We start from the raw sequence: 45,547 nt of genomic DNA on the forward strand, positions 1-45,547 counted from the left end.
CTCCCCGCCCCACCCCACCTCCACCCCCAACTCCGCCGCACTCAGATGAAGCCGAGCGCCCCCAGCCCGCCGAGTCCGCCCAGGAGCATGAACACCGGCATCAGGACCTTCAGTTCCACCCAGCTGCCGGCCTTGAACCGCATGGCCTTGGGCGGGCCGAGCGGGTACCAGCGCTTCCGGCCGATCGGGATCGGCCACAGGATGGGGCAGCCGGAAACGGTCAGTGCATCGCCGATGTCATGGACCAGCGCGCCGAGCACGATCGGCAGGCCCAGCCAGAGGTACTGCTGGCCGGGTTCGGTGAACAGCCAGTGCGCGCCGTTGCCGGGCTGGTCGAGGATGCCGGCCAGGATCCAGGCCGAGGCGGCGCCGAGCAGCCACACCAGCACATCGCTGGAGACCCGGGCGGCCCGCCACAGCAGCCCCTCGATCGCGAGCACCATGTGGACGAAGAGGATGCCGAGCACCGCCCAGCGCCCGCCCCGCATCGCCAGCAGCGCCATGCCGCCGCCGACCAGCACGGCCCAGACCCAGGTGTGGGTCAGCGTGCGGTGCCCGCCGGAGCGGTTGGCGTCGCCGCGCATCTTGGTCGCCTTGTAGACGGCGTGCGAGATGTTGTCGACGACCTCGCACACCATCCGCGAGAGCGGCCCGAAGGCCCGCGAGATGGTCGCGGACTTGTGGTCGAGATCCGGGGCGAGCGCCGCTCCCGCACAGATCAGGGCCCCGCAGACGAGCACCGGCCAGGGCATCGGATGTCCCGCGGCTGCGGCCGCCGCGCCCACCCCCAGCCAGGCCGCCGCCCCGGACAGCGAGTGCGCCGGTCCCATCATGGTTGTTCCCCACCCTTGTTGTCGCCTTGTTGTCGTTGTCCGTGCTCGGCTTTTCCGGTGCTCGGCCCATGCCTCACGCCCGGCTCATCCGTCGTACCGGGCTCGTGCGTCGTGCCCGGCGCGTGCTGCGTGCCCGTCACACCTCCCGCGCCCGGCCCGTACGTCGCACCGGCACACCTCCCGCGCCCGGCGCATACGTCGCACCCGGCAGGTCCGTCATGCCCGCTGCATCCGTCGCGCCCGGCTACTGCGTCGCGCCCGTCGGTGTGTCGTGCCCGGTCGGTGTGTCGCGTCCGGCACGCTCACCGTCCGCGCTGCTGACGCCGGGTCGGCGACTCAGCGTAGCGGGAGATGATCTCCGTACGGAGGCGGGGCCCCGCCGGCGACCTGCTCGGGAGAACGACCGCAGATGGCCACAGCGGACGACCACAGAGAAAGGCCCCCTGAGGACGGCGGCAGAGGATGGTGACCCCTCACGGAAGGTGAGCGGACGGTGCCGGACCGTCCATGGGGGCTTTAGTTGATCTCCGTATGGGTTACCGGTTCTCTGATCCGGGGTGAAGACAGGCAGTATGGGGGCGTGACCCTCATCGATCATCTGCCGAACGACGCCGACCCCGATGCCCTCTTCGAAGCCTTTTCGGGCTGGGCCGAGCAGCAGGGGATCTCGCTCTACCCCGCCCAGGAGGAGGCGCTGATCGAGGTGGTCTCGGGGGCGAACGTGATCCTGTCCACCCCCACCGGCTCCGGGAAGAGCCTGGTGGCGGCCGGCGCGCACTTCACCGCCCTCGCCCATGATCAGGTCACCTTCTACACCGCCCCGATCAAGGCGCTGGTGTCGGAGAAGTTCTTCGATCTGTGCAAGCTCTTCGGTACCGAGAACGTCGGCATGCTCACCGGCGATGCGTCGGTGAACGCCGACGCCCCGGTCATCTGCTGCACCGCCGAGGTCCTCGCCTCGATAGCGCTGCGGGACGGCAAGGACGCCGACATCGGCCAGGTCGTGATGGACGAGTTCCATTTCTATGCCGAGCCGGACCGCGGCTGGGCCTGGCAGATTCCGCTGCTCGAACTGCCGCAGGCGCAGTTCGTGCTGATGTCGGCGACGCTCGGCGACATGTCGCGGTTCGAGGAGGACCTCAGCCGGCGCACCGGGCGGCCGACGTCGGTGGTGCGCTCGGCGACCCGGCCGGTGCCGCTGTCGTACGAGTACCGCACCACCGCCCTGACGGAGACGCTCACCGAGCTGCTGGAGACCCGCCAGTCCCCCGTCTACATCGTGCACTTCACCCAGGCCGCCGCCGTGGAGCGGGCGCAGGCCCTGATGAGCATCAATATGTGCACCCGCGCGGAGAAGGACCAGATCGCCGAGCTGATCGGCAACTTCCGGTTCACCACGAAGTTCGGCAGGAACCTGTCGCGGTACGTGCGCCACGGCATCGGCGTGCACCACGCCGGAATGCTGCCGAAGTACCGCCGGCTGGTGGAGAAGCTCGCCCAGGCGGGGCTGCTGAAGGTCATCTGCGGAACGGACACCCTCGGCGTCGGCGTCAACGTCCCCATCCGGACAGTGCTGTTCACGGCACTGACCAAGTACGACGGGTCGCGGGTGCGGACGCTGCGGGCGCGGGAGTTCCACCAGATCGCGGGCCGGGCCGGGCGGGCCGGCTTCGACACCGCCGGCTTCGTCGTGGCGCAGGCGCCCGAGCACGTCGTGGAGAACGAGAAGGCGCTGGCGAAGGCGGGCGACGATCCGAAGAAGCGGCGCAAGGTGGTCCGCAAGAAGGCGCCGGAGGGTTTCGTCAACTGGGGCGAGAACACCTTCGAGAAGCTGATCGCGTCCGATCCTGAGCCGCTGACCTCGCGTTTCCGGGTGACCCACGCGATGCTGCTGTCGGTGATCGCCCGCCCGGGCAATGCCTTCGAGGGGATGCGCAAGCTGCTCGAGGACAACCACGAGCCGCGCAAGAACCAGCTGCGGCACATCCGGCGGGCCATCGCGATCTACCGGTCGCTGCTGGACGGCGGGATCGTCGAGCGGCTGGACGAGCCGGACGCGGAGGGCCGGATCGTCCGGCTGACCGTGGATCTGCAGCAGGACTTCGCGCTCAACCAGCCGCTGTCGACCTTCGCGCTGGCCGCCTTCGACCTGCTCGACCCGGAGTCGCCGTCCTACGCGCTGGACATGGTGTCGGTCGTGGAGTCCACGCTGGACGATCCCCGGCAGATCCTGGCCGCGCAGCAGAACAAGGCGCGCGGCGAGGCGGTGGCCCAGATGAAGGCCGACGGCGTCGAGTACGAAGAGCGCATGGAACGGCTCATGGACGTCGAGTACCCCAAGCCGCTGGAGGAGCTGCTCTTCCACGCCTACGGGCTGTACCGCAAGAGCCACCCCTGGGTGGGCGACCACCCGCTGTCGCCGAAGTCGGTCATCCGCGACATGTACGAACGCGCCATGACCTTCACGGAGTTCACCTCCTTCTACGAGCTGGCGCGCACCGAGGGCATCGTGCTGCGGTACCTCGCGAGTGCCTTCAAGGCGCTGGACCACACTGTGCCGGACGATCTGAAGTCGGAGGACTTCCAGGACATCATCGCCTGGCTGGGCGAGATGGTGCGGCAGGTGGACTCCAGCCTGCTGGACGAGTGGGAGCAGCTGGCCAACCCGGAGGAGGAGACGGCGGACCAGGCCCAGGAGCGGGCGGATCAGGTCCGGCCGGTCACGGCCAACGCGCGGGCCTTCCGGGTGCTGGTGCGCAACGCGATGTTCCGGCGGGTGGAGCTGGCGGCGCTGGACAAGGTCGAGGAACTCGGCGAGATGGACGCCGAGTCGGGCTGGGACGCGGACGCCTGGGGCGAGGCGATGGACGCCTACTGGGAGGAGTACGAGGACCTGGGCACCGGCCCGGACGCGCGCGGCCCGAAACTCCTGCAGATCGAGGAGGACGCCGAGCACGGGCTGTGGAAGGTGCGGCAGACTTTCGCCGACCCGAACGGTGATCACGACTGGGGCATCTCCGCCGAGGTGGATCTGGCCGCCTCGGACGAGGAGGGGCGCGCGGTCGTGCGGGTCACGGACGTGGGGCAGTTGTGAGGCGACGGCTTCGCCCGAGGCCGTCGGGGCATGCGAGGGAGGGCCGTCGGTCATGACCAATCCTGCGGAGAGGCTCGTCGACCTGCTGGATCTCGAACGGATCGAGGTGAACATCTTCCGCGGCCGCAGTCCGCAGGAGAGCCTCCAGCGGGTCTTCGGCGGACAGGTCGCGGGCCAGGCGCTGGTCGCCGCCGGGCGGACCACCGACGGTGACCGCCCGGTGCACTCGCTCCATGCGTACTTCCTGCGCCCGGGCCGTCCCGGGGTGCCGATCGTGTACCAGGTGGAGCGGGTGCGTGACGGGCGTTCCTTCACCACACGCCGGGTGGTCGCGGTCCAAGAGGGACGCACGATCTTCAATCTGACCGCCTCCTTCCACAAGCCGGAGCCCGGCTTCGAACATCAGTTGCCCATGCGCCGCGCGGTGCCCGACCCGGAGGACCTCCCGACGGTCGTGGAGGAGGTCCGCGAGCATCTGGGCGGGCTGCCCGAGGCGTTGGAGCGGATGGCCCGCAGGCAGCCCTTCGACATCCGGTATGTCGACCGGCTGCGCTGGACGCCGGACGAGATCGAGGGCGCGGAGCCGCGCAGTGCGGTGTGGATGCGGGCGGTCGGGCCGCTGGGCGACGATCCGCTCGTGCACACCTGCGCGCTGACCTACGCCAGCGACATGACGCTGCTGGACGCGGTCCGTATCCCGATCGAGCCGCTCTGGGGTCCGCGCGGCTTCGACATGGCCTCGCTCGACCATGCGATGTGGTTCCACCGCCCGTTCCGCGCGGACGAGTGGTTCCTCTACGACCAGGAGTCCCCGATCGCCACCGGCGGCCGGGGCCTGGCCCGCGGGCGGATCTACGACCGTGAGGGCAGGCTGCTGGTCTCGGTCGTCCAGGAGGGGCTGTTCCGCAAACTGGGTGGCTGACCCGGCCGGACGGCCAGCTCCACGGGGAACATACGGCGGACCCGTCCGGGATCCTCTCTGCGGGCCTCTTCGAGGGCCCGGGCGAGATGGACGCGGTACCACAGGACCTCGTCGAACTCGTCGGCCGTCAGCACCCGTTCGCAGGATTCCCGGGCCGCCGGAGTGGCGGTGATCATCGTCGCGAGGGTGGGCCGGAGCCGGCGCAGCACGGACCGCTCCAGGGGGTTGCCGACCACCGAGGCCAGCTCCTCCGGGGGCAGTACGGCGGCGATCACCGCGGCCGACTCCCAGGGGTCGTCGGTCTGCCCCATGAGCTGCGCGACCCGGCGGCTGCGCCACTGGCGGGCCCGCCAGTCCTGTCCGCCGTCGAGCATCACCCGCATCGCCGCCGGGGTGTTGCCCCGGAGCAGGTCCGGTTCACGGTCGGCGAAGTCGGCGACCTCCGCCGCGAGATAGAGCCAGACCACCGCGCCGTAGCGGTTCACGTAGAACCGGACGGGCGCGAAGCAGCCGGCGCGGGTCAGGCGGAGCACCCGGCCCGGTCCGACGCCCATCTGCCGGGCGGCCTCGGTCGTGCCGACCGTGCGGATGCGCTCGCGGAGCGCCTCCGGGAAGCCGGGCTCGGCCTGGAGCCGGGCGATCTCCTCGGCCGGGACCCGGCGCCCGCCGAGGACTCCGGCGCCCGGTGGGCGGTCGGCGCTGCCGGGCGGCACCGTACGGACTTCTCCGAGCTGGACGGCGAGCTCGAACTCGCCGCTGCGCAGCTCCAGTTCATGGGCCGCTCGGCCCTTCGGGAGCGTCTGCTGCCCGTCACACATCACTGTCATGTCGTTCCCCCGCAACTTGGTCGGTCAGCGTCGATCACTGACAGTTACGACCATAGCTGCAGGTGGTGACAGTGCGTCAACCCTCGCCTCAGACCTGTGGATAACTCTCCGGCCGGCGCACCGCGACGCCCAGGTGCTCGCCGACGCGATGGACCAACAGCGTCATCTCGTAGGCGATCTGCCCGAGGTCGGCGTCCGCGCCGGCCAGCACGCACAGGCAGCTGCCGTCCCCCGCCGCCGTCACGAACAGCACCCCGTCGTCGAACTCGATCATGGTCTGCCGGACCTGCCCGCCGCGGAAGTGCAGCGCCGATCCCTTGGCGAGGCTGTGCAGTCCCGAGGCGACCGCCGCGAGATGCTCGGCGTCCTCCCGCCCCAGGCCCTCGCTCGCGCCGGTCACCAGCCCGTCGCTGGAGAGCACCAACGCGTGCCGTACCTTCTCCACCCGCTTGGTCAGGTCGTCCAGCAGCCAGTCGAGTCCGCTGCTCAATGCCATGTGACGCTTCCTCCCCGTGTCCCCGGCCGCGGTCCTGGCCGGACGGCAGCCCATGGTCCCTCCGCGGACTGCCGTGCCAGCCTGTCCCACCTCCGCCGTCTCGGCAAGCGGCCCGCGGCCCGGCGTGCCAGGCGGCGCCCGCGCCGACGCGCGGAGAGGATGTCGGCATGGCACACAAGATGACGAACGACGAGTGGCGCAGGTTCCTCTCCGAGGGCACCCGGACCGGAAAGCTGGCGACCGTGCGGGCGGACGGCAGCCCGCACCTCGCCCCGATCTGGTTCCTCCTGGACGGCGACGAGTTGGTGTTCAACACCGGTGCGGACACGGTCAAGGGACGCAATCTGGCCCGCGACGGCAGGCTCGCCCTGTGCGTCGACGACGACCGGCCCCCGTTCTCCTTCGTGACCGTGCAGGGCTCGGCGGAGATCAGCGACGACCTGGCCGACGTACGGCACTGGGCGACCCGGATCGCGGCCCGTTACATGGGTGAGGACCGTGCGGAGGAATACGGCGCGCGCAACGGCGTGCCCGGCGAGGTGGTGGTGCGGGTCACGATCGACAAGGTCGTCGGACTCGCGGCGATCGCGGACTGACCCGGTGCGCGGCGTGGGCCCTCCGGGGTTCGCGCCCCGCCCGCCCGCAGGTCAACCCACCGGGGCCGGCGTCCGGGGGGAGTGCTGCCGGCCGGCGTGCTCGACGAGCCGGACCAGCACCTCCTTGCCGGAGTCGCGGTCCCGCGCGTCACAGAGGACGACCGGGGTGCCGCGGTCCAGATCCAGCGCGCGGGCCACCTCGTCCGCCCCGTAGGACCGCGTGTCGGCGAAGCAGTTGACGGCGACCAGGAACGGGATCGCGCGGCGCTCGAAGTAGTCGACCGCCGGGAAGCAGTCCTGCAGCCGGCGGGTGTCGGCGAGGACCACGGCGCCCAGCGCGCCCTCGGAGAGGTCGTCCCACAGGAACCAGAAGCGGTCCTGTCCCGGGGTGCCGAAGAGGTAGAGGGAGAGACCCTCCCGGATGGTGATGCGGCCGAAGTCCATCGCCACGGTGGTGGTGGCCTTGGTGTCCACTCCCCCGGTGTCGTCCACCCCCTCCCCGGCCTCGCTGAGTCCTTCCTCGGTGCGCAGCGGGCGGATCTCGCTGACCGAGCCCACCAGGGTGGTCTTGCCCACCCCGAAACCGCCCGCGACTAAGATCTTCAGGGCCAGTTGGGGGCCGGGGCCCGGGGCTGCGCCCTCCGGGGCCCCTGGTGCGGCGTTCATCGGCCGTCTCCTTAAGGATGCGGGTCCTGCGCGTCACGGGGAATGCGGATGCACGGCTCGGCGAGGGGAGCCTTCGGCGGCAGAGCGCCGTCCGAAATCCATGGCGAGGACCGTACCGCCCACTGATCGGGATGTCCCCGAAATTGCCAAAGCCGCTCAGTCTTGCGATCAGGAAGCCCGGCGGCTCCCGTATTCGTGATAGACGGACCGGGCCGCCACTGCTGGGGCCGGTGCGGGATCATGTCCGCATGACGCAGCAGCAGTCGGAGGAGCGGACCGCACCGTCCGCCGCGGCGGACGTCTCCGCCCGTGCCGTCGAACGCCATGGCATCGATCCGGTGCCGGACGCCGAGCGACACGGCAGCCCCCGGTCGCTGTTCTGGCCCTGGGCCGCGTCCGGGCTCTCCCTGTTGTCCATCGCCTACGGCGTCTACCTCATGGGCCTCGGCCTCAGCCCCTGGCAGGCGATCGCCTCCGGGGTGCTCGGCTATGTGCTCTCGTTCCTCCTGGTCGGGCTGATCTCGATAGCCGGGACGCGCACCGGTGCACCCACCATGGCCATCGGCCGGTCCTCCTTCGGGCGGCAGGGCAACAAGCTGCCCACGCTGTTCAGCTACGTCTCCAACGTCGGCTGGGAGACCGTCCTGGTCGCGCTGTCCTCTCTGGGCGGCGCGGCGATCCTGGCGCGCGTCGCGCCCGGCGTCTTCGCCCGGGCCGACGCACGGACGCCGACAACTACGGCGCAGGCGCTGTGTTTCGCGGTGACGGCGGTCGTGGTCGTGGTGGTCGGCATCTACGGGCATGCGCTGATCATGAAGGTGCAGAAGTACCTGACCGCCGCGATCACCGCACTGACCGGGGTGTACCTGGTGCTGATGGCCGACCGCATCGACCTGACCGCGCTGGGGCACGGCCGGGCGGGCGGCCTCGGCACGTTCGTCGGCGGCATCGTGTTCGCAATGACGCTGCTGGGCCTGGGCTGGGTCAACTGCGGTGCCGATTACAGCCGTTATCTGCCGCGGACGAGCAGCGGCCGGGCGATCACGGGGTGGACCACGCTCGGCGGGGTGCTGCCGCCGCTGGTGCTGCTGGTGTTCGGGGTGGTGCTCAACGCCGGGGATCCGAAGCTGGCCGGGGCGGCGGCCGCCGACCCGGTGGGGGCGCTCGCGGCCGAGCTGCCCACCTGGTTCCTGGTGCCGTATCTGCTCACCGCCATCGGGGGCTTCGCCTCCGGGGCGATCATGGACATCTACAGCTCGGGCATGTCGATGCTGGCCCTGGGCATTCCCATCCGGCGGCATCTCGCCGTTCTGGTGGACGGCGTGCTGATGGCCGTCGGCGGCTGGTACGTGCTGTTCGTTTCGCCCAGTTTCTTCGCGACCTTCCAGGCATTCCTGGCCGTCGTCGGCGTGGCGATGTCGGCCTGGTCCGCGGTGTTCCTGGTGGAGCAGTGGCGCCGCCGCCACACCGGCTTCGACCTGGTGCGGGTGGCGGCCCTGGGCCGGCCGGCGGTGTTCTCGCTCGTCGTGGGCACGGTCGTCGGGCTGGGCCTGATCACCTCCGCCGACCCCCACATCGCCACGGTGGTGGGCTTCCTGCTCACCGACGGCACCGCGCGGGGCCCGCTGGGCGCCATGAACCTCGGCGTCGTGGTGGCGCTGCCCGTCGCCGGCGCGCTGTACGCCTGCACCGCGTCGCTCGGTGCCCGTCGTCACACCTCTGGAGGAGACCGATGACCGACCACCACGGTGAGCGGCCGCACGAGGTGCGGGCGTTCTTCGGGCCGCGTGCCGCCGGCTGGGACGCCAAGTTCCCCGACGACGGCCCCGCCTACGCCGCCGGTGTCGCCGAGCTGGGGCTGCGGCGGGGCGAGAGGGTGCTGGACGCCGGCTGCGGCACGGGGCGGGCGCTGCCGGCGCTGCGGGAGGCCGTGGGGCCGCAGGGGACGGTGCTGGGCGCCGATCTGACGCCCGAGATGCTGGCGGCCGCCGTACGGGCCGAGCGGGACCGCTGCGCGCGGCTGCTGCTCGCGGACGCGACGCGGCTGCCGCTGCCGGACGCCGCGCTGGACGCGGTCTTCGCCGCCGGGCTCATCTCCCATCTGCCGTACCCGGAGGCGGGCTTCGCCGAACTGGCCAGGGTCGTCCGCCCCGGTGGCCGGCTCGCGCTCTTCCACCCCATCGGGCGGGCCGCCCTCGCCGCGCGCAAGGGGCGGGCCGTCACACCTGACGACCTCCGGGCGGAGCCGAATCTGCGGCCCCTGCTCGCCCGCTGCGGCTGGGAGCTGATCCGGTACGAGGACCGGGACGCGCGCTATCTGGCGTTGGCGGTCCGCCGGGGTTGACGCGCGGCCCGGCCCGTGGCCTTTGGGGTCAGGAGACCGCCGGGCCCTCCCCGTGCGGGACCGGGCAGCCGCCGAGGCGCCGGGAGGCCGGGAAGGTGCCGAGTTCGGCCACCCGGTAGCCGTTCGGGTAGCCCTTGATCTCGGGGTTCTGGCGGGCGTAGTGCGGGGTGCGGCGGGGCGGCAGCAGCCGGACGGCCTTCGCGCGCAGCTTCAGGGCGCCGCGCACCGTCCTTTGCAGCGCCGGGGCCGGCCGGTCGTAGCGGAAGGCCGCCAGCAGCGAGTCGTCCAGGAGGGCCATGCTCGCGCGGCGCACCATCGGGGCGAGCGGGCCGTACCAGCCGGCCATCAGGTCCAAGGTGGCGTCGGAGACCCGTCGTGCGCCCTCGTCCCAGCCGAAGTGCGCCGCCTCGTAGGCGTCGAGGTACTGTTCGAAGTCCTCGTAGGTCCGCGGGAGTTCGGGGATGCCCATGTGGCGGCCGAGGGTGCGGTAGTAGGCGGCAAGGGCACGCTGTTCGTGCGGGGTCAGCCGCCGCCAGCCGTAGGCGTCGAGCCAGCGCTTGGGCATCACCACGAAGGTGCACAGGACATAGCGCATGTCCTCGTCGGAGATGTCGTAGCTGCGGTGCATCTGATTGATGCGCCGGATGGCCGTCCGGCCGTCCTCGCCGTCGAAGCCGTGCTCCAGTACGGCGTCCAGGAGGAGGGCGGTGTCGTCGTAGCGCTTCTGCGTACGGTCCGTCAGTTCGGCGGTCTCGGCGAGCAGCCGGCCGATGCTCGGCACCGCGTACGTGCGGTAGAGGGCCAGTTCCAGGGCGCGGGTCAGGTCCCAGGGGAACTCGTGGGTGGCGATGATGCGGTAGATCCGTAAGAAGTCATGCTCGGGGTCGAGCCTGCGGATCTCCTTCAGCCAGTCGTAGCGCCGCACGTGACAACCGTCCTTCCCTCGCCGGACCGCCCAGTCTAGGAGCGGCCCGGGCGGCCCGGCAGACCGGGCACACCACGTGCTCCGGACACTGTAGGAAGGCATAAGCGCAGCGTAGGAGTGGTGACAAGCTCCCGACGGGCCAATTAAGGTGCGCCGACGTACTCCGCAAAGGATGGGAAGGGGAGGTCCGCGTGCCCACGACCGAGAGCGCCGACAACGACCAGTTGTTCGTGCTGACGGCGGTGCTGCTGACGCCCGGGCAGTTCCCGAGCGTGCTCGGCGACGACTACCCCGAGGTGTGCGCGGGCCTCGGGCTCGAACCGTACGCCGAGGGCTACGGGCTGGTCCTCGGGCAGGACGGTGGCGGCGCCCGCTGGACGGTGGTGACCGAGGACGTGTCGCTGGTGGCCTGTGCCATCGCGGCGTGGGACTGCGGGATGGAGTACGACCTCTCGCCCGGGGAGGGCAGCATCGTCGCGGCGCTTCCGGGCTGGCCGCTGGCGCTCGCCGTGTCGGCGCCGGGGGTGCCGGCGCCGCATGATCCGGAGCGGCAGGAGGGGGAGCCGGCGCCGCTCTGCCCGCCGGACGCGGAGGAGTGGGGGCCGGCCCAACGGCGGCTCGGTGCGGACGAGATCGCGCTGCAGTGGGCGGTGTGGCGCGAGCAGGTGGACGGTGAGGTGACGTTCGCGGAACCGGGGGACGAGGCGCACGAGGGGGTGCGCCGGGTCCTGAAGGAAGCCCGCGGCTATCTTGCGGAGCCGCCGCCGCCCGGGCGCGTGCGGTCGTCGTTCGCGGCGGGTGAGGCGCGCACGCTGCGGGTCGACGGGCCGGGCTGGAGCATGGTGGCGCGTACGGACGACATCGCTTTCGTACTGCTGGACGAGGAGCCCGGCGAGGTGCATCCGGTGGGCCGGGGGCCCGAACTGCCCGGGCTGCTCTCCTCGCTGGACGAGCTGGCGGCCCGGCCGGTCTGAGCCGGCGCCCCGGCGAACTGCCGGTTGCCCGGGCCACCGGGCCGAGCCGTCGGCCGGTACGGGCCCCGGGCATGCCTGCCCACGGGGCCCGCCCGCCCCGCTGCCGGCGTCAGCGTCCCAGCTGTTTGCGGCCGACCCGGCGCAGGCGGCGGCGCTGGGAGGAGTCGAGGGCCAGATATGCGACGGCCGGGACTCCGACCATGACCAAGAGGGCCGCCCAGAAGGGCAGCAGCCACAGCAGGACCACTCCCACCGCGACGCCGCCGATCGCGACCTTCGCCTGTGTGGACATCCTTCACGTCCCTTCCGCGGCCGGTGCCGCGCTCTGTCGTACTCCATTGAACGCCGATTCCGCGCCGCGGGTTCCCTGTCGTGCCGCACGGGTTGCCGGCTGCGGCCGGGCGCCGCCCGCGGGCGCGCGCGTTCCTCGTTCGGGCTCGGCGTCCGGTACCCTCGGGCGCTCCAGGCGCCAGTAGTCAAACTTGAGGAGTTCGGGAACCTGTGACATCCACGCGTGCGGCCACCCCCGCTCAGCTCTCCGGGCTCGCCCGCTGCCCTGCGGTCTTCCTGCCGTCGGATCCACCCCGGGCCGGCCGGATCGCCTTCTGGCGTCCCGATGGTGAACCGGTGGCGGCCGCCCTCACCGAGGAGGGCGCGCCGGACGGGAGCGGGCCCGTGGTGGAGCGGCTGAGCGTCGTACTGCCCGAGGAGGACGGCGGCGTCGAGGTCGGCGAGGTGCCGGCGCTGGTGCTGCCGGTGGCCGACGCGGTGCCCGTCCTCACCCGGTTGCGGGCCGGCCGGACCACCCATCCGGCGGCCGCCTTCTGGGGCGCCGCGACGGTCCTCGCCCTCCAGCTGGCCGCCCGTGGACGGCTGCTGCCCGGCGTGAGCCCGAAGGGGTACGACGCCTGGCGGCTGGGACCGCTCGACGCGGCGGACATCGAACGGCTGCGGGAGCTCGCCGCCGCGATGCCGCCGTACGCGCACGCCGTCCCGCTGCCGGGGACGGACCCGGTGGAGCTGCCCGAGCCGGAGCGGCACCTGCGGGCGTTCCTCGACGCCGTGGCGGACGGTCTGCCGCGCTCCCCCGCCGCCGCGCTGGCCACCGAGGCACCTGCCTTCGCGGCGGCCGCGCCGCAGCACATCCCCGAACAGCGGGACTGGGCCGCGGACGTCGCCGCCGGTCATGACGCCGGCGTACGGATCTCCCTGCGGGTGGAGGCGCACGGCCTGGAGACGGACAGGGCAGTGGGCGGTCCGGTGGACGGTGCCGCGCCGGCCCCGGCGGGCGAGGTCACCTTCCACGCGGTCCTCCAGGTGCACAGCCTCACCGATCCGGCCCTGGTGGCGGACGCCGCCGAGGTGTGGGCGGGGGCGTCGACGGCGGGGCAGGCGTTCGGTCCGCGGGCGCGGATGGACACCCTGCGCACACTGCGCCGGGCGGCCGAGGTCTGGGCGCCGCTCGGCCCGCTGCTGTCGGCGGCGGTGCCCGACGCGCTGGATCTCGCCGACGACGAGGTCGCCGAACTGCTCGGGCCGGCCTCCCGGGCACTGGCCGCGGCCGGGGTGCAGGTCCACTGGCCGAAGGAGCTGGCGCGCACGCTGACCAGCCGCGCCGTGGTGGGGCCGCCCGATACCGAAGACCCGGTGGACGGCCGGCGATCGGGGCCGCCCTCCTTGCTGTCCGCGGATGCCCTGCTCTCCTTCAGCTGGCGGTTCGCGGTGGGTGGCGAGGAGGTGGACCGGGCCGAGCTGGACCGGCTGGCCGAGGCCGGGCGGCCGCTGGTGCGGCTGCGCGACCGGTGGGTGCTGATCGACCCGGAGGCCCTGCGGGCCGCCCGGGACCGGCAGGACCGCAAGGTCACCCCGCTCGACGCGCTCGGCGCCGCGCTCACCGGGAGCGCCGAGGACGGCGCCGGCGACCGGGTGACGGTGCAGGCGACCGGGTGGCTGGCCCGGCTGCGCGACCGGCTCGCCGACCCGGAGGGCACCGACACCGGCCCCATCGCCCAGCCGCCCGCGCTCCGCGCGACACTGCGCGACTATCAGCTGCGCGGCCTGGGCTGGCTGCACCGGATGACGTCGCTGGGACTGGGCGCCTGTCTCGCCGACGACATGGGACTGGGCAAGACGATCACCCTCATCGCGCTGCATCTGCACCGCCGGTCCGACCCCGCGTCGGCCGGCCCGACGCTGGTGGTGTGCCCGACGTCGCTGATGGGCAACTGGCAGCGGGAGATCGAGAAGTTCGCGCCGGGCACCCCGGTGCGCCGCTTCCACGCCGGGCGCCGCAGCCTGGCGGACCTGGCGGACGGCGAGTTCGTCCTCACCACCTACGGGACGATGCGGCTGGACGCCGGGAAGCTGGCGGAGGTGCCCTGGGGGCTGGTCGTCGCGGACGAGGCGCAGCACGTCAAGAACCCGTTCTCCGCCACCGCCAAGGCCCTGCGGACCGTTCCGGGCAAGGCCCGGGTGGCGCTGTCCGGCACCCCGGTGGAGAACAACCTGACCGAGCTGTGGGCGATCCTGGACTGGACGACGCCCGGGCTGCTGGGGTCGCTGGGGCGGTTCCGGACGCGGTATGCGCGCGTCGTCGAGAGCGGTCCGGCGGCGTCTCCCGAGGCGGCCGCGGCGGCCGACCGGCTGGCCCGGCTGGTGCGGCCGTTCCTGCTGCGCCGGCGCAAGTCCGATCCGGGTATCGCGCCGGAGCTGCCGCCCAAGACGGAGACCGACCGTGCGGTGGCGCTGACCACGGAGCAGGCCGGGCTCTACGAGGCGGTGGTGCGCGAGGGGCTCGACGAGATCGCCGGGACGGACGGGTTCGCCCGCCGCGGGCTGGTGGTCAAGCTGCTCACCTCGCTCAAGCAGATCTGCAACCACCCCGCGCAGTTCCTCAAGGAGGAGCAGCCGCGGATCGGCGGCCGCTCGGGAAAGGTCGAGCTGCTCGACGAGTTGCTGGACACGATCCTGGCCGAGGGGGCGAGCGTGCTGGTGTTCACCCAGTACGTACGGATGGCGCGGCTGCTGGAGGGGCATTTGGCGGCGCGCGGTGTGGCCTCGCAACTTCTGCACGGCGGAACGCCGGTGGCACGCCGGGAAGAGATGGTGCGCCGCTTCCAGGACGGCGACGTTCCGGTGTTCCTGCTGTCGTTGAAGGCGGCCGGCACCGGGCTCAACCTCACCCGCGCGGGCCACGTCGTGCACTTCGACCGCTGGTGGAACCCGGCCGTCGAGGCGCAGGCCACCGACCGCGCCTACCGCATCGGGCAGACCCAGCCGGTGCAGGTCCACCGCATGATCACGGAGGGCACGATCGAGGACCGGATCGCCGGTCTGCTCCTGCGCAAACAGCAGCTGGCGGACGCGGTGCTCGGCTCCGGCGAGGCCGCACTGACCGAACTCACCGACGCCGAGCTGGCGGACCTGGTCGCACTGCGAGGGAGCGAGCGATGACCGGACGAGGAGCGATGACCGGACGATTCGAGGACAGTGACGGCGCCTTCGGGGGCGGCTCCTACGGGGAGGCCATACCCGGGGAGGGCGCTCAGGTAGACGCCCCGGACGCCGAGCGGACCTTCGCCGCGTTGCCGCCCGCCCAGGGCCGCGGCTTCGCCCGTACGTGGTGGGGGCAGGCGTGGCTCAAGGCGCTGGAGGACACCGCCCTGGACGGGCAGCAGCTGAAGCTGGGCCGGCGGCACGCCCGGGCCGGTGCGATCGGCGCCGTGTCCGTGCGCCCGGGACGGCTGACCGCGGTCGTCCAGGACCGGGACCACACCCGGCACCGGTCCGATGTGCTCCTGCAGCGGCTGGACGACGCCGCATGGGACCGCTTCCTCGATCTCGTCGCGGACCGGGCCGGGCACATCGCGGCACTGCTCGACCGGGACATGCCGCCCGCGCTGGTGGAGGACGCGGCCGCGGCCGGCATCGAACTGCTGCCGGGCATCGGTGACCTGGAGGCGGAGTGCAGCTGCGAGGCGTGGGACCACTGCGCGCATACGGCGGCGCTGTGCTATCAGGTGGCGCGGTTGCTGGACCAGGACCCGTTCGTGCTGTTGCTGGTACGCGGCCGCGGCGAGCGGGAACTGCTCGGGGAGTTGCAGGCGCGCAGCGCGGCCCGGGCGGCCACTCCCGCGGCGGCCGGGGTCCCGGCGCCCGGGACCGGCACGGGCGTACCGGCCGCCGAGGCGTACGCGGCGCGTGACATCCTGCCGCCGCTGCCCGCACCGCCCCCGCCGGTCGACGGGCCGGGCGCCGCTCCGGTGCTCGGCGGCGGCACCCCGCCCGCGCCGGGGGTGGCGGTCGCGGCGCTGGAGTTCCTGATCGGGGACACGGCGGCGCGCGCCCAGCGGTTGCTGGCGGACGCGCTCTCCCCCTGGCACGCGGACGCCCCGCCGCCGCCCGCGCTGACGCCCGGTCAGGACGCGGTGCGGCTGGCGGCGGCCGGTCCGGACCAGGTCATATCGCGGCGGCTGGCGGCCGGTTCGGGGCGGGACGCACGCGGCCTGGCGCGGGCCGTACGGGCCTGGGAGCTGGGCGGTACCGCGGGGCTGGCGGCGCTGGAGGAGGAGTGGGCCCCGGATCCGGCGGCGCTGGCCCGGGCGGCCGACCGGCTCGCGGCCGCCTGGGACGACGACGGGATCCGGCCCCGATTGCGGGCCACCGGCAACCGGTGGACGGTGATCGGCGGCGCCGCCCAACTACGGTACGGGCGGGACGGCCGCTGGTGGCCGTACCGCAAGGAGCGCGGGCAGTGGGTGCCGGCCGGCCCGGCCTCGGACGATCCGGCGGCGGCGCTGGCGGAGGCGTCGACGGAGGGCTGAGGCGGGACCCAGCTGGGGGGTGGGGCAGGTCAGGTCCCGCCCCCCGAGGGGCCGTTCGCTGCCCGGGCGGCCGGGCCCGCGCGGAGCACCCGACCACCCGAATCCGGTCATCCGGCTGCGCCGTGCCCCCGCGCGTGCTTCGCTGAGGGCGATCCCCCCGACGCCAGGCACGTCGCCCGCAGCAGGAGGACCAGTGACCGGGACTTCCCCGCACCCGCCGCACCATGCGCCGCACGACCAGCCCCCGCCGACGTCCGGCCGCCGGGCGGAGCCCGCGCCCGGCCTCCCGGCTCCGGCGGACGACCGGCTCCCGTACTACGAGGACCGTGTGCCGGGCCGGGGGACGCTGCCGCCTCGCGCCTGGTACCCGTCCTCGGACGCGCCGCGGATCTCGCTGCACGGCACCTGGCGGTTCCGTCTCTCGCCGCGCGCCGACGCCGAGGACGAGGCGTTCGCCCGGCCGGACTTCGACGACAAGGAGTGGCACGAGCTGAGGGTGCCCAGCACCTGGGTGCTCAAGGGATTCGGCTCTCCCGTGTACACCAACACCGCCTATCCCTTTCCGGTGGACCCGCCGCGGGTGCCGGACGAGAACCCGACCGGGGACCACCGGCAGGTGTTCGATCTGCCCGACGGCTGGGGCGAGGGGCCGGCCGTGCTGCACTTCGGCGGGGTGGAGTCCTGCGCCCGGGTCTGGCTCAACGGGCAGGAGCTGGGGCACTTCAAGGGCAGCCGGCTGCCGCACGAGTTCGAGGTGGGGCGGTTGCTGCGGCCGCACGGCAATGTGCTGGCGGTGCGGGTTCACCAGTGGTCGTCCGGCAGCTATCTGGAGGACCAGGACCAGTGGTGGCTGCCCGGGATCTTCCGGAACGTCTCGGTCCACCGGCGTCCGGAAGGGTCGGTCGCCGACCACTTCGTCCATGCCGGTTTCGACCACCGTACGGGCCGTGGCACGCTGCGCGTGGAGTGCACCCCGGCCGGGCGGGTGACCGTACCGGAGCTCGGGCTGGACCTGGCGACCGGGGAGAGCGCGACGGTGCCGGTGCAGCCCTGGACTGCCGAGGAACCCCGGCTGTACACCGGCGAGTTGGTCACCACCGGGGAGACCGTCCCACTGCGGATCGGGTTCCGTACGGTGTGCGTCGAGGACGGGCTGCTGAAGGTGAACGGCCGGCGGATCCTGCTGCGCGGCGTCAACCGGCACGAGTTCCATCCGCGGTACGGACGCACCGTAGGGCCCGAGGTGATGCGCCAGGACCTGCTGATGATGAAGCAGCACAACATCAACGCGGTGCGCACCAGCCACTATCCGCCGCACCCGGCGTTCCTGGACCTTTGTGACGAGCTGGGGCTGTGGGTCGTCGACGAATGCGATCTGGAGACGCACGGGTTCGGGCAGCAGGACTGGCGGGACAATCCGGTCGACGACCCGCGCTGGGAGCCGGCGCTGCTGGACCGGGCCCGCCGGATGGTCGAGCGGGACAAGAACCACCCCAGCGTCGTGCTGTGGTCGCTGGGCAACGAGTGCGGGACGGGCCGCGGGCTGTCCGCCATGGCCGGGTGGATGCGCGAGCGCGATCCGTCCCGTCCGCTGCACTACGAGGGCGATCGCAGCTGCGCCGACACCGACGTCTACTCCCGGATGTACGCCGATCACGCCGAGGTGACGCGGATCGGCCGGCGCACCGAGGGGCCGCTGGACGACCCCGCACTGGACGCCCGGCGCCGTCAACTCCCGTTCATCCTCTGCGAGTACGCGCACGCGATGGGCAACGGCCCGGGCGGTCTCGGTGAGTACCAGCGGCTGTTCGAGACGTACGAGCGCTGTCAGGGCGGTTTCGTGTGGGAGTGGATCGACCACGGGCTGCGGCAGCGGGCGCCGGACGGCGAGGTGTACCACGCCTACGGCGGCGACTTCGGTGAGGAACTGCACGACGGGAACTTCGTCTGTGACGGCCTGGTGCTGCCGGACCGGACGCCGTCGCCGGGGCTGGCCGAGGTGAAGAAGGTCGTCGAGCCGGTGCGGATCGAGGCCGGGCCGGACGGTGACGACGGCAGGCAGACGGTCCGGATCACCAATCTGTACGACTTCTCCGGGCTCGGGCACCTTTCGTTCCTGTGGTGCTACGAGGTGGAGGGCAACCCGTGCGGCAGCGGGTGGCTGGAGATGCCCACGCCGCCACCGGGCGAGTCGGTCGTGACGGCGCTGCCGGACATGACGGAGGAGCGGGACGAGGGCCGGGAGGCCCGCTGGACGGTGCAGGCCGTACTGGCCGGGGACACCGCCTGGGCACCGGCCGGGCACGAGGTCGCATGGGGCCAGTTCCCGGCCGTACCGCGCCCGGCGTACGTGCCTCCGGTGCCCACCGCCACCCCGCGCCGCGGCGAGGGCAATGTGATCGTGCTCGGGCCGGGCACCTTCGACGCCACGACCGGGACGCTGGACTATCTGGACGGGGTGCGGATCGGCGGCCCACGGCTGCACGTCTGGCGGGCGCCGACCGACAACGACGAGGGCGCGCCCTGGCAGCCCGGGCCGCGGCCGGCCACCGAATGGCGCCGGCTCGGCCTGCACCGGATGCGGCACCGCGTGGACGCCGTCGAACCGGACGGGCCCGCCCTGGTGGTGCGGGCCCGGGTGGCCGCGGCCGGTTCCCCGCTCGCGCTGCGCGCGGTCTACCGGTGGACGGCCCGACGCGACCTGCTGCGGCTGGAGTTGGCGGTCGATCCGGAGGGCGACTGGCCGGTTCCGCTGCCCCGGGTCGGGGTGCGGATGGCGGTGTGCGGGAGCCTGGGGCGGGCGGAGTGGTACGGCGGCGGGCCCGGCGAGGGCTATCCGGACACCCGGGCGGCCGTCCGCACCGGCCGCTGGTCGCGGTCGGTGGAGGAGCTGCAGACGCCGTACGTCCGGCCGCAGGAGAACGGTTCCCGGCCCGGTGTGCGGTGGCTGCGATTGACCCGGTCGGACGGTTCGGGCCTCCGGGTCGAGGGGGACCCGGACTTCGCCTTCGCCGCCCGCCGCTGGTCCGACGAGGAGCTGACCGCGGCCCGGCACACCCCTGACCTGCGGCCCGGCGACGTCCTGTGGCTGCATCTCGACCATGCGCAGCACGGCATCGGCAGTCAGTCGTGCGGGCCCGGGGTGCTGCCGCAGTACCGGCTGACGGCGGCTTCGGCGCGGTTCTCGTTCGTGTTCGCCTCGCTGCCCTGAACGGCCTCGGGCGTCGCCATCGCCGCAGGTCACGGGCGTTGTCAGTGGGCGGAGCTACGATCCGAAGGAGCTGGGAAAAGATCCGCCCGGCAGCACACAGGAGGGTTCGCACCATGGTCAGCACGGTCCCGACGCTCGCCGACGCCCTCGCCGCGGGGCCGGTGGTCCTCGACGGCGGGCTGTCCAACCAACTGGAGGCCGCCGGGCACGACCTGAGCGACGAGCTGTGGTCGGCGCGGCTGCTGGCCGAGGAGCCGGAGGCGGTGCTGCGGGCGCATCTGGCGTACTACCAAGCGGGGGCGCAGGTCGCGATCACCTCCAGCTACCAGGCGACGTTCGAGGGATTCGCGCGGCGCGGCATCGGCGCCGAGGAGACCGCGGAGCTGCTCGGGCGGAGCGTCGCCCTGGCCCGCGAGGCGGCCGGCCGGGCGCTGGCGGGCGGCGCCACCGGGCCGCTGTACGTGGCTGCCTCGGCGGGTCCGTACGGCGCGATGCTGGCGGACGGCTCCGAGTACCGCGGCCGGTACGGCCTGTCAGTGGCGGAGCTGGAGCGCTTCCACCGGCCACGGCTGGAGGTGCTGGCGGCGGCCGGGCCCGATGTGCTGGCGCTGGAGACGGTGCCGGACGCCGACGAGGCCCGGGCACTGCTGCGGGCGGTGCGCGGGCTGGGCGTGCCGGCGTATCTGTCGTACAGCGTCGCCGGCGACACGACCCGGGCCGGGCAGCCGCTGGCCGAGGCGTTCGCCCTCGCGGCGGAGGTGGACGAGGTGATCGCCGTGGGGGTGAACTGCTGCGCGCCGGACGACGCGGACCGGGCGGTGCCGCTGGCCGCGCAGGTCACCGGCAAGCCGGTGGTGGTGTATCCGAACAGCGGGGAGCGCTGGGACGCCGAGGCGCGGACGTGGTGCGGCATACCGGAGTTCACCGCCGGCCGGGTCGCCGGCTGGGTCGCGGACGGCGCCCGGCTGATCGGCGGCTGCTGCCGGGTCGGGCCGGACGCCATCGCGCAGCTGGCGACCGGCCTCGGCCGCTGACACCGGCCGATCGGGCGGTGCTCAGGACAGCGGCTTGGTGAGCTTCCGGGTGTTGCTGCGGTTGCCCATCAGGCTGCAGCTGACGGTCTTGAAGCCGAGCTTGTAGCCCTTGAGGTTGGGGTACTGCACGTAGGTGCCCTCGGCGGTGCCGGCGGGCTGTCGGGACGCCTTGCGCTCCAGCTCGTCCCGGCACAGCGACGACGCCTTGTCCTGGATGTCGGACACCGTGGTCAGGCCCTCGCCGAGGCGGTGGGTGGCGACGACCTCGGCGTCGTGCGGGCTGTTGCACGACGCCTCGGTGTTGTTGCCGCCGCCGCCCGGGTCCAGGTCGTAGCAGTCGCCGACCTTCTGCAGGTAGAAGGGGATCGTGCCGGCGGAGGGCGTGGGCGTGCTCCCGGGGTCGCCGCTGGGCGAGGCGTAGGGGTCGTCGGAGGGTGAGGCGGAGGCGCTCTCGGACGGGGTGGCGGAGGCGGAGGCGCTCGAACTGGACGACGTCTGGGCCCGGTTGTTGCCACCGTCGTCGCTGTTGGCGATCACGACGACGGCGATGACGGCGGCCAGCACGACCACGCCACCGCCGATGATGGCGGCGATGAGCTTGCCGTTGCCGCCGCCGTTGGGCGGGCCGGGCGGCTGCTGCCAGCCGCCGGGGCCGCCCGGGCCGCCCGGTCCCGGAGGGCCGTAGCCGCCCGCGGGCGGACCGAAGCCACCGGGGGCCTGATTGCCGCCGGGCGGCGGGCCGTATCCGCCGGCCGGCGGTCCGAACCCGCCCGGGTTGTTGGGGGGCGGCTGGTTCGGCGGGTGCGGCTGGCCGGGCGGCGGGGGCGGAAAGCTCATAACGGAAATGATCGCTTCTTTACTGGGATTCACGGGACGCGGTGACCAAGCTGGAACACTTCCGGTCTGAAATGTCCGCGTGCTGGGCACCGTTGGCGACAGGCAGCAAGCCACCCTACGGCCCGGAGGATCCGCGTGTTCACCGACCTGCCCCTGGACGAACTGCGCACCTATCGCCCCCCGTTGCCCGAGCCGCCCGGATTTGACGCGTTCTGGGAGCGCACCCTCGCCGAGGCGCGTGCCCATGACCTGGCCGCGCGGTTCACCGCGGTCGACGCCGGGCTGGCCCTGTTGCGCACCTACGACGTGGTGTTCTCGGGCTTCGGCGGGCACCCGATCCGTGGCTGGTTCCTGATCCCGCGGGCGGCCGCCGGGCCGCTGCCCTGCATCGTGCAGTACCTCGGTTACGGCGGTGGCCGGCGGCGGCCGCACGACTGGCTGCTGTGGCCCTCGGCGGGCTACGCCACCCTGGTCATGGACGCCCGCGGCCAGAGCGGCCCGGACCGCCCCGGTGACACCCCCGACCCGGTCGGCTACCGCAACCCGGGCGTCCCCGGCCGGCTGACCCAGGGCCTGCTCGATCCCGACGACTACTACTACCGGCGGCTGTTCACCGATGCGGTACGGGCCGTGGAGACCGCGCGCGGCCACGAGGAGGTCGACGGGGAGCGGATGGTGGTCGCCGGTCACAGCCAGGGCGGGGCGCTCGCCCTGGCGATGACCGGCCTGGTCCCGGGCCTGGCCGGGGCGCTGATCGACGCGCCCTTCCTGACCCACGTCCGCCGCGCCGTCGAGATCACCGACGCCGGCCCGTACGGTGAGCTCGGCCGCTACCTCGCCGGCGCCAGGGACCATGTCGACCCGGCCCTGGACACCCTGGACCACTTCGACGGGCTGAACTTCGCGGTCCGGGCCACCGCACCAGCGCTCTTCGCGACCGCGCTGCGCGACGACGTGGTGCCGCCGTCCACCGGCTTCGCCGCGTACCACCACTACGCGGGCGAGAAGGAACTGAAGGTGTGGCGGTTCAACGCCCACGAGACCGGCGGCACCGACCAGCGCGCCGCCGAACTCGCCTTCGTGCGCGGGCTCTTCGGCTGACCGGCGGCCTGACCGGCCGGCCGGTTCAGGACGCGCCGAGCAGATGGTCCAGGGCCAGCTGGTCCAGCTGCTCGAAGGCCATCCCGCGGGCGCCGGCCACCTCCGGACGGAAGGTCTCGTAGGCGGTGGGGTCGGCGAGCAGCCCTGCCAGGCCGTCCTCGGCGGTGGGACGGGCCAGTTCGGGCAGGCGGGCGGCGCGCAGTGCGTCCTGGACGGCCGGGTCGGCCCGGAAGGCCGCGGCGCGCTCCTTGAGGATCAGGTAGTTGCGCATGCAGCCTGCGGCGGAGGCCCAGACGCCGTCGAGGTCCTCGGTGCGCGGCGGTTTGAAGTCGAAGTGCCGGGGCCCGTCGTAGCCGGCCGTCTCCAGCAGGTCGACGAGCCAGAAGGCGGCGCGCAGGTCGCCGGCGCCGAAGCGCAGGTCCTGGTCGTACTTGACGCCGCTCTGGCCGTTGAGGTCGAGGTGGAAGAGCTTGCCCTGCCAGAGGGCCTGGGCGATGCCGTGCGGGACGTTGAGGCCGGCCATCTGCTCGTGGCCGACCTCCGGGTTGACGCCGAAGAGGCCGGGGCGTTCGAGGCGGCCGATGAAGGCGAGGGCGTGGCCGACGGTGGGCAGCAGGATGTCACCGCGCGGCTCGTTGGGTTTGGGCTCGATGGCGAACCGCAGGTCGTAGCCCTGCTCGACGACGTACTGGGCGAGCAGGTCGAAGGCTTCCTTGAGCCGGTCGAGGGCGGCCGGCACGTCCTTGGCGGCGCCGGACTCGGCGCCCTCCCGGCCGCCCCAGGCCACATAGGTGCGGGCGCCCAGTTCGGTGGCGAGGTCGATGTTGCGGAGCGTCTTGCGCAGCGCGAAGCGCCGGACGTCGCGGTCGTTGGCGGTGAAGGCACCGTCCTTGAACACCGGGTGGGTGAAGAGGTTGGTGGTCGCCATCGGGACGACCAGGCCGGTGGTGTCCAGCGCCTGGCGGAAGCGTTTGACGGCCGTCTCGCGCCGGATGTCGTCGGCGCCGAACGGGATCAGGTCGTCGTCGTGGAAGGTGACGCCGTACGCGCCGAGCTCCGCGAGGCGGTGCACGGTCTCGACCGGGTCCAGTGCGCGGCGGGTGGCGTCCCCGAAGGGGTCGCGGCCCTGCCAGCCGACGGTCCACAGGCCGAAGCTGAATTTGTCCTCGGGTACCGGCTGACAGCGCATCGCATCTCCCTCGGCCATTTCGTCAAGGCACTTTACAAATTCCGCGGCGGCCAAACTAATATGCGGCGGCACACCGGGGAACCCCCTGGAAGCAGACCGTGCGAGAAGGCTCCGCAGCTTTCGTGGCAGCGGGCCGCCAAGGGAGAGAGCACGATGGGCGCACAGGCAGCGGGACCGCTCGTCCTCGGCGTGGACAGCTCGACGCAGTCCACGAAGACGCTGGTCGTGGACGCGGAGACCGGTGTGGTCGTGGCGCGCGGGCAGGCGCCGCACACGGTCGGCGGCGGCCCCGGCAAGGAGAGCGACCCCCGGCAGTGGTGGCGGGCGCTGGGCGAGGCGCTGGCGCAGTGCGGGGACGCCGCCCGGCAGGTCTCCGCGGTGTCGGTCGCCGGGCAGCAGCACGGGCTGGTCACGCTGGACGCGGCCGGTGAGCCGGTGCGCCCGGCCCTGTTGTGGAACGACGTCCGCGCCGCGGGCCACAGCGAGCGGCTGATCGCCGAGCGGGGCGGCGCCCGGGCCTGGGCCGACCGGGTGGGGAGCGTGCCGGGCCCGGCGTTCACGGTGGCCAAGTGGGCCTGGCTGCGGGAGACCGAGCCGGCCGCGGCCGCCGTCACCACCGCGGTGCGGCTACCGCACGACTACCTCACCGGGCGGCTCACCGGCGAGGCGGTCACCGACCGCGGGGACGCCTCCGGCACGGGCTGGTGGGCCTCGGCCACCGGGGCGTACGACACGGAGATCCTGGCGCACGTCGGGCTGTCCCCGGAGGCGCTGCCCCGGGTGGCCGGGCCGGGCGAGGCCGCCGGGACGGTGCACGCCGGTGAGCTGCCGCTGCCCCGGGGTGCCCTGGTGGCCGCGGGCACCGGCGACAACATGGCGGCCGCGCTCGGCCTCGGCCTGCGCCCCGGACAGCCGGTGCTGAGCCTGGGCACCTCGGGGACGGTCTACGCGGTCTCCACCCACCGCCCGGCCGACCCGACCGGCACCGTCGCCGGTTTCGCCGATGCCCGGGGCGACTGGCTGCCGCTGGCCTGCACCCTGAACTGCACGCTCGCGGTGGACCGGGTGGCGGCGCTGCTGGGCCGCGACCGGGAGGCCGTGGAGGCGGGCGGCGAGGTGGTGATGCTGCCGTTCCTCGACGGGGAGCGCACGCCGAACCTGCCCGGGGCCTCGGGCCTGGTGCACGGGCTGCGGCACGACACCACGGCCGGCCAGCTGCTCCAGGCCGCCTACGACGGCGCGGTGTTCGCGCTGCTGCGGGCGCTGGAGCAGGTGCTGGATGCGGACGCCGCGGCCGGGACGCCGCTGCTGCTGATCGGCGGCGGTGCGAAGGGCCGGGCCTGGCGGGAGACGGTCCGCCGGCTCTCCGGCCGCCCGGTGGTGGTGCCCGAGGCCCAGGAGCTGGTCGCGCTCGGCGCGGCGGCCCAGGCGGCCGGGCTGCTGCTGGGCGAGGACCCCGCGGCGGTGGCCCGCCGGTGGGGCACCGCGCGCGGCACGGAGTACGAGGCCCAGCCACGGGACGACGCCGCCCTGCACCGGCTGGCCGCGACCCTCACCGACGCGGACACCCTGCTACGGCGCTGAACCCCCGGCGCCGAACCCGCCCGTACGGACCCGCCGGTACGGTCCGCCCGGTACGCACCTGCCCTGCCGCCCTACGGTGGCCCGGGCACCCCCTGCCGATACAGCGGCACTCCCCCGCCCCCGCCCGGGGAGACTCCGCCCGACACCTACCTCCAAGGAGACCCGTGACCGCGCCCGGCAACGACACCCAGGCCGGCATCCGGCGGCGCAACCTCGCCCGGGTGCTGCAGGCCGTGGCGGCGCACGGGCCGCTGTCGCGGCCGGCGGTGGCGGCGCGGATCGGGCTGACCCGGGCGGGCGTGGCGCCGCTGGTGGACGAGCTGCTGCGGGCCGGACTGCTGGCCGAGTCGGGGCCGGCGGCGCCCCGCGGCCGGGGCCGGCCGGGGAGCGAACTGGTGGTCAGCGACCGCGGCCCGGCGGGGCTCGGGGCGGAGATAGGCGTGGATCACCTCGCGGTGTGCGCGATCGATCTGCGCGGCCGGATACGCGCCCGGGCGGCGGTCGGCGCGGCGAACCGGAACAGCGCGCCCGGGCCCGTACTGGAGCGGCTCGGGGAGCTGCTCGCGGAGGTGACCGGGCGGATCGCGGCGGAGGGGCTGCGGCCCGCCGGGCTCGCGGTGGCGGTGCCGGGGCTGGTGGCCCGCGGCGGGACGACCGTGGTGCACGCGCCCAACCTCGGCTGGCGGGCGGCGGATCTGGCGCCGGCCCTGGCCCCGGTGACGGCCCCGACGGGCTCCCCGGCCGTGCCGCTGACCGTGGAGAACGAGGCGAATTTGGGGGCGCTGGCCGAACTGTGGCCGGCCGGTGCGGACGGCGGGCGACCGGGGCCGCCGCCGGACTTCGTACATGTCTCGGCCGAGGCCGGGATCGGCGCGGCGGTCGTGGTGGACGGCCAACTGCTGCGTGGTGCACGGGGGTTCGCCGGTGAGCTGGGTCATGTGCCGGTGTACCCGGACGGCCGCCGGTGCGACTGCGGCGGCCGCGGGTGCCTGGAGCAGTACGCGGGGGAAGAGGCCGTGCTGCGGGCGAGCGGGGCGGCGGCCGGGCGGGCGGTGGCCGGGGAGGCGGGGCCGGGGGCCCGGATCGCGCTGCTCGCCCGCCGCGCGGCCGACGGCGACCCGGCCACCGTACGGGCCCTGGAGGAGGCGGGGACGGCGCTCGGCATCGCGCTCGCCGGAGCGGTGAATCTGCTCGACCCGCGGGCGGTCGTCCTGGGTGGTGCGCTGGCCGGGCTCGCGCCCTGGGTCCTGCCGTCGCTGGAACGGGAGCTGACGATGCGGACGGCCGTGGCGGCGGATCCGGCGCGGGCCGGCGGGCCGTCCGTGACGGTGTCGCGACTGGGGGCGGACGGGCCGCTGCTGGGGGCGGCGCAGGCGGCGTTGCGGGCGGTCCTGGACGACCCCCTCCGTTCCTGCGCCCCGGCTGACTCTCCCCCGGTCAGAACCCGCTAAACCTTTCCATGGAAAGAGATTTCCATGCCACCCCATCGAGCGATTGTGCCGATAAAAAGCGCGCGACTACCGTCGGTTCGGCGGGCTGCCGAGAAACCGCTGCGCATCGCTTCCTGGGCAGTCCCGCATCGCACCCTCCCATGAGACAGGTGGCATTGTGACGATTGCCGACGAATCGTATCCCGGCAGTGCGGAAGAATCCCAGAATTCCAGTCTGAGTACCACCGCCGCACGGAATTTGGCGACCACCACCAAAACCGCGCCGCAGATGCAGGGCATCACTTCCCGCTGGCTGCTGCGGTTGTTGCCCTGGGTGCAGGTGTCGGGCGGCACCTACCGGGTGAACCGCCGGCTGACCTACACCGTCGGCGACGGGCGCATCGACTTCGACATCAACGGCGGCGACGTCTCGGTCATCCCGGAGGAACTGCGCGAACTCCCCGCCCTGCGGGACTTCACCGACCACGAGGTGCTGGCGGCGCTCGGCGAGCGGTTCACGCAGACCGAGTACGCGCCCGGCGAGCTGATCGCCGAGGCCGGCACGCCGGACGACCGGCTGGTCCTGATCGCGCACGGCCGGGTGGACCGCATCGGCACCGGCAAATACGGCGACGCGACGGTGCTGGAAGCGCTGGCGGGGGGTGACCATTTCGGCACCGGTCCGCTCGAAGCCGAGGAAGCGACCTGGGAGTTCAGCTACCGGGCGGTGACCCGGGTGACGGTCATGGCACTGCCGCGCCAGGCGGGCCAGGAAGTGATCGACCGCTCCCCCGGGCTGCGCGAGCATCTGGCGACGGCCGACCGGTCCGCCTCCCGGCCGGCGAACGACAGCGGCGAATCGGCGGTCGCCGTGGCGTCCGGGCACCAGGGCGAGCCGGCCCTGCCCGGCACCTTCGTCGACTACGACGCGGCGCCGCGGGAGTACGAACTCAGCGTGGCCCAGACGGTGCTGCGCGCGCACAGCCGGGTCGGCGACCTCTACAGCGACCCGATGAACCAGGTCGAGGAGCAGCTGAAGCTCACGATCCAGGCGCTGCGCGAGCGCCAGGAACACGAGATGATCAACAACCGCGAGTTCGGGCTGCTGCACAACGCCGACCTCAAGCAGCGCATCCACACCCGCACCGGACCGCCCACCCCCGACGACCTCGACGACCTGCTCGCGACGGTCTGGAAGGACCCGGGCTTCCTGCTCGCCCATCCGCAGGCCATCGCCGCCTTCGGCCGGGAGTGCAGTGCCCGCGGGCTGTATCCGACCGCGGTGGATTTCATGGGGCATTCGCTGCCGTCCTGGCGCGGGGTGCCGATCTTCCCGTGCAACAAGATTCCGGTCACCAAGGACCGCACCAGCTCGATTCTGCTGCTGCGCACCGGCGAGGAAAAGCAGGGCGTGGTCGGTCTGCAGCAGACCGGAATTCCCGATGAATACGAGCCGGGGCTGTCGGTGCGTTATATGGGCATCGACGACCGGGCGGTCCTCAAGTATCTGGTCAGCGCCTACTATTCCGCGGCCATTCTCGTGCCCGATGCGCTGGGCGTGCTGGACGACGTGCAGATCGGCCACTGAGCGGCCGCCGCAGGACAAGCACGACAGCACGCGCCTCCGCGGGCATCCGCACGCCCCCGGTAGCACCGGCACAGCGCAGCACCGACAGAACAGGTGAGCTTCTTCCATGACCACATCGGTGGACCCGACGTCCGGCCCGCAGCCCTCCGAGGTCGAGCAGAATCCGTCCAGCCTGGGCACCGCCGCGGCCCGCAATCTGGCGACCACGACCAAGACCGTGCCGCAGATGCAGGGGATCTCCTCCCGCTGGCTGCTGCGCATCCTGCCGTGGACGCAGGTCTCCGGCGGCACCTACCGCGTCAACCGCCGGCTGACGCACACCCTCGGCGACGGGCGGATCGAGTTCGTCTCGACCGGCACCGACGTCCGGGTGATCCCGGCCGAGCTGCGCGAACTGGCGCCGCTGCGCGGCTATGACCACGCCCCGACCCTGGAGACGCTGGCCGGCCGCTTCGTCCAGCGGGAGTTCGCCCCCGGCGATGTGCTGGTCCGCAGGGGTGGCCCGACCGACCGGGTCATCCTGATCGCGCACGGCAAGCTGGACCGGCTCGGCGCCGGCAAGTACGGCGAAGAGACGTCCCTGGGCACGCTGGCCGACGGCGATGCCATCGGCGCGGCGGCGCTGCTGTCCGGGGAGGCGGAGTGGGAGCACTCCGTGCGGGCGGTGACCCGGGTGACCGCACTGACCCTCTACCGCAGCGACTTCGAGGCGGTGCTGGGCGATTCCGATTCCCTGCGGGCGCACATCGAGGCGTTCCGTACCGCGCTGGCGCCCGCACAGAACAAGCACGGTGAGGCGGCCATCGAGCTGGCCGCCGGCCATGTCGGCGAGCCGGTGCTGCCGGGCACCTTCGCGGACTACGAACTGACGCCGCGGGAGTACGAACTCAGCGTGGCGCAAACGGTGTTGAAGGTGCACTCCCGGGTCGCCGACCTCTACAACGGGCCGATGAACCAGCTGGACCAGCAGCTGCGGCTGACCGTGGAGGCGCTGCGCGAGCGCCAGGAACACGAGATGATCAACAACCGCGAGTTCGGGCTGCTGCACAACGCCGACCTCAAGCAGCGCCTCCACACCCGCACCGGACCGCCCACCCCCGACGACCTCGACGAGCTGATCTCGCGGCGCCGCAAGACGCAGTTCCTGCTGGCCCATCCGCGCACCATCGCCGCCATCGGGCGGGAGTGGAACGCCCGGGGGATCTACCCCTGCACCGTCCCGTTCGAGGGCGGCGAGGTGCGGGCCTGGCGGGGCATCCCCCTGCTGCCCTGCAACAAGATCCCGATCACCCCGGACCAGACCAGCTCGATCCTGGCCCTGCGCGTCGGCGAGGAGAACCAGGGCGTGGTCGGGCTGCACCAGACCGGCATCCCGGACGAGTACCGGCCCGGCCTGTCCGTCCGCTTCATGGGCATCAACGACCAGGCGGTCATCAACTACCTGGTCAGCGCGTACTTCTCGGCGGCCGTGCTGGTGCCGGACGCGCTGGGCGTCCTGGAGGACGTCGAGATCGGCCACTGACCGGCGGCGCACCGCCGTCCGCGCCGCGTCCGGGTCCGTCCCTTCAGGGGCCCGGGCGCGGCACCCGGGTGACGGCCGATCAGGTGCGTCCCGGCTCGTGACCTGCGTCGTTGCCGCCTTTGGTCGAGCCATTGGCGGCTCGGCCATGCCCTTGGCAGGACCTGTCCGGTTGCGCATGATGAACGCATCGCATGTGCGTGACATGTACGCGACCACCCTCGGTCCTTGTCAGGAGTTCACATGGAGCCCCGCCACCCCCGCCCCGCCCGCCGGCATCTGCTCACCGGCGCGGCCGCACTCGCCGCGGCCGCCGCACTCGCCCCGGTCACCGCGCCCGCCGCCCTGGCCGACCCGCACCGCCGGACACCACACGGCCGGACACCGCACGGCGGCAACGGCTACCCCCCGGTCGAATGGATCCCGGCCAGCACGTCCAACTTCACCACCGCGCACCGCCCCGACCAGTACCCGATCGAGATGGTCGTGATCCACGTGACGCAGGAGACCTACGAGGACACCCTCCGGCTCTTCCAGAACCCCGCGCACAAGGCCGCCGCCCACTACGTCGTCCGCTCCTCCGACGGCCACCTCGCCCGGTGCGTCAGCGAGCGCAACGTCGCCTGGCACGCCGGTAATTGGGACTACAACACCCGCAGCATCGGCATCGAGCACGAGGGCTGGATCGACGACCCGACGTGGTTCACCGACACCCTCTACGAGCACTCCGCCCGGCTCACCGCCGCCGTCTGCGACCGCTACGGGATCCCCAAGGACCGTGAGCACATCATCGGCCACGTCGAGGTCCCCGGCTCCGACCACACCGACCCGGGCGAGTACTGGGACTGGGCGCGCTATCTGCAGCTGGTCACCGAGGCCTCCTGGAGGCACAGAAGATGACCCGACGCGCGCCACGCGGTCCGCGGGAAGCGCTCCAGGCCGGTGAGGTGGCCCCCGCTGGCGTCACGGGCGGCGGCCGGGGCGGTCAGAGGCGTCACCAGGGCGGCACCCAGCGACACGACGGGCGTTCCGCGGGTGTACGGATTCATGACATTTCCAGGTCATAGTGAGCGGTCCATAGTGGGGCGTGCCGTGTGCACGTGGCGCGGTGAACGTCTCCGGTACCCGGTGCAGTTGACGTGACGTCAGGGGCAATCGTGAAGCAGCGATTCGGTCGGGTTCGCGCGGTACTGACGGTGCTGGTGGTGTGGGGCGTGCTGGCCGGCGGCGGGATGGCGGGCGGGGACCCGGCCACCGCGGCGGGCGCCACCCTGCGCCGCTCCCGTGCCCTGCCGATCGCCCCCGGTGTGGCGTACGGCGAATTCCGGATGACGGTGCCGCGCGGGGTGGTGCACGGGCATCTGCTGACGGTCGATCTGGGCGATCCGCGGGTGTCGGTGGACCTGCTGTATCCGGGCGTGGTCGGGGCCCGGGCGCCGGTGTCCCGGCTGGCGGCGGCGCGGGGTGCGGTGGCGGCCGTCAACGGGGACTTCTTCCACATCACCGAGACCCAGCATCCGGGCGTGGAGGTCACCGGCGCCCCGGACGGCCCGGCCGTGGTCTCCGGCCGGCAGCTGAAGGCGGCGGTCCCCGACGGGCAGCGCTTCGGCCCCGTACTGCCGCCGGGCGCCAGTACCGAGGACGTCCTCGGCGTGGGTTACGACCGCCGGGCGCGGCTGGACCGGCTCACCCTGCACGGCGCGGCACTGACCCCCGAGGGCGGTGTGCCGCTGCGCGGGCTCAACCAGTACGCGCTGCCCGTGGACGGCATCGGCGCGTACACCCCGCAGTGGGGCCCGGCGTCCCGGGAGCGGGCCGTCTGCGGGAAGGACACCGAGCGGGCGGCACCGTGCAGCACGGACACCGCGGAGGTGACGGTCCGGTACGGCCGGGTGACGGCGATCGAGGACACTCCGGGCGCCGGCGGGGTGGCCGCGGGGAGCGTGGTGCTGGTGGGCCGGGAGGAGGGCGCGCGGCAGCTGCGCAAGCTGCACCTCGGCGAGCCGCTGCGGGTGGGCTACCGGCTGGCCGGCGAGGGGCCGGTGCCGCTGCGGTTCGCGGTGGGTGGTTTCCCGATCGTCCGGGACGGGCGGCCGGTGGCCGGGCTGGACACCGTCGCGGTGGCGGTGCGGACCGCCGCGGGGATCGCACCGGGCGGGCGGGTGCTGTATCTGCTGGCGCTGGACGGCGCACGCGGCCAGACCGGCCTGACGGTGAGCGAACTGGCCTCTCTCATGGCCGAGTTGGGGTCAAAGGAGGCGATGAACCTGGACGGCGGTGGGTCCTCGACGCTGGTGACCGACGACGGCACCGGCGACGGGGTCGTGGTGCGCAACCATCCGTCGGGCGGGGCGGAGCGCCCGGTGGCGAACGGCGTGGGGATCTTCTCCTTCGGGTGAGCGGCGGGCCGCCCCGCCCGGCCCGCGACCCGTCGCACCCGCCGCCGGTCACACCCGCCCGGCGGTCACGTCGTCCCGGCGCGCCCCGCCCCCGCGGTGCGCATGCGGCCGACGGCGTACACACAGCCGGCCAGCGCCAGGTCGGAGAGCAGCATGAAAGCGGTCGAGTAGCTGCCCTTGGCGCTGTAGACGGCGCCCATGACCAGCGGCGGGACGAAGCCGCCGAGGCCGCCGGCGGCGCCGACGATGCCGGTGACGGTGCCGACCCTGGCCTGGGGCGTCACCCGGGAGACCAGTGCGAAGACCGAGCCGCCGGCCGCGCCGAGGCCGGCCGCCATGACGAGGAAGTCGACGGTGCCGACCGGGTCCAGCGGCGGGTCGAAGGCCTGGACGACGGCGAGCACGGCGACCGTGCCGAGCGCCCAGGCGGTGACGACGGCCGGGTGGACCCGGTCCGCGCACCAGCCGCCGACCGGCCGGAAGGCCACCGTGACCAGTGCGAAGCCGGCCGCCTTGGTGCCCGCGTCGGCGGCGTCGAGGTGGTACCAGGTCTGCAGGTACGTCGGGAGGTAGACGCCGAACGCGACGATGCCGCCGAAGCCGATCGCGTACAGCGCGGCCAGCTCCCAGGTGACGCGCAGCCGGCCGGCCCGGCCCAGCCGGGTGGCGAGCGAGGTCTCGGGCACCGGCCGGCCCGGATGGTCGTTGATCATCAGGGCGCCGACGACGGCGAAGAGGGCGAGGCCCACGGCGACGACGAGGTAGGGCAGGTTCTCGTCGTAGCGGTGGATGCGGGGGGTCAGATAGCCGGAAAGGGCGATGCCGCCCATGCCCATCCCGAAGATCCCCAGGGCCAGCCCCCGTTTGCGGGGCGGGAACCAGGCGTTGACGAGCGGGATGCCGATGGCGACGGTGGTGCCGCCCAGGCCGAGCAGGAAGCCGGTGCCGAGCAGGGCGGCGTAGGAGTGCTTGGCGGGGATCAGCAGCAGCACGGGCACGATGGTCAGCGTCGAGACCAGCGGGAACATCACCCGGGCGCCATAGCGGTCGGTGAGCGCGCCGACCGGAACCCCGCCCAGGGAGCCGACCAGCACCGGCACCGCCACCAGGGCCGACACCTGGACGTGGGTCAGGTCGAGGCTGCTCTTGAAGGCGTTGCCGAGCGGGGAGATGAGGTTCCACGCCCAGAAGGTGATCGTGAAGCCGAGGGTGGCGACCGCGAGGTTCCGGTAGGCCGCCAGGGTCACGGCCGCACGCTGCTCACCACGTCGGCGGCGCCGGCCAGTCCCTGGTGGATGTCCGGGGCCAGGCTGCTGTTCGCGAGGTAGAAGCCGAGCAGGGCGCACACGAGGGCGTGCGAGAACTTGAGCTTCCCGCTGCGCAGGAAGATCACGGTCAGGGTCAGCAGCAGCAGCACGACCGAGATGGAAATAGCCATGGGACGCACACCTCCTCAACCGCCGCCCGAACGGACGGCAAGGGGTGGCCAGTTTGGCGTATTTCGGGGTATGTCCGGTTCGCGGCCCGATGCTCCATCCGGGTGTTCACTGCGGGTCACCGGAGAGGACGGACACCCGGCCACCGTGACGTGGATCACATCACTCCCCGCAACGGAGTCGCGGCATCGCCCGTCTTAGCGGCCGGCATCTCCGCCCTCCCTCACCTTCAGACGGACCACCCATGCCCCTTCGCCCCTCCCCCCGCCGCAGGCCCTGGCGCACCGCGCTCGCCCTGGCCGGGGTGGTCGGCGCGGGCACGCTCACCGCGTGCGGCGGCGCGGCACCGGGCACCCAGGGCGCTCCGGTGCGGGTGACGCTGGGCGCGGCGAACGGGACCCGGACCGTCCAGGCCGGCGACCGGCTGCGGGTGACCGCGGAGGGCGGGGTGCTGACCGAGGTGACGGTCTCCGATCCCCGGGGGCGGCGGCTGCCCGGCGGTCTCGGCGGCGGCGGAACCGTATGGACCGCCCGCGCGCCGGCCGCGCCGGACACCCGGTACTCCGTCCTTGCCCGGACGAGGGACGGCCGGGGCGGCCGGGGCGCGGCCAAGGAGTCGCTGACCACGGCGACGGCGGCCCGGCTCGACGCACCGGTGGTCGGACGGGGTGGGCTCCGGCGGCGGCCGTCACCTCGCGAAGGACCCTCACCTGAGCTTCACGATGGGCCGGACATGCACCGACTCGGCTCCGGAGCGGGAGTGTGGCAAGGTCCGGGTGGGTGAACCCAGTACAGTCACCGCATCCTCCGTACGAGGGAAAGACGATACGACCATCGGGATCGGAGACTGGAATGCCGAGCCCGTGCCCGGTGGGCGGAGAACCGCACCCTCGCGTCGAGCAGCTGACCCCTTTCAGAGCCTAGTGTGACGGAATGAGCACCGTGCAGGACCAGGATCAACTCACGGGGTGGCGGCGCTTCCGGCGTCGCGTCCCGAACGGCTTCGCCATCATCTTCAGCGTGCTGGGGCTCTTCTGCGCCCTGACTGCGCTGATCGGGCCCCTCCGGCGCGGACTCCATCCGGTGATCTACTGGCTGGACACGCTCACCATCCCGGTGCAGCCCAACTTCGCCTACGCGGTGTTCCTCTTCCTCCTGGCCGCGGCGATGACCGCGCGCAAACGCGTGGCACTGTGGTTCGTCGTCGCCTACATGGTGCTGGTCACCCTGGCCGACGCCCTGTTCCTGGCCGCGGGCTACTGGGAGTTCGCCTTCTCGCTGGTGCTGTGCGCCGGCGCGCTGGTGCTGCTGCTGGTCTCGCACCGCGAGTTCTACGCGATCACCCGGCGCGGTGCGTTCCTGCGCGCCATCGGGGTGCTGATCGGCGGGCTCGTGGTGGCGGTGCTGACCGGCTGGGGTCTGGTGACGCTGGCGCCCGGCACCCTGGAGGCCGGCGGCGGCAACCGCCTGCTGTGGGCGGCGAACCGGGTCTGCGGCGGGCTGGTCGGCGGCCGGCTGGTCGAGGGCCATCCGCCGCACTGGACCAGCACCGTCCTCGGCCTGCTGGGTGCGCTGGCGCTGCTGAACGCGGCCCTGACGCTGTTCCGTTCGCAGCGCATGGAGGCCGCGCTGCACGGTGACGAGGAGGCCCGGATCCGGGCGCTGCTGGAGCGTTACGGCAGCCAGGACTCGCTCGGCTACTTCGCCACCCGCCGCGACAAGGCCGTGGTCTTCTCCCCCAGCGGCAAGGCCGCCGTCACCTACCGCGTCGAGGCCGGCGTCTGCCTGGCCAGCGGTGACCCGGTCGGTGACCGGGAGGCGTGGACGCAGGCGATCGAGGCCTGGCTGGAGGTCGCCGGACGGTACGGCTGGCAGCCGGCCGTGATGGGCGCGAGCGAGAGCGGCGCCAAGGCGTTCGCCCGCAGCGGGCTGGGCGCGCTCCAGCTCGGCGACGAGGCGATCCTGCACGTGAAGGACTTCGACCTGGACGGCCGGGAGATGCGGGTGACCCGCCAGGCCGTCAACCGCGTCGAGCGGACGGGCGCGAGCTTCCGGGTGCGCCGGCACTCCGCGCTGACCGACGAGGAGATGCAGGAGGTCATCCACCGGGCGGACGCCTGGCGGGACACCGAGACCGAGCGCGGCTTCTCGATGGCGCTGGACCGGCTCGGCGACCCGGAGGACGGGGACTGCCTGCTGGCCGAGGCGTTCGACGGCGACGGCAACATGATCGCGCTGCTGTCCTTCGTCCCCTGGGGCCCGGACGGCATCTCGCTGGACGTGATGCGCCGCGACCGCACCGCGCCCAACGGCGTCATGGAATTCATGGTGGCCCGGCTGTGCGCCCAGGCCGGGTCGCTCGGGGTGCGCCGGATCTCGCTGAACTTCGCGGTGTTCCGCTCCGCCTTCGAGGAGGGCGCGCGGATCGGTGCCGGCCCGGTGCTGAAGTTCTGGCGCCGGCTGCTGCTGTTCTTCTCCAAGTGGTGGCAGCTGGAGGCGCTGTACCGCTCCAACGCCAAGTACAACCCCGAGTGGTACCCGCGGTTCCTGTGCTACGCGGACGCCGGCGCACTGGCCCGGATCGGCCTGGCCTCCGGTATCGCCGAGGGCTTCGTGGCCGTACCGAGCCTGGGCAAGCTGTGGGGCAAGGGCCACAAGAAGCGGATGCTGGCCCCGGCGAGCACGGCCGGTCTGCCGTCGCTGGACGAGCTCGGGCTGGTGCAGGCGCCGCCGGCCACCGAGGAGGAGCTGCACGAGCGGGAACTGGCCGCGCTGCCCGAGCAGGTACGGGTCCGGCACCGCAAGCTGGAGCGGCTGCGGGCGGACGGCACCGACCCGTACCCGGTGGGCGTGGTGCGCACGCACACCCTGGGCGAGGTCCGCGCCGAGCACCCGGAACTCGCGGCCGGGGTCCGGACCGGCAAGTCCGTCAGCATCGCCGGCCGGGTGCTGCGCACCCGCGACCACGGCGGGGTGCTCTTCGCCGAGCTGCGTGACTGGTCCGGCGATCTGCAGATCGCGCTGACCCGGGACGGCACCGGCAAGGAGCTGCTGGACCGGTTCGGGTCGGACATCGACCTGGGCGACCACGTCGAGGCCGAGGGCGAGATCGGCGCCAGCGACCGCGGTGAGCTGACGGTGTTCGTCACGCAGTGGCGGCTGACCGCCAAGTGCCTGCGGCCACTGCCGGACAAGCGGCGAGGGCTGTCCGACCCGGAGGCCAAGGTCCGCCAGCGCTATGTGGACCTGGTCGTCTCGCCGGACGCCCGGGAGACCGTACGGGCCCGCAGCACGGCTGTGCAGGCGCTGCGCCAGGGGCTGATCGACCGGGGTTACCTGGAGGTCGAGACGCCGATGCTCCAGCAGATCCACGGCGGCGCCAACGCCCGCCCGTTCCACACCCACATCAACGCCTACGACCTCGACCTGTATCTGCGCATCGCGCCGGAGCTGTACCTCAAGCGGCTGTGTGTGGGCGGTATGGAGAAGGTCTTCGAGATGGGGCGGACGTTCCGCAACGAGGGCATCTCGTACAAGCACAACCCCGAGTTCACGATGCTGGAGGCGTACCAGGCGTTCGCCGACTACGACGTGATGCTCGACCTGACCCGGGAGCTGATCCAGGGTGCCGCGGTCGCCGCGTTCGGCAGCGCCACCGCGCGCAAGGCGGACGCGAACGGGCGGCTGGTGGAGCACGACATCTCGGGGATCTGGCCGGTCAAGACCGTCTACGGCGCGATCTCCGAGGCGCTCGGCGAGGAGGTCGACGCGGACACCGAGGTGGACCGGCTGCGCCGGCTGTGCGGTGCCGCGGCGGTGCCGGTGAAGCCGGAGATGGGCCGCGGCGACATCGTGCTGGAGATGTACGAGCGCCTGGTGGAGGAGAAGACCCAGCTCCCCACGTTCTACAAGGACTTCCCCACCGATGTCTCGCCGCTGACCCGGCAGCACCGCAAGGACCCGCGGCTCGCCGAGCGCTGGGACCTGGTCGCGTTCGGCACCGAACTGGGCACCGCCTACTCGGAGCTGACCGACCCGGTCGAGCAGCGGCGGCGGCTGACCGCGCAGTCGCTGCTGGCGGCCGGCGGTGACCCGGAGGCGATGGAGCTGGACGAGGACTTCCTGCAGGCCCTGGAGTACGCGATGCCGCCGACCGGTGGTCTGGGCATCGGTGTGGACCGGCTGGTGATGTTCCTGACCGGTCTGTCGATCCGCGAGACGCTGCCGTTCCCGCTGGTCCGGCGGCGCTGAGCCGGACCCGGCGGGGAAGGACGCGAGAAGGCCACCACCCTTGAGGTGGTGGCCTTCTCGCATGCCATGGGGGCCTCAACTGCCCTGGAACACCTCGGGGTTGGCGCAGTGCACCAGCGGTTCGCCGCGCAGGTGGCGGCCGACCTCCTCGGCGACGATCCGGGCCGCCTTGTGCGCGACCTCCTGGCTGCCGCCCGCGATGTGCGGGGTGAGCACCACGCCGGGGGCGGTCAGCAGCCGGGAGCCGGCCGGCAGCGGCTCCTCGGGGAAGACGTCGAAGGCCGCGCCGGCCAGCTGCCCGGCCTCCAGGGCGTCGCACACCGCGTCGTAGTCGAGGAGCGCGCCGCGGGCGCAGTTGACCAGGATCGCGCCGCGGCGCATCGCGGCGATCTGCTTGCGTCCGATCATGCCGCGGGTCTCGTCGGTGACCCGGGCGTGCAGGGAGACGATGCGGGAGCGGCCGAGCAGTTCGTCGAGGGTGACCTGCTCGGCGATGCCGGCCAGCGCCTCGGGACGGACGTACGGGTCGTGGACCAGGACGTGGGCGCCCAACGCGACGAGGACCTTGGCGACCCGGCTGCCGATGGCGCCGTAGCCGACCAGGCCGACGGTGGCGCCGTCGATCTCGATGCCGCAGCGGTCGTAGTCGTAGTAGTCGCCGCGCCAGACGCCGCGGCGCAGGTCGGTGTGGGTGTCGCCGACGCCGCGGGCGGCGGCCAGCATCAGGGTGAGGGTGTGCTCGGCGGTGGCGGTGGCGTTGCGGCCGGGGGCGTGGCAGACCGGGACGCCGTGCCGGGTGGCGGCCGCGAGGTTGACGTTGACCGGGCCGCCGCGGCTGGTGCAGAACAGCTTGAGGTCGGGGCAGTGGGCGAGGATCCGCTCGGTGAGCGGGCCGTGCTCGGTGACGCAGATCTCGACGCCGCGCAGTGCCTCGATCATCTCGTCCTCGGTGCCGGAGGCCTCGATGACCTCTCCGACCGGGCCGAAGGGGGTGTGCGGCCAGTCGTAGCGCAGCTCGCGGATGTCCAGCGGGGTGTCCCCGGCGGCCGCGCGCACGGCCTCGGCGAACAGGCCCGGGCGGATGAAGTGGTTGCCGGCGGCGAGGACGGTGGTGCTCATGGGGTCTTCTTCTCCTGGGGCGGGTGCGTACGGGTGGTGGGCGTACGGCAGGTGGTCAGTGGAGGGCGGGGGTCTGGGCGAGCGCCGGGGCGTTGAGGCTCAGCAGCGCGGTGCGGCCGTGGCCGTGGCGGATCTCGGTGAGGGCGCCGTTGTGGAGCCGGGGGAAGACCCGGCGGTAGTCGGCCAGCGGGATGCCCAGCAGGTGGCACAGGAGGATCCGCAGCAGGGTGGAGTGGGCGACGACCAGGATGCGGCCGTCGGGGTGGGCCCGGGCGAGGTCGGCCAGGCAGTCGGCGGCGCGTTCGGCGGCGTGCCGCGGGTGTTCGCCGTCGGGCAGGTGGTGCGCGACCGGGTCGGCGAGGAAGGCGGCGACCCGCTCGGGGAAGCGGGTGCGCATCTCGTCGCGGGTCAGGCCCTCGCCCTGGCCGAAGTCGAGCTCGTAGAGCCGTTCGTCGACGTGCGGGGTGAGTCCGCAGGCCGCGGCGGCGGGAGCGGCGGTCAGCCGGGCGCGGGAGAGCGGGGAGCTCCAGATACCGGTCAGGTGGGCGGTGGTGGCCCAGGTGGCGAGGGTTGCGGCCTGTTCGCGGCCGAGGGCGGTGAGCGGCACGTCGGTGCGGCCGGCGTAGCGGTTCTCCGCGTGCCAGACGGTTTCGCCGTGGCGTACGAGGATGAAGTCGGTCACGGTGCGGCCCTCCTGCGGGCGTGGTCGGCCACGGTCCGGCCGAGCCAGCCACGGCGGGTGAGTTCGTCGACGAAGCGGAGGTAGACGGGGAGGTGGCGGGCGGTGCGGGCCGGGTCCGGGCGGATCTCGCGGTCGATCCGGACCATCGCGGCGGCCGCGTCCACCAGGCGGGTGCCGTCGGCGGTGGCGGCGAGGACGGCCATCCCGACAGCGCCCTCGGCCTGCTCCGGCAGCCGTACGGAACGGCCCAGGACGTCGGCGCGCAGTTGGCACCAGTAGGCGTTGCGGGCGCCGCCGCCGGTGAGGGTGAGCGGCCCGTCGACCGGCGCGCCGAGGTGGTCGAGGTAGTCGAAGCAGAGCCGTTCGAGGCAGGCCACGCCGAGCAGGTGGGCGTGGAACTCCTCGGCGCGGGTGGCGGCGTGGCCGAGGAGGAAGGGCTCGGCGTCCGGTGCGCGGAAGGGGAAGCGTTCACCGCCGGTGGAGACCAGGGGGTAGGCGACCGCTTCCGCGGCGGCCGGGTCGAGGGCGGCGGCCTGGGTGGTGAGGGCGTCGAGGTCCTCGCCGGGGAAGTGCCGGGTGAGGACGCCGGCGCCGCTGCTGGAGGCGCCGCCCGGCAGCCAGGTGTCGTCGGGGCCGCGGTGGCAGTAGACGACGCCGGCCGGGTCGCGGACGAGGTGTGAACTGGTGCCCTTGAGGACGAGGGTGGTGCCCAGCACCGCGTTCCAGGCGCCCGGTGCCAGCGCCCCGGCGCCGATCTGTGCGGCACAGCCGTCGGTCATGCCGGCGACGAGCGGGGTGCCTTCGGGGATGCCGGTGGCCGCGGCGGCCCGGGCACAGACCGTGCCGAGCACCGTGCCGGGGCGGACGACTTCCGGCAACAGCCCGAGGGGGACGCCGAGTTGCCGCATGACCTCGTCCGGCCAGCGTTCCTCGACGAGGTGGTAGCCGGTCTTGAGGGCGTGGCTGGCGTCGCCGGCGACCTGGTGGCCGGCCAGCCGCCAGGTGATCAGGTCGACCTGGTGCAGCAGCCGGGCGCCGGGCGGCAGTGCGGGGCCGTGCTCCAGCAGGGCGACGAGTTTGGGCAGTGCCCAGGAGGGCTGCATGCTGCGGTAGCCGAGTTCCTGCCAGACCGCTGCGCCTACGGTGTTGACGGCGGCAGCCTGGTCGGCGGCGCGGCCGTCGTCGTACATCAGCCCCGGGGTGAGCGGGGTGCCGTGGGCGTCGGCGAGCAGGAGGGTGCCCGAGGTGCCGTCGATCGCCAGGCCGCGGATCCGGCGGGGGTCGAGGCCGGTCAGTGCCTCCCGGCAGGCCGCGGCGAGCGCCTGCCACCACTCCTCGGGGTCCTGTTCGTGCCGGTTGCCGTCGCGCCGGCTGGTCAGCGGGCGGGCGGCGGTGGCGAGGACCCGTCCGGTACCGTCGACGGCGGCGCAGCGGGCGCTCTGGGTGCCGAGGTCGAGGCCGAGCCAGACGCCGTCGGGGTCGGGGCCGGTGGCCGGGGCGTGGCCGGGGTGGTGCGGGTCAGACAAGGGTGCCTCCAGGGGCGGCGTCGGGGGTGCCGGCGGGGCGAGCGGGGGCCTCGGTGGGGCGGCCGGGGGCCTCGGCGCGGCGGGTGGTGCTGCCGCGCCAGGCCGCGGTGCCGCGCCAGCCGGCCCCGCGGGCCAGGTCGCGCCAGCGCAGGAAGTCCTCGTACAGCGCGGCGTAGAACTCCGCGCGCTCCGGCTCGGGCTCCCAACTCCGTTGCATCCGTACGTACTTGGCGGCGGCGCTGTGCATGCTGGTCTCGGCGCCGGTGCGGACCAGACCGGTGAGGAAGGCGCCCTTGGCGCCGAGTTCGGTGTCGCCGGAGCGGGCGGTGGGCACGCCGGTGGCGTCGGCGATCAGGGCGCACCAGGCGTCGCTGTTGGCGCCGCCGCCGCACAGCCGCAGTTCCCGGACGTCGGTGCGGGCGGCGGCGAGCGAGTCCCGCAGGACCAGCGAGAGCCCGTCGAAGACCGCGCGGGCCAGGTCGGCGGGGGTGTGTTCCAGGGACAGGCCCCAGAACGAGCCGCGGGCGCCCGGGTCGAGGAACGGGGCGCGCTCGCCCGCCGGGGACAGGTAGGGCAGGAACATCAGCCCGCGCGCCCCCGGCTGCGACTCGAAGGCGAGCTGGGCCAGTTCCGGCGGGCCCGGCAGGTGCAGCAGCCGGGCCGCCCAGCCGAGGACCTCGGCGCCGTTGAGGGTGGGGAAGGCGCGCAGCACCCGTTCCCGGCCGCGGTAGGCGATGTGGATGCCGGACGGCTCTCCGGTGGTGTCGATCCCGGTGGTGACGATCTCGGTGCACAGGGTCGTGCCGAGGATGCTGCAGGCCTGGCCGGGGTTGACCACGCCGACCCCGCGGGCGGTGGCGGCGATGTCGTACGGCGCCATCACGACCGGGAGGCCGGCCGGCAGCCCGAGTTCGTCCGCGGCCGTGGTGGTGAGTTCGGCGATCCGCCGGTCCTCGGCCAGGACGGTGGGCAGCAGCCGCTCGTACGCGCCGAGGCCGAACAGGTCGATGATCTGCGGGTCGTAGGTGCCGGTGGCGTGGTCGAGGAAGGGGGCGGAGGCGTCGGACTCGTCGCTGGCGCGGACTCCGGTGAAGCGGAGGAAGAGCCAGCCGGCGGCGGTGAGCGAGGTGGCCGAGCGGGCGAGGCGGTCCGGGTCGTGGGCGGCCAGCCAGCTGAAGATCGCGTTGGGCATGCCCGCGCAGGTCAGCGAGCCGTTGCGGCGGAACGCGGCCTCCAGGACGCCGTCGTGCTGCCAGGCGGTGAGGTGGTCCCCGGCGCGGCCGTCGGACCACAGGATCGCGGGTCCGGTGGGGCGGCCGCGGTCGTCGACGAGCCAGGCGCCGTCGCCCTGCGCGGTGAAGGACACCAGCCACACCGGGTCGGCCAGGCCGTCCAGCACGGTGCGGACGGTGTCGACGACCGCGCTCCAGACGCCGTCCATGTCCTGTTCGGCCCAGCCCGGGTGCGGGCGGAGGACCTCGGTGGCGCGGCGGGCGACGGCGATCTCGGTGCCCTGGTCGTCGAAGACCACGGACTTGATCACCGTGGTCCCGACGTCGATGGTCAGTACGGACATCAGTGCGTCCCTCTCATGCCGGGGCCGAGGCGGCGGCGGGCTCGGGGCCCCGCCGTGCGGCGTCCGCGGTACCCGGCTCGTCCGGCAGCTTCAGGAAGTGGGCCAGTGCCCAGCTCACCGCGTACATCCCCGCGAAGATCCAGACCACCCCTTCGACGCCGAGCGGGCCGACGAAGAGCGCGACGACCGCGGGGCCGACGAAGGTGCTGGCGCCCGCGCCGAGGTTCAGGGCGGCCAGTGCCTGGCCCTGGTGCCGCGGCTCCAGAGTGGGCACCAGCGCCGAAAGCGGTACATAACCCGCCAGCGTAGCGCCGTAGAACGCGGCGACCAGGAGTGCCATCGAGAAGTTCGCGCCGGCGGCGTGCGGGACGTAGAAGAGCAGCAGGGTGCTGAGCGTGCAGCCGGCGCCGCCGAACCAGGCGATGGTGCGGCGCCAGCCGAAGCGGTCCCCGACCACACCGAACAGCAGGTTGGCGAAGATGTTGGTGGCGAACATCGCGCTGAGCAGGTGCAGCCACTGGGTGAGGGTGAAGCCGACGGTCCGGGTGAAGTGGATCGGCAGGATCACGAAGAAGCCGAACTGGGACGCGGTGTTGATGACCCGGACGACCGAGCCGACCCCGACCCGGGGGTTGCGCCACAGGATCGTGACGCTGCCGACGAGGGTGGCCACCGGTCCCTGGCCGTCGCCGTCCCCGCGCGGCCGTCTGCCGCCGTGGTCGTCCCGGACCAGCAGCAGTGCGATCAGTCCGCCCGCGGCGACCAGCACGAGTGCGGCCCACAGCGTGGCGTAGGCGCCGATGTGCGGGATGAGGCCGCTGGCGACGAGCGAGCCGAGGGTGGGCAGCCCGCCGGTGAAGGCGAACCAGAACCAGCCCATGGCGGTGCCGAGCCGGGCCCGCGGCGCCACCCCGGCGATCCAGACCAGGAAGCCGTACGCGAACAGCGGATAGCCCAGGCCGCGCAGGCCGTAGCCGAGCATCATCAGCGGATAGCTGCCCAGCGGAATGGCGACGGTGAGGAAGAGGAGTTGGAAGACGCCCCAGATGCCCAGGCCGGCCCACATCACACGGCGCGGCCCCCACAGGTCGGAGAGCACTCCGGAGAGCCAGGCGGCGATGCCGGCCGCGATCCCGTAGACGGTGAACAGCAGGGCCACCCGGGACTCGGAGAGGTGCTGGTCCAGGAGGTACGGCGAGAGGTACCCGGACTCGACCCCGTCTCCGATCATGAAGAGCAGCAGTCCGAGATAGCCCCAGGCGAGGGTCGGCGGAATGCCCAGGCGGGTGATCAGTGAACGCGGCGGAGAGTTCGTCATCGGAAGTCTCCCTTTCTGCGGCGGCTGCGGCGGCTCAGCAGGGCGAAGGGGGGTGGACGCAGCGATGGAACCGCCGTGCGGAAAGTGCCGTCAATGGCCGCCGGAATCTTCGCATCACCGCTCCGACCAGCCGTGTTGCGTCCTTGCGGAACCGCATGTGGACACCGTGCCGGGCGGGCGCGCAGTGTGAAATCCGTGCGAACATAACGCGGCGAATTCACCCGGCGGATGCCCGCGGGGACGCCGCCGGCACGGAGGGAGCGGAGCCATGGACCGGGTCGAGGCCCAGGAGGAGCGGCGCCGCCGGATGCGCGAGACCGTCATCGCCCGCGGTTTCGTGCGCACCGCGGACCTGGCCGAGGAGTACGGCATCAGCCTGATGACCGCGCACCGCGATCTGGACGCGCTGCAGGCGCAGGGCTGGCTGCGCAAGGTCCGCGGCGGGGCGACCGGGCTGCCGTCCGCGCAGTTCCACGGCAGCGTCGCCGAGCGGATGGCGACCATGGCGCACACCAAGCAGCAGCTGGCGCGGGCCGCCGCGACGCTGCTGGTGCCCGGCCAGACGGTGCTGCTCGACGACAGCACGACCTGTCTGCTGCTGGCCCACCAGGTCGCCGAGCACACCCCGCTGACCGTGATCACCAACTCCCTGCCGGCCATCACCACCCTGGCCAAGGAGCCCGGGATCTCCCTGATCACCCTGGGCGGCGCCTACTTCCCCGCCTACGACGCGTTCATGGGCCCGTACACCGCCGACGCGGTACGGGCCTTCCGCGCCGATGTGCTCTTCCTGTCGACCACGGCGGTCACCAACGGCCGCTGCTACCACACCTCACCGGAGACCGTGCAGGTCAAGCGCGCCATGATGGAGAGCGCGGGCCGCCGCATCCTGGTCGCCGACCACACCAAGTTCGCCAAGGGCGGCCTGTACGCCCTCGCCCCGCTGACCGACTTCGACCTCCTGATCGTCGACGACGGCCTACCGGCGGACGAGATCCGCCGGGTCCGGGCGGCGGGCACGGAGGTGATGGTGGTGGAGGGGAGGGGGTAGGGGATTGCCTCCCTCAACCCGGGAATACCTCCCCAACTCCCCGCGTTGTAGGCACAGCAGGGGGCTCGCGTATCCCCTACGGGATCTGTTCGACCGACCCCTAGTACTGCAACCGCATGTGGTGTGACCGTGTGGGCTGGGGCTCGTTGGTGTGACTGTGTGAGAAGTCGCTGACGGTTGAGCAGATCGATTCGTG

Annotated in this window: 35 protein-coding genes; 20 read left to right on the plus strand and 15 right to left on the minus strand. The window is 73.2% G+C overall.

Annotated elements, in window-relative coordinates; genetic code table 11:
* Positions 1-41: 41 nt before the first annotated feature.
* Positions 42-833, minus strand: a complete 792-nt coding sequence (locus IG62_RS0130100; protein ID WP_030810261.1) for a metal-dependent hydrolase — start codon at positions 831-833, stop codon at positions 42-44.
* A gap of 580 nt (positions 834-1,413) precedes the next feature.
* Between IG62_RS0130100 and IG62_RS0130105 the strand changes: the two genes are divergently transcribed.
* Together IG62_RS0130105 and IG62_RS0130110 are read left to right on the plus strand one after the other, a co-directional pair.
* Positions 1,414-3,927: a DEAD/DEAH box helicase gene (locus IG62_RS0130105; protein ID WP_030810264.1), complete on the plus strand. Its 2,514-nt coding sequence runs from the start codon at positions 1,414-1,416 to the stop codon at positions 3,925-3,927.
* Positions 3,928-3,979: 52 nt separating this feature from the next.
* Positions 3,980-4,849: an acyl-CoA thioesterase gene (locus tag IG62_RS0130110; RefSeq protein WP_030810267.1), complete on the plus strand. Its 870-nt coding sequence runs from the start codon at positions 3,980-3,982 to the stop codon at positions 4,847-4,849.
* On the opposite strand, the gene IG62_RS0130115 is transcribed toward IG62_RS0130110, so the two are convergent.
* Positions 4,780-5,676 (minus strand): DUF6397 family protein, encoded by an 897-nt coding sequence (locus tag IG62_RS0130115; protein WP_030810270.1) that lies wholly within the window; start codon positions 5,674-5,676, stop codon positions 4,780-4,782. The genes IG62_RS0130110 and IG62_RS0130115 overlap by 70 nt on opposite strands.
* Positions 5,677-5,764: 88 nt before the next feature.
* Positions 5,765-6,172 carry a roadblock/LC7 domain-containing protein gene (locus tag IG62_RS0130120; protein ID WP_030810273.1) on the minus strand — a complete coding sequence of 136 codons (408 nt, stop codon included), beginning with the start codon at positions 6,170-6,172 and terminating at the stop codon, positions 5,765-5,767.
* Between the two features lie 167 nt (positions 6,173-6,339).
* Between IG62_RS0130120 and IG62_RS0130125 the strand changes: the two genes are divergently transcribed.
* Positions 6,340-6,768 (plus strand): PPOX class F420-dependent oxidoreductase, encoded by a 429-nt coding sequence (locus tag IG62_RS0130125; RefSeq protein WP_030810276.1) that lies wholly within the window; start codon positions 6,340-6,342, stop codon positions 6,766-6,768.
* Between the two features lie 51 nt (positions 6,769-6,819).
* On the opposite strand, the gene IG62_RS0130130 is transcribed toward IG62_RS0130125, so the two are convergent.
* A complete protein-coding gene (locus tag IG62_RS0130130; RefSeq protein ID WP_030810278.1) occupies positions 6,820-7,434 on the minus strand; it encodes a GTP-binding protein in 615 nt (204 codons plus the stop codon).
* Between the two features lie 248 nt (positions 7,435-7,682).
* Between IG62_RS0130130 and IG62_RS0130135 the strand changes: the two genes are divergently transcribed.
* Entirely contained in the window at positions 7,683-9,170 is a 1,488-nt protein-coding gene (locus IG62_RS0130135) for a purine-cytosine permease family protein (protein WP_030810281.1), read from the plus strand.
* A complete protein-coding gene (locus IG62_RS0130140; protein ID WP_030810284.1) occupies positions 9,167-9,778 on the plus strand; it encodes a class I SAM-dependent methyltransferase in 612 nt (203 codons plus the stop codon). Before IG62_RS0130135 ends, IG62_RS0130140 begins: the two co-directional genes overlap by 4 nt.
* A 28-nt stretch (positions 9,779-9,806) precedes the next feature.
* Here the strand turns inward: IG62_RS0130140 and IG62_RS0130145 are convergent, their stop codons facing one another.
* Complete coding sequence (locus IG62_RS0130145) at positions 9,807-10,703, minus strand: oxygenase MpaB family protein (protein WP_030810287.1); 897 nt, start codon at positions 10,701-10,703, stop codon at positions 9,807-9,809.
* Between the two features lie 191 nt (positions 10,704-10,894).
* Here IG62_RS0130145 and IG62_RS0130150 point away from each other — a divergent pair, with 191 nt between their 5' ends.
* A complete protein-coding gene (locus IG62_RS0130150; RefSeq protein WP_030810290.1) occupies positions 10,895-11,677 on the plus strand; it encodes a hypothetical protein in 783 nt (260 codons plus the stop codon).
* Between the two features lie 109 nt (positions 11,678-11,786).
* Here the strand turns inward: IG62_RS0130150 and IG62_RS0130155 are convergent, their stop codons facing one another.
* Positions 11,787-11,969: a hypothetical protein gene (locus IG62_RS0130155; protein ID WP_030810293.1), complete on the minus strand. Its 183-nt coding sequence runs from the start codon at positions 11,967-11,969 to the stop codon at positions 11,787-11,789.
* Between the two features lie 209 nt (positions 11,970-12,178).
* Between IG62_RS0130155 and IG62_RS0130160 the strand changes: the two genes are divergently transcribed.
* From IG62_RS0130160 to mmuM, 4 genes are all read left to right on the plus strand, one after another.
* Positions 12,179-15,130 carry a DEAD/DEAH box helicase gene (locus tag IG62_RS0130160; protein WP_030810296.1) on the plus strand — a complete coding sequence of 984 codons (2,952 nt, stop codon included), beginning with the start codon at positions 12,179-12,181 and terminating at the stop codon, positions 15,128-15,130.
* Between the two features lie 14 nt (positions 15,131-15,144).
* Positions 15,145-16,500, plus strand: a complete 1,356-nt coding sequence (locus IG62_RS47450) for an SWF or SNF family helicase (RefSeq protein ID WP_037839659.1) — start codon at positions 15,145-15,147, stop codon at positions 16,498-16,500.
* A 328-nt stretch (positions 16,501-16,828) separates the two neighbouring features.
* Positions 16,829-19,711: a glycoside hydrolase family 2 TIM barrel-domain containing protein gene (locus tag IG62_RS0130170; RefSeq protein WP_051798793.1), complete on the plus strand. Its 2,883-nt coding sequence runs from the start codon at positions 16,829-16,831 to the stop codon at positions 19,709-19,711.
* 113 nt (positions 19,712-19,824) lie between these two features.
* The gene (gene mmuM / locus IG62_RS0130175) at positions 19,825-20,745 is read left to right on the plus strand and encodes a homocysteine S-methyltransferase (RefSeq protein ID WP_030810306.1); all 921 of its coding nucleotides are present in this window, start codon (positions 19,825-19,827) and stop codon (positions 20,743-20,745) included.
* A 21-nt stretch (positions 20,746-20,766) separates the two neighbouring features.
* Here mmuM and IG62_RS46690 read toward each other — a convergent pair whose 3' ends face one another.
* Positions 20,767-21,582 (minus strand): hypothetical protein, encoded by an 816-nt coding sequence (locus tag IG62_RS46690; protein WP_030810309.1) that lies wholly within the window; start codon positions 21,580-21,582, stop codon positions 20,767-20,769.
* Between the two features lie 135 nt (positions 21,583-21,717).
* On the opposite strand from IG62_RS46690, the gene IG62_RS0130185 reads away from it, so the two are divergent.
* Positions 21,718-22,683: an acetylxylan esterase gene (locus IG62_RS0130185; protein ID WP_030810312.1), complete on the plus strand. Its 966-nt coding sequence runs from the start codon at positions 21,718-21,720 to the stop codon at positions 22,681-22,683.
* A 25-nt stretch (positions 22,684-22,708) separates the two neighbouring features.
* Here IG62_RS0130185 and xylA read toward each other — a convergent pair whose 3' ends face one another.
* Positions 22,709-23,872, minus strand: a complete 1,164-nt coding sequence (xylA, locus tag IG62_RS0130190) for a xylose isomerase (RefSeq protein WP_030810315.1) — start codon at positions 23,870-23,872, stop codon at positions 22,709-22,711.
* 153 nt (positions 23,873-24,025) lie between these two features.
* Between xylA and xylB the strand changes: the two genes are divergently transcribed.
* The 6 genes from xylB (at position 24,026) to IG62_RS0130220 (ending at position 32,392) form a co-directional block, all read left to right on the plus strand.
* Positions 24,026-25,456, plus strand: a complete 1,431-nt coding sequence (xylB, locus tag IG62_RS0130195; RefSeq protein WP_030810318.1) for a xylulokinase — start codon at positions 24,026-24,028, stop codon at positions 25,454-25,456.
* A gap of 164 nt (positions 25,457-25,620) precedes the next feature.
* Positions 25,621-26,907 carry an ROK family transcriptional regulator gene (locus IG62_RS0130200; RefSeq protein ID WP_037839664.1) on the plus strand — a complete coding sequence of 429 codons (1,287 nt, stop codon included), beginning with the start codon at positions 25,621-25,623 and terminating at the stop codon, positions 26,905-26,907.
* Positions 26,908-27,061: 154 nt separating this feature from the next.
* The gene (locus IG62_RS0130205; RefSeq protein ID WP_030810324.1) at positions 27,062-28,474 is read left to right on the plus strand and encodes a family 2B encapsulin nanocompartment shell protein; all 1,413 of its coding nucleotides are present in this window, start codon (positions 27,062-27,064) and stop codon (positions 28,472-28,474) included.
* Positions 28,475-28,580: 106 nt separating this feature from the next.
* Complete coding sequence (locus IG62_RS0130210; protein ID WP_030810327.1) at positions 28,581-29,996, plus strand: family 2B encapsulin nanocompartment shell protein; 1,416 nt, start codon at positions 28,581-28,583, stop codon at positions 29,994-29,996.
* Between the two features lie 240 nt (positions 29,997-30,236).
* Positions 30,237-30,893 carry an N-acetylmuramoyl-L-alanine amidase gene (locus IG62_RS0130215; protein WP_030810330.1) on the plus strand — a complete coding sequence of 219 codons (657 nt, stop codon included), beginning with the start codon at positions 30,237-30,239 and terminating at the stop codon, positions 30,891-30,893.
* A 257-nt stretch (positions 30,894-31,150) separates the two neighbouring features.
* Entirely contained in the window at positions 31,151-32,392 is a 1,242-nt protein-coding gene (locus IG62_RS0130220) for a phosphodiester glycosidase family protein (protein ID WP_030810333.1), read from the plus strand.
* Between the two features lie 65 nt (positions 32,393-32,457).
* Here IG62_RS0130220 and IG62_RS0130225 read toward each other — a convergent pair whose 3' ends face one another.
* Complete coding sequence (locus IG62_RS0130225; protein WP_030810336.1) at positions 32,458-33,639, minus strand: MFS transporter; 1,182 nt, start codon at positions 33,637-33,639, stop codon at positions 32,458-32,460.
* Complete coding sequence (locus IG62_RS49175) at positions 33,636-33,830, minus strand: hypothetical protein (RefSeq protein WP_030412106.1); 195 nt, start codon at positions 33,828-33,830, stop codon at positions 33,636-33,638. The genes IG62_RS0130225 and IG62_RS49175 overlap by 4 nt, the downstream gene beginning before the upstream one ends.
* A gap of 242 nt (positions 33,831-34,072) precedes the next feature.
* Here IG62_RS49175 and IG62_RS0130235 point away from each other — a divergent pair, with 242 nt between their 5' ends.
* Positions 34,073-34,612 carry an Ig-like domain-containing protein gene (locus tag IG62_RS0130235; protein ID WP_051798789.1) on the plus strand — a complete coding sequence of 180 codons (540 nt, stop codon included), beginning with the start codon at positions 34,073-34,075 and terminating at the stop codon, positions 34,610-34,612.
* A gap of 149 nt (positions 34,613-34,761) precedes the next feature.
* A complete protein-coding gene (lysX, locus tag IG62_RS0130240; RefSeq protein WP_030810342.1) occupies positions 34,762-38,079 on the plus strand; it encodes a bifunctional lysylphosphatidylglycerol synthetase/lysine--tRNA ligase LysX in 3,318 nt (1,105 codons plus the stop codon).
* 75 nt (positions 38,080-38,154) lie between these two features.
* Here lysX and IG62_RS0130245 read toward each other — a convergent pair whose 3' ends face one another.
* The 5 genes from IG62_RS0130245 to IG62_RS0130265 are packed head-to-tail and all read right to left on the minus strand — an operon-like array spanning position 38,155 to position 44,300.
* Entirely contained in the window at positions 38,155-39,198 is a 1,044-nt protein-coding gene (locus IG62_RS0130245) for a 2-hydroxyacid dehydrogenase (protein WP_030810345.1), read from the minus strand.
* A 55-nt stretch (positions 39,199-39,253) separates the two neighbouring features.
* A complete protein-coding gene (locus tag IG62_RS0130250; RefSeq protein WP_030810348.1) occupies positions 39,254-39,880 on the minus strand; it encodes a histidine phosphatase family protein in 627 nt (208 codons plus the stop codon).
* Positions 39,877-41,406: an FGGY-family carbohydrate kinase gene (locus IG62_RS0130255; protein ID WP_030810351.1), complete on the minus strand. Its 1,530-nt coding sequence runs from the start codon at positions 41,404-41,406 to the stop codon at positions 39,877-39,879. The genes IG62_RS0130250 and IG62_RS0130255 overlap by 4 nt, the downstream gene beginning before the upstream one ends.
* Positions 41,399-42,982: an FGGY-family carbohydrate kinase gene (locus IG62_RS0130260; RefSeq protein ID WP_030810354.1), complete on the minus strand. Its 1,584-nt coding sequence runs from the start codon at positions 42,980-42,982 to the stop codon at positions 41,399-41,401. The genes IG62_RS0130255 and IG62_RS0130260 overlap by 8 nt, the downstream gene beginning before the upstream one ends.
* 13 nt (positions 42,983-42,995) lie before the next feature.
* Positions 42,996-44,300: an MFS transporter gene (locus IG62_RS0130265; protein WP_030810357.1), complete on the minus strand. Its 1,305-nt coding sequence runs from the start codon at positions 44,298-44,300 to the stop codon at positions 42,996-42,998.
* A 268-nt stretch (positions 44,301-44,568) separates the two neighbouring features.
* On the opposite strand from IG62_RS0130265, the gene IG62_RS0130270 reads away from it, so the two are divergent.
* Complete coding sequence (locus tag IG62_RS0130270; protein ID WP_030810360.1) at positions 44,569-45,351, plus strand: DeoR/GlpR family DNA-binding transcription regulator; 783 nt, start codon at positions 44,569-44,571, stop codon at positions 45,349-45,351.
* Positions 45,352-45,547: the final 196 nt, after the last annotated feature.

The sequence above is a fragment of the Streptomyces sp. NRRL S-337 genome (genome assembly GCF_000720175.1).
Lineage (GTDB): Bacteria > Actinomycetota > Actinomycetes > Streptomycetales > Streptomycetaceae > Streptomyces > Streptomyces siderophoricus.

Excerpts from the sequence above, each read along its gene's own strand:
- IG62_RS0130100 (WP_030810261.1), bottom strand. The coding sequence starts at position 833 with ATGATGGGACCGGCGCACTCGCTGTCCGGGGCGGCGGCCTGGCTGGGG.
- IG62_RS0130110 (WP_030810267.1), top strand. The coding sequence starts at position 3,980 with ATGACCAATCCTGCGGAGAGGCTCGTCGACCTGCTGGATCTCGAACGG.
- IG62_RS0130115 (WP_030810270.1), bottom strand. The coding sequence starts at position 5,676 with ATGACAGTGATGTGTGACGGGCAGCAGACGCTCCCGAAGGGCCGAGCG.
- IG62_RS0130120 (WP_030810273.1), bottom strand. The coding sequence starts at position 6,172 with ATGGCATTGAGCAGCGGACTCGACTGGCTGCTGGACGACCTGACCAAG.
- IG62_RS0130125 (WP_030810276.1), top strand. The coding sequence starts at position 6,340 with ATGGCACACAAGATGACGAACGACGAGTGGCGCAGGTTCCTCTCCGAG.
- IG62_RS0130130 (WP_030810278.1), bottom strand. The coding sequence starts at position 7,434 with ATGAACGCCGCACCAGGGGCCCCGGAGGGCGCAGCCCCGGGCCCCGGC.
- IG62_RS0130135 (WP_030810281.1), top strand. The coding sequence starts at position 7,683 with ATGACGCAGCAGCAGTCGGAGGAGCGGACCGCACCGTCCGCCGCGGCG.
- IG62_RS0130140 (WP_030810284.1), top strand. The coding sequence starts at position 9,167 with ATGACCGACCACCACGGTGAGCGGCCGCACGAGGTGCGGGCGTTCTTC.
- IG62_RS0130155 (WP_030810293.1), bottom strand. The coding sequence starts at position 11,969 with ATGTCCACACAGGCGAAGGTCGCGATCGGCGGCGTCGCGGTGGGAGTG.
- IG62_RS47450 (WP_037839659.1), top strand. The coding sequence starts at position 15,145 with ATGACCGGACGATTCGAGGACAGTGACGGCGCCTTCGGGGGCGGCTCC.
- mmuM (WP_030810306.1), top strand. The coding sequence starts at position 19,825 with ATGGTCAGCACGGTCCCGACGCTCGCCGACGCCCTCGCCGCGGGGCCG.
- IG62_RS46690 (WP_030810309.1), bottom strand. The coding sequence starts at position 21,582 with ATGAGCTTTCCGCCCCCGCCGCCCGGCCAGCCGCACCCGCCGAACCAG.
- xylA (WP_030810315.1), bottom strand. The coding sequence starts at position 23,872 with ATGCGCTGTCAGCCGGTACCCGAGGACAAATTCAGCTTCGGCCTGTGG.
- xylB (WP_030810318.1), top strand. The coding sequence starts at position 24,026 with ATGGGCGCACAGGCAGCGGGACCGCTCGTCCTCGGCGTGGACAGCTCG.
- IG62_RS0130210 (WP_030810327.1), top strand. The coding sequence starts at position 28,581 with ATGACCACATCGGTGGACCCGACGTCCGGCCCGCAGCCCTCCGAGGTC.
- IG62_RS0130215 (WP_030810330.1), top strand. The coding sequence starts at position 30,237 with ATGGAGCCCCGCCACCCCCGCCCCGCCCGCCGGCATCTGCTCACCGGC.
- IG62_RS49175 (WP_030412106.1), bottom strand. The coding sequence starts at position 33,830 with ATGGCTATTTCCATCTCGGTCGTGCTGCTGCTGCTGACCCTGACCGTG.
- IG62_RS0130235 (WP_051798789.1), top strand. The coding sequence starts at position 34,073 with ATGCCCCTTCGCCCCTCCCCCCGCCGCAGGCCCTGGCGCACCGCGCTC.
- lysX (WP_030810342.1), top strand. The coding sequence starts at position 34,762 with ATGAGCACCGTGCAGGACCAGGATCAACTCACGGGGTGGCGGCGCTTC.
- IG62_RS0130245 (WP_030810345.1), bottom strand. The coding sequence starts at position 39,198 with ATGAGCACCACCGTCCTCGCCGCCGGCAACCACTTCATCCGCCCGGGC.
- IG62_RS0130260 (WP_030810354.1), bottom strand. The coding sequence starts at position 42,982 with ATGTCCGTACTGACCATCGACGTCGGGACCACGGTGATCAAGTCCGTG.
- IG62_RS0130265 (WP_030810357.1), bottom strand. The coding sequence starts at position 44,300 with ATGACGAACTCTCCGCCGCGTTCACTGATCACCCGCCTGGGCATTCCG.
- IG62_RS0130270 (WP_030810360.1), top strand. The coding sequence starts at position 44,569 with ATGGACCGGGTCGAGGCCCAGGAGGAGCGGCGCCGCCGGATGCGCGAG.